44 protein-coding genes, 1 tRNA gene and 2 pseudogenes are annotated in these 53,837 nt (G+C 50.5%); 25 read left to right on the top strand and 22 right to left on the bottom strand.

Going from position 1 to position 53,837, the window contains the following annotated elements:
* The first annotated feature begins 123 nt into the window (after positions 1-123).
* Positions 124-7,026, top strand: coding sequence for a leucine-rich repeat domain-containing protein (locus tag FW767_RS09620; RefSeq protein WP_150980547.1), 6,903 nt, complete (start codon positions 124-126; stop codon positions 7,024-7,026).
* 1,128 nt (positions 7,027-8,154) lie between these two features.
* Here FW767_RS09620 and FW767_RS09615 read toward each other — a convergent pair.
* Genes FW767_RS09615 through FW767_RS09570 form a run of 10 tightly spaced genes read right to left on the bottom strand, consistent with a single transcriptional unit; the run spans position 8,155 to position 18,958 of the window.
* The gene (locus FW767_RS09615; RefSeq protein ID WP_121699095.1) at positions 8,155-9,630 is read right to left on the bottom strand and encodes a TrkH family potassium uptake protein; all 1,476 of its coding nucleotides are present in this window, start codon (positions 9,628-9,630) and stop codon (positions 8,155-8,157) included.
* Between the two features lie 2 nt (positions 9,631-9,632).
* Complete coding sequence (gene trkA, locus FW767_RS09610) at positions 9,633-10,970, bottom strand: Trk system potassium transporter TrkA (RefSeq protein WP_148463929.1); 1,338 nt, start codon at positions 10,968-10,970, stop codon at positions 9,633-9,635.
* On the bottom strand, positions 10,970-12,907 hold the full coding sequence (gene dxs, locus FW767_RS09605; protein ID WP_121699093.1) for a 1-deoxy-D-xylulose-5-phosphate synthase: 1,938 nt from the start codon (positions 12,905-12,907) through the stop codon (positions 10,970-10,972). Before dxs ends, trkA begins: the two co-directional genes overlap by 1 nt.
* Positions 12,894-13,076 carry a hypothetical protein gene (locus FW767_RS09600; protein ID WP_147438754.1) on the bottom strand — a complete coding sequence of 61 codons (183 nt, stop codon included), beginning with the start codon at positions 13,074-13,076 and terminating at the stop codon, positions 12,894-12,896. The genes dxs and FW767_RS09600 overlap by 14 nt, the downstream gene beginning before the upstream one ends.
* 5 nt (positions 13,077-13,081) lie before the next feature.
* A complete protein-coding gene (gene nqrF, locus FW767_RS09595; RefSeq protein ID WP_121699092.1) occupies positions 13,082-14,371 on the bottom strand; it encodes an NADH:ubiquinone reductase (Na(+)-transporting) subunit F in 1,290 nt (429 codons plus the stop codon).
* Between the two features lie 20 nt (positions 14,372-14,391).
* Complete coding sequence (gene nqrE, locus FW767_RS09590) at positions 14,392-15,009, bottom strand: NADH:ubiquinone reductase (Na(+)-transporting) subunit E (protein WP_121699091.1); 618 nt, start codon at positions 15,007-15,009, stop codon at positions 14,392-14,394.
* 26 nt (positions 15,010-15,035) lie between these two features.
* Positions 15,036-15,659 carry an NADH:ubiquinone reductase (Na(+)-transporting) subunit D gene (locus tag FW767_RS09585; protein ID WP_121699090.1) on the bottom strand — a complete coding sequence of 208 codons (624 nt, stop codon included), beginning with the start codon at positions 15,657-15,659 and terminating at the stop codon, positions 15,036-15,038.
* 5 nt (positions 15,660-15,664) lie between these two features.
* Positions 15,665-16,375, bottom strand: coding sequence for an NADH:ubiquinone reductase (Na(+)-transporting) subunit C (nqrC, locus tag FW767_RS09580; protein WP_121699089.1), 711 nt, complete (start codon positions 16,373-16,375; stop codon positions 15,665-15,667).
* Positions 16,376-16,381: 6 nt separating this feature from the next.
* A complete protein-coding gene (locus tag FW767_RS09575) occupies positions 16,382-17,590 on the bottom strand; it encodes an NADH:ubiquinone reductase (Na(+)-transporting) subunit B (RefSeq protein ID WP_121699088.1) in 1,209 nt (402 codons plus the stop codon).
* A 24-nt stretch (positions 17,591-17,614) separates the two neighbouring features.
* A complete protein-coding gene (locus tag FW767_RS09570) occupies positions 17,615-18,958 on the bottom strand; it encodes a Na(+)-translocating NADH-quinone reductase subunit A (RefSeq protein WP_121699087.1) in 1,344 nt (447 codons plus the stop codon).
* 510 nt (positions 18,959-19,468) lie between these two features.
* Here FW767_RS09570 and FW767_RS09565 point away from each other — a divergent pair.
* The 7 genes from FW767_RS09565 (at position 19,469) to FW767_RS09535 (ending at position 24,965) form a co-directional block, all read left to right on the top strand.
* Positions 19,469-20,299: a MotA/TolQ/ExbB proton channel family protein gene (locus FW767_RS09565; protein ID WP_121699086.1), complete on the top strand. Its 831-nt coding sequence runs from the start codon at positions 19,469-19,471 to the stop codon at positions 20,297-20,299.
* Between the two features lie 53 nt (positions 20,300-20,352).
* A complete protein-coding gene (locus FW767_RS09560; protein ID WP_121699085.1) occupies positions 20,353-21,054 on the top strand; it encodes an ExbD/TolR family protein in 702 nt (233 codons plus the stop codon).
* A gap of 5 nt (positions 21,055-21,059) precedes the next feature.
* Positions 21,060-21,794: an ExbD/TolR family protein gene (locus FW767_RS09555; RefSeq protein WP_121699084.1), complete on the top strand. Its 735-nt coding sequence runs from the start codon at positions 21,060-21,062 to the stop codon at positions 21,792-21,794.
* A gap of 42 nt (positions 21,795-21,836) precedes the next feature.
* Positions 21,837-22,691, top strand: a complete 855-nt coding sequence (locus FW767_RS09550; RefSeq protein WP_150980544.1) for an energy transducer TonB — start codon at positions 21,837-21,839, stop codon at positions 22,689-22,691.
* Between the two features lie 151 nt (positions 22,692-22,842).
* Positions 22,843-23,178: a hypothetical protein gene (locus FW767_RS09545; protein ID WP_121699082.1), complete on the top strand. Its 336-nt coding sequence runs from the start codon at positions 22,843-22,845 to the stop codon at positions 23,176-23,178.
* 14 nt (positions 23,179-23,192) lie between these two features.
* Complete coding sequence (locus tag FW767_RS09540) at positions 23,193-23,912, top strand: OmpA family protein (RefSeq protein WP_121699081.1); 720 nt, start codon at positions 23,193-23,195, stop codon at positions 23,910-23,912.
* A 9-nt stretch (positions 23,913-23,921) separates the two neighbouring features.
* The gene (locus FW767_RS09535; protein ID WP_121699080.1) at positions 23,922-24,965 is read left to right on the top strand and encodes a TlpA disulfide reductase family protein; all 1,044 of its coding nucleotides are present in this window, start codon (positions 23,922-23,924) and stop codon (positions 24,963-24,965) included.
* Here FW767_RS09535 and FW767_RS09530 read toward each other — a convergent pair.
* Complete coding sequence (locus FW767_RS09530) at positions 24,931-25,359, bottom strand: VanZ family protein (protein WP_121699079.1); 429 nt, start codon at positions 25,357-25,359, stop codon at positions 24,931-24,933. The two genes, FW767_RS09535 and FW767_RS09530, sit on opposite strands and share 35 nt — an antisense overlap.
* Before the next feature lie 107 nt (positions 25,360-25,466).
* On the opposite strand from FW767_RS09530, the gene FW767_RS09525 reads away from it, so the two are divergent.
* Together FW767_RS09525 and FW767_RS09520 are read left to right on the top strand one after the other, a co-directional pair.
* Positions 25,467-26,843, top strand: a complete 1,377-nt coding sequence (locus FW767_RS09525; RefSeq protein ID WP_148463932.1) for a sodium-dependent transporter — start codon at positions 25,467-25,469, stop codon at positions 26,841-26,843.
* A gap of 5 nt (positions 26,844-26,848) precedes the next feature.
* Positions 26,849-28,192, top strand: coding sequence for a sodium-dependent transporter (locus FW767_RS09520; RefSeq protein ID WP_150980541.1), 1,344 nt, complete (start codon positions 26,849-26,851; stop codon positions 28,190-28,192).
* Here the strand turns inward: FW767_RS09520 and FW767_RS09515 are convergent.
* From FW767_RS09515 to hisS, 3 genes are read right to left on the bottom strand one after another with little or no spacing between them, the layout of a single operon-like run.
* Positions 28,160-29,458 (bottom strand): Y-family DNA polymerase, encoded by a 1,299-nt coding sequence (locus FW767_RS09515; RefSeq protein ID WP_150980538.1) that lies wholly within the window; start codon positions 29,456-29,458, stop codon positions 28,160-28,162. The two genes, FW767_RS09520 and FW767_RS09515, sit on opposite strands and share 33 nt — an antisense overlap.
* A gap of 10 nt (positions 29,459-29,468) precedes the next feature.
* Positions 29,469-29,918 carry a LexA family protein gene (locus FW767_RS09510; RefSeq protein ID WP_121699075.1) on the bottom strand — a complete coding sequence of 150 codons (450 nt, stop codon included), beginning with the start codon at positions 29,916-29,918 and terminating at the stop codon, positions 29,469-29,471.
* 5 nt (positions 29,919-29,923) lie between these two features.
* Positions 29,924-31,288: a histidine--tRNA ligase gene (gene hisS, locus FW767_RS09505; protein ID WP_121699074.1), complete on the bottom strand. Its 1,365-nt coding sequence runs from the start codon at positions 31,286-31,288 to the stop codon at positions 29,924-29,926.
* A 180-nt stretch (positions 31,289-31,468) separates the two neighbouring features.
* On the opposite strand from hisS, the gene FW767_RS09500 reads away from it, so the two are divergent.
* The 7 genes and pseudogenes from FW767_RS09500 (at position 31,469) to FW767_RS09465 (ending at position 37,287) form a co-directional block, all read left to right on the top strand.
* Positions 31,469-32,191 carry an MBL fold metallo-hydrolase gene (locus FW767_RS09500; protein ID WP_121699073.1) on the top strand — a complete coding sequence of 241 codons (723 nt, stop codon included), beginning with the start codon at positions 31,469-31,471 and terminating at the stop codon, positions 32,189-32,191.
* A gap of 127 nt (positions 32,192-32,318) precedes the next feature.
* The gene (gene galK, locus FW767_RS09495) at positions 32,319-33,452 is read left to right on the top strand and encodes a galactokinase (protein ID WP_121699072.1); all 1,134 of its coding nucleotides are present in this window, start codon (positions 32,319-32,321) and stop codon (positions 33,450-33,452) included.
* Positions 33,453-33,470: 18 nt separating this feature from the next.
* Positions 33,471-34,514: an aldose epimerase family protein gene (locus FW767_RS09490; protein ID WP_121699071.1), complete on the top strand. Its 1,044-nt coding sequence runs from the start codon at positions 33,471-33,473 to the stop codon at positions 34,512-34,514.
* Positions 34,511-35,413, top strand: coding sequence for a glycosyltransferase family protein (locus FW767_RS09485; RefSeq protein ID WP_121699070.1), 903 nt, complete (start codon positions 34,511-34,513; stop codon positions 35,411-35,413). The genes FW767_RS09490 and FW767_RS09485 overlap by 4 nt, the downstream gene beginning before the upstream one ends.
* 234 nt (positions 35,414-35,647) lie before the next feature.
* Positions 35,648-35,960 (top strand): annotated as a pseudogene (locus tag FW767_RS09480) (site-specific integrase); the annotation flags it as partial.
* Positions 35,924-36,247 (top strand): annotated as a pseudogene (locus FW767_RS09475) (MobV family relaxase); the annotation flags it as partial. The pseudogenes FW767_RS09480 and FW767_RS09475, both read left to right, overlap by 37 nt.
* Before the next feature lie 209 nt (positions 36,248-36,456).
* The gene (locus tag FW767_RS09465) at positions 36,457-37,287 is read left to right on the top strand and encodes an alpha/beta hydrolase (RefSeq protein ID WP_121699069.1); all 831 of its coding nucleotides are present in this window, start codon (positions 36,457-36,459) and stop codon (positions 37,285-37,287) included.
* Between the two features lie 156 nt (positions 37,288-37,443).
* On the opposite strand, the gene FW767_RS09460 is transcribed toward FW767_RS09465, so the two are convergent.
* Positions 37,444-38,007 carry a DUF4251 domain-containing protein gene (locus FW767_RS09460; RefSeq protein WP_205523885.1) on the bottom strand — a complete coding sequence of 188 codons (564 nt, stop codon included), beginning with the start codon at positions 38,005-38,007 and terminating at the stop codon, positions 37,444-37,446.
* A 297-nt stretch (positions 38,008-38,304) separates the two neighbouring features.
* On the opposite strand from FW767_RS09460, the gene FW767_RS09455 reads away from it, so the two are divergent.
* From FW767_RS09455 to FW767_RS09445, 3 genes are all read left to right on the top strand, one after another.
* Entirely contained in the window at positions 38,305-39,378 is a 1,074-nt protein-coding gene (locus FW767_RS09455) for a hypothetical protein (RefSeq protein ID WP_147438753.1), read from the top strand.
* A gap of 53 nt (positions 39,379-39,431) precedes the next feature.
* Positions 39,432-41,084 carry an OmpP1/FadL family transporter gene (locus FW767_RS09450; RefSeq protein ID WP_121699066.1) on the top strand — a complete coding sequence of 551 codons (1,653 nt, stop codon included), beginning with the start codon at positions 39,432-39,434 and terminating at the stop codon, positions 41,082-41,084.
* Between the two features lie 84 nt (positions 41,085-41,168).
* Entirely contained in the window at positions 41,169-43,169 is a 2,001-nt protein-coding gene (locus FW767_RS09445; RefSeq protein WP_205523884.1) for an AAA family ATPase, read from the top strand.
* Positions 43,170-43,204: 35 nt separating this feature from the next.
* Here the strand turns inward: FW767_RS09445 and purT are convergent, their stop codons facing one another.
* The 5 genes from purT to FW767_RS09420 form a co-directional block, all read right to left on the bottom strand.
* Positions 43,205-44,395: a formate-dependent phosphoribosylglycinamide formyltransferase gene (purT, locus tag FW767_RS09440; RefSeq protein WP_121699064.1), complete on the bottom strand. Its 1,191-nt coding sequence runs from the start codon at positions 44,393-44,395 to the stop codon at positions 43,205-43,207.
* A 99-nt stretch (positions 44,396-44,494) separates the two neighbouring features.
* Positions 44,495-44,567 (bottom strand) — tRNA-Thr (locus tag FW767_RS09435).
* 38 nt (positions 44,568-44,605) lie between these two features.
* Positions 44,606-45,979: a DUF4270 family protein gene (locus tag FW767_RS09430; protein WP_121699063.1), complete on the bottom strand. Its 1,374-nt coding sequence runs from the start codon at positions 45,977-45,979 to the stop codon at positions 44,606-44,608.
* A gap of 23 nt (positions 45,980-46,002) precedes the next feature.
* Positions 46,003-46,812 carry a glycogen/starch synthase gene (locus tag FW767_RS09425; RefSeq protein WP_121699062.1) on the bottom strand — a complete coding sequence of 270 codons (810 nt, stop codon included), beginning with the start codon at positions 46,810-46,812 and terminating at the stop codon, positions 46,003-46,005.
* Between the two features lie 80 nt (positions 46,813-46,892).
* Positions 46,893-47,681 carry a Cof-type HAD-IIB family hydrolase gene (locus FW767_RS09420; protein WP_148463940.1) on the bottom strand — a complete coding sequence of 263 codons (789 nt, stop codon included), beginning with the start codon at positions 47,679-47,681 and terminating at the stop codon, positions 46,893-46,895.
* A 272-nt stretch (positions 47,682-47,953) separates the two neighbouring features.
* On the opposite strand from FW767_RS09420, the gene mazG reads away from it, so the two are divergent.
* Genes mazG through FW767_RS09395 form a run of 5 tightly spaced genes read left to right on the top strand, consistent with a single transcriptional unit; the run spans position 47,954 to position 51,970 of the window.
* Entirely contained in the window at positions 47,954-48,748 is a 795-nt protein-coding gene (gene mazG / locus FW767_RS09415) for a nucleoside triphosphate pyrophosphohydrolase (protein WP_121699060.1), read from the top strand.
* A gap of 10 nt (positions 48,749-48,758) precedes the next feature.
* A complete protein-coding gene (locus FW767_RS09410; protein ID WP_121699059.1) occupies positions 48,759-49,184 on the top strand; it encodes a hypothetical protein in 426 nt (141 codons plus the stop codon).
* A gap of 11 nt (positions 49,185-49,195) precedes the next feature.
* Complete coding sequence (locus FW767_RS09405) at positions 49,196-51,241, top strand: DNA topoisomerase 3 (RefSeq protein WP_121699058.1); 2,046 nt, start codon at positions 49,196-49,198, stop codon at positions 51,239-51,241.
* A complete protein-coding gene (locus FW767_RS09400; RefSeq protein WP_121699057.1) occupies positions 51,231-51,740 on the top strand; it encodes an NUDIX hydrolase in 510 nt (169 codons plus the stop codon). The genes FW767_RS09405 and FW767_RS09400 overlap by 11 nt, the downstream gene beginning before the upstream one ends.
* Positions 51,737-51,970: a hypothetical protein gene (locus tag FW767_RS09395; RefSeq protein WP_147438752.1), complete on the top strand. Its 234-nt coding sequence runs from the start codon at positions 51,737-51,739 to the stop codon at positions 51,968-51,970. The genes FW767_RS09400 and FW767_RS09395 overlap by 4 nt, the downstream gene beginning before the upstream one ends.
* 12 nt (positions 51,971-51,982) lie before the next feature.
* On the opposite strand, the gene cdaA is transcribed toward FW767_RS09395, so the two are convergent.
* Entirely contained in the window at positions 51,983-52,765 is a 783-nt protein-coding gene (gene cdaA, locus FW767_RS09390; protein WP_121699055.1) for a diadenylate cyclase CdaA, read from the bottom strand.
* Positions 52,762-53,619, bottom strand: a complete 858-nt coding sequence (gene folP, locus FW767_RS09385; protein ID WP_121699054.1) for a dihydropteroate synthase — start codon at positions 53,617-53,619, stop codon at positions 52,762-52,764. The genes cdaA and folP overlap by 4 nt, the downstream gene beginning before the upstream one ends.
* Between the last annotated feature and the right edge of the window lie 218 nt (positions 53,620-53,837).

Here is a 53,837-nt window from a genome sequence, read left to right as displayed (position 1 = left end):
AGAATTAAAAGGGTAAAATAAAATTGACCCCTAACACCAGGACTTTAAAGGGTCAATCATATTATGGCCAAGGTGGGTAAATTCTGTTTGGCCAAAAGGGTCAAAGTAGAGTGGCTTTTCCATATGGCACTTACACAGGCAGAAAAGAACGAAATGCTCAACGCGATCAAAGCCGAGAGCCAGAGCATCGACGAACTACCCGTAGTATCGAGCCTCGAAGGAATCACCACACTGCCGGCAATACGCGGCACGGAGGTCGTAAGCGCCCCTGTGTCGCTGTTGCGCAAGCCGGCCGAGGACGCGGCCAGGACAGCCAACGCTGCCGCCACTAATGCTAATACAGCGGCGCAGGCAGCCAACAATGCCAAGGACGCGGCCGGACTGGCTGCTGTGGCAGCAAATACTGCGGCTACACAGGCGCGGGATGCCGCCACGGCAGCCAATGATGCCACATCGCAACTTCAGGTGGCCATTGAGGCCGCACGCCGGCACCCGGTCGTACTGGTCAACGACATACTCGGTGACAAAGACCGGGTGTTCGCCGACTGGTCAGCCGCAAAGGACGCCCTTGCGAATCTAGCACAATCCGATGGGGAGGAGTATATGTCCATTGGCTGCGTGATGATATTCCGCGGCCCGAAAGGCTGGGAGTCGTGGCAGTTTACCGGCGACCCGGACAACGACATATCCGACGCGACCAAGTGGATGCCGTTCGCCACCGCCGGGACCGGGAGCGGCAGCGGATATTACAACGTCACAGCCCTGCATCCGTTGAGAACCGGCTACTACACAAAGGCGACCGCCGTGGCCAAACTCGCCGAGGCCGACATAGACGATGACCATAAGCGCGGCATGATCATCACCTTCGAGAGCGCGGCCGGCAAATGGGAGGACTACCGTTTCATCGGCACGAGCCTGTCGACATTCACCAATCCCGGCGCGTGGGAAGAATACGGTTCGAAGAACACCGTCAGGAGCATCACCGTCAACGGCGAAAAGAAAACGCCGGACGCGGAGGGCAATGTCGGCATCACCATCGACGAGGTGGAGGTCGACGACAGCCTCAACGCCTCGAGCACCAACCCGGTGCAGAACGGGGTAGTGACAGCCAAGCTGTCGGAACTGGAATCCGGCACTCTTTTCAACAACGAGGTCATAGAGAACGAGGACGGCACCGTCACCGTGCAGCTCAAGAGCAAAAGCTCCGTCATTACCGAATTCAACATACCGGCTGGCGGGGGCGGCGGCGGAGAATCCGCCGGCACCAAGATAGTGCTGAACGCATCGCTGAGTGCGTCTACCATAAAGGAGGGCGGCTCCGCCATCCTTACATGGAGCTATGACCACCAGTTTACCGGCGAGGAAGCCGGAACAAGCACCGGGCAGAAGGCCACAGTGGAAATCACCGTCAAGCGCGGCATCGTCACCACCTACAGCGAGACCAGGCAGGATGTGAGCAAAGGCACCTATACCCTCGACCTTACGAAATACCTCCTTCTCGGCACGAGCGACATCTATGTCACCGCCACCACTACCGACCCTACCACCGGCAAGCAGCAGCGCAAGCCGGCCTACGTCAGCGTCAAGGTCGTCAGCCTTAACCTCTCAAGCTCATACAACGTGGCCGCCGGACTCGCGCAGGGCGGTTACGACCTACACGACAAGGTCGAGATACCTTATGCCGTGTCCGGTGCCGGCACTAAATCCGTAATACTGTATGTCGACGGGGTGCAGCGCAACCTCCACTCCGTGACCAGGAGCGGCACTACCAACTCCAACTTCACCCTCGACATGGCCGGGCTGTCGGTGGGGCGCCATACCGTTCAGATGGTGGCCGAGATGGAGCAGGACGGCCTGACGCTCCGCAGCGAGAGCATCTACTTCGACATCCTCAAACGCGGCAGCAGCGCGCCCTTCATAGGCACCAAGATCATACACCCCGACGGGCGCATACTCACCGGGGCGGCTCACTCCGTCCCGGTCATCGAGGCAGGGCAGTACGAGAAATGCACCTTCGACTTCGCCGCCTACGACCCCTCCGTGGTTCCGGCCACGGTCGAACTGTGGCACAACGGCACCCTGGCACGCACCGTCAGCGTGCCCAGGACGGCGCAGACCTACACCAACCGCTTCACCGAGAAAGGCCGTCAGACCCTGCAACTCAAGCTCGGCTCAGCAAGCTACACCATACAGGTCGATGTAGCCGAGAGCGGTATCGACATCGGCGAGGCGCAGTTCGGCCTCCAGTTCAAGCTCGACGCAGCCGGACGTAGCAACGACGAAAGCCCCGATGACCGCGCCAAATGGGAATCGAACGGCATTACAACGTCGTTTGAAAACGTGGACTGGGGCAGCAGCGGATGGATAGACGGGGCGTTGAAGCTCACCAACGGAGCGAGGGCCACCATCGGCTACAATCCTTTCGCCACCGATGTCAAGGCCACAGGCCTGACAATAGAGATGACCATGCGCGTCAGCAACATCATGGACCGCACCGCCCCCGTCGTATCCTGCCTTGACAAGGGCAAAGGCCTTTTGATAACCACCTCCGAGGCGAGCTTCAGAACCGGGCAGACCGTCACCTACACCAACGAGGACGACGAGCAGGTGACGCGCGAGATCAAACTCGCCACCAACATCGTCGAGGGAGAGTGGACCAAGGTCGCCCTGACAGTAGGCACGGCCGCACAGGACAGGCTGATGGAACTCTACATCAACGGCAACCGCAACGGCGCCGACATCTACGACTCCTCCTTCAGCTTCCGTCAGGACACGCCGCAGGAGATCACCATCGACAGCACCGAGGCCGACATCGAGATAAAGAGCATACGTGTATATAACCGCGCCCTCAGCGACGACGAGGAACTCGAGAACCGCATCGTCGACTGCGAGACCACCGAGGAGATGATGGGCGAATTCACCATGAACGACATCCTGGGCGACAACGGCGATGTCGACCTCGACAAACTGCGCGCCCAGGGCAAGGGAGTCCTGCGCATCGTCAGGAAGAACATGCTCGACGACGTTTACGAGACCAACAACAAAAAGACCGACTTCCTGGCCGACGTCTATTATTACTCCGCGCTCGGGCCGGACTACGACTTCATCCTCTCCAACTGCTACATCAGGATACAGGGCACGTCGTCGACCAAATATCCGAGCAAGAACATCCGCATCTACTTCACCAAGGGGAGCGAGAAACTCTCCATGACAGGGAAGAACGTGCTTGCCGGCAACAAATACGTCATGCGCCCCGGTGCCGTGCCTGTCCCCATCGTCTGCTGCAAGAGCGACTACTCCGATTCGTCGATGTCATTGAATACCGGCTGGGCAAAGCTGTTCAATGATACCATGAAGGAACTCGGGCTGCTCACCCCGCCGCAGCGTCACCAGTACGAGCAGGGCGGCAACAGCCTCGCGGCCATAAACGTGCGCACCGCCATCGACGGTATGCCCATAGACATCTTTTGCGCCGAGACCGCAGACGGCGAGAACGTCTATTACGGCCAGTACAACTTCAACAACGAGAAGAGCAAGAGCGGCCCGGTGTTCGGCATGGAGGGAGTGGAAGGCTTCACCCCCGAATGCCCCATAGCGCTCGAGACCCTGAACAACACCTCCCCGGTGTGCCTGTTCTCGACAAAGACCGACGCGGAACTCATCGAGAAATTCGACGGCGGCGCCGAGGTCAACTACGGAGTGGACTCAGCCGGGAAGGTACAGACCGACGGCGACGTCAAATGGGCCGGGCTGTCAACAAAACAGCAGCAGGCCATCCTCCGTCTGCATTCATGGCTGCGGTCATGCGTGCCGGCCGGAGCGACGTCATCAAACCTGTCAACCTATGTCAGTCCGAAATTCAAGGCCGAGATAGACCGATACTTCGACAAGGACTTCATACTCACCTACTATATAGACCGCGAATACGGACTTGGAGTCGATCAGTTTGCCAAGAACATGATACTGCGCACATGGGACGGGCTGATATGGTACATCACCTACTACGACGGCGACACCCAGTTAGGCAAGCGCAACGACTGCTTCCTTGTCTACCTCTACACCACCATGCGCGACACATGGGATGCCGAGGCCGGCAAATACGCGATGGAGGGCTTCGACAGCGTGCTGTGGAACCTCGTGCTGGCCAACCTCCAGGACGACCTCAGACGCTGCGCCGCCAACTACCGCGCCGTGATGACCGTCGAGCGCGTGCTGTCGATGCTCAACGACGAGCAGAGCGGCAACTGGAGCGACCGCGCCTTCAACAAGAGCGGCTACCTGAAATACATCGCCCCGGCCACGAGGGTCATGTACGGCAAGGTGTGGCCCTTCATCTACGCCCTGCAGGGCAGCAACAAGAGCCACCGCACCTACTTCATCAGGAACCGATTCGCCCTTCTCGACGCCAAATACGGCACGAGCAACTTCACCTCCGACAACATAGACCTCTACCTCGCCAGGACAGCTGGCGACGCCGCCGACACCGTGCGGATCACGGCCAACGAGCCCTACGCCTACGGGTACGGCACCAACAACAGCCCCAACATCGCCAACACCGGCATCGTGGATGCCGGCGACACCGCCATCCTCGACATCACCGGGGCCTATACCGTCAACGACCCCCTGCGTCTCTACGGAGCCAGCAGGATAAGGACCCTCGACATGACCGGGGCGGCAGGCCACCTCAAGAACGCCCTCGACCTCGGCAAATGCTCCGTGCTGCGCGAACTCAACCTCGACGCGCCGCAGGGAGGCGGCTCCACCGGGTGGTGGCTGTCGATAGGGAACTGCCGTCAGCTGCGTCGACTCAGCCTGAGGAACCAGGCCCAGGCCAAGACCGGCGGCAGCACGAGCACCGCCCTCGACCTGAGCAACCAGACAAGACTTGAGGAACTCGACGCGAGAGGCACGAAAGTCCAGAGCGTCAACTTCGCCAAAGGCGCCCCGTTGACAATAGCCCGGCTTCCGGGAACCCTGACCACCCTGCGCCTCGAGTATCTCTCGAAGCTCACCCCCGGCGGCCTGACACTGGAGACCTACGGCAACGTTCGCACCTTCATCTTCGACAACTGCCCCGGGCTTAACTGGGAGACACTGCTGAACCGCTGCGCCAATGCCGACCGCATCCGTGTCACCGGCATAGACCGCGAGGATGACGGCACATGGCTCAACAAGTTTATGACGATGGGCGGCGTCGATGCCGAAGGCAACTACACCGACACATGCGCCCTTGTCGGTACCGTACGGCTTACAAAGTATATCGAGAAGGGCCGTTACGAGCAGATGTGCGCCCACTTCCCCGAACTGAACATCGTTCAGCCCGAATACACCATGATCGAGTTCGACGACTCCGTCAGCGACGACGCCAACGTCAGCAACCTCGACAACGGCACAGGCTACAAATACGGCAACGAATACAGGCCCAGCGGCCATATTTCCGCGATACTCGCCAAACGCCACAAGACACTCGCCAAAGTGACGAAAAAGGCCACAACGCGCCAGGTCACCATCGCCAACGTAGAGACCACGATGAACAACCTTGACGGCGAGATGACATGGTTCCCCCTGCACGATAGCAACTCCAACTACTACGCCGACGCAGAGGATACAGCCAACTGCACCCCGGCGAAACTCGATTCCACCGAGGGCGATCTGATGATGTACGAACCCGGAATGTGGTCCAAGGGAATCAACGACTACCTCAAGGCCAAGCACTACTCCTGCTACAGCAACAACGCCAAAGACAAAGCCCCGGCGCGCCCTGAAGCCGATGTCCTCACCCTTGAGGATATTAAGACTGCCGGCGACTATCTGCAGGGGAGAAAGATCATGACCGGGAAGGCTACCCTTGCCGCCTCATACAGCACCGACAGTGCCTATGCTGTCTGCTCCGTCGATGTGTCAAAGCATAAGCGTGTGCGCTTCCCGACCGTTCCCGGAACAAACCTCATGGGATCCATCTTCTGCGATGCGCAGGGCAACAAGGTCAGCGAGGTCATAGTACCGACCCTTGCCAACAAGTTCGAGCCGGGCATGTACCTCATATCTGATGTGCCCGAAGGTGCTGTTTCGCTCCACTTCACCATACTGCCCACGGCAGAGTTTGACAAGGTCGTGCTGTCCAACTCCACGAAGATCGAGGACATGGAGCCGGACTGGTACTACGATGACGAACACCTCTGTGCCGTGGTAGGCACTTCCGAGGTCAACGGCAAGTTCAGAGCGGCCGTTGCCGGCAAATACACGCTGGCAAGTATGTCCTGGACCGACTTCCACTATTATAGCGCGCAGCGGGGAATGCAGCAGATAGACGCGCTTATGCACTTCCGCATCGCCAACCTCTTCTATGCCAAATATGGTCGCAGGGACGCCCAGGAACAATGCGGAGCCGGTTCCCATACCAACAACCGCACAGTCGGCGGTACAATGAAGTACGGCATGACCGACACCGTGGGCTACGAGGCGGCCAAGGCCGTCAACCCGAATGTCACCAACTCGCTTATCGATAACCTCGTTCACCAGTATGCCTGGTATATCAAGGAGGAGTATGGTTCAAAGACCGTCGAGCAGATGAACAATATCTGCTGTCTGGGCTATGAGGACATATACGGCCACAAGTACGACATGATGGACGGGGTGGATCTTCCGAACACAAACGGCAATGTCGGCAAGTGGCGTATATGGTTCCCCGACGGCACCACGGTAATGATCAAGGGCCATACCAACTCCGGCGCATGGACAGCAGCTGTGGCCCACGGCCTCTATATGGCAGTAATCCCCGTAGGCACCACCAACGGTTCGTCCTCTACGCACTACTGCGATATGTACTGGCTGACGACCGGCACAGGCCGTGTGGTCTATCGCGGCGGCAGCGGCGCGAGTGCGGGTGGCGGCGTGTCGTTCGCGTATGCGTATAACGATGCTTCGAATGCGTTCGCGTATGTCGGGTCGCGCCTGGCCTTCCGCGGCAAACTCGTCAGGGCGCAGAGCGTGGCCGCGTTTAAAGCGTTGGCCGAGGTTGCGTGAGCGGCGAAGCCAAAGCGGTCGCGCAGCGACCCAAAGCGAAAAGCGCAACACGAAAAGAACGGCCTTCGAATGATGTTCGGAGGCCGTTCAAATATAGTGGAGTGGAGCAGGGGAGAGCCGGAGTCGCGCCGGGGTCAACCCACAGACCCCGGCGAAGTCGGGCGAAAATTTTTTGAAAAATGGGAGAGTAGCGGCTGTAATAAAAAAGCGCACCGATGGTACGCTTCGTTTTGTTTGAGCCTCACGTTTCGTTTTATTTTTGGCACGTTTCGTTCTGGAGGCGTTGCACGCTTCGTTTTGCGGATTATACATTAGCGGCGGCAGCGGAAAGAAAAAATAAAAAGACGGAAATGTAGTCCAGCTGAGGATAATGTCCCGCACAGGGAACGGTACGGCATTGCCGATCCGTGGAAGTGAGCGGTCTTTATCCGCGTGGATTGAAATCAACGGGATGCGGGATGTGCAAATGCCGGGGCAGGTGAAAGGCCGTCTCTTACTTTCACTCTCACCGGTTTTGTATATCCGGCATACCGTTTGGCAACGAAAGATAAAAAGGACGGCCGGTGCAAACAGGTTTCGGCAATGCGATAAATAGTCCCGCAAAAGGGATAGTGACCGGATGATGTCCTCCCAATCGTTCTATCGGGAGGACGGCATACGGTCTCTATCCGCGTGGACCTGTCAGGCGGGACATGGGCTTGCAGTATGTCCGTGTCGGAACGTGGCCTCCCGGACACATCCCCGGCACGGTCTGATGCAAGCCGATGTCCCGCCACGTTTGCCCATGACGATAAAAATCGCTATCTTTGCAGCGTCTAAACGTGTCTTTTTCGTACTGAAAAAGAGGATGCGGTTACAAGGTTGAAAATTGGCCATAGTCCAAAATCAGACCTTGTGGGGGCAAAAAGAGGCAATTAAAAATCAAAAACAGATGTTAAAAATCAAAAATTCAAATTCCTCCGTTTGCGGCAACTTTCTCAATCAGTACGAATTAAGTACAATTACGTTTCATAGACGCGCTAAAATCCAGCAAGTTACGTCATATATCACAAATTTGAGTAAATTTACTCGGTTTGCAGCAAAAGGGAAGCGTATGGCATGCTATGGTGACATACGCTACTTTTGTGATTATTTGGACCAGAAAGCCGGGGTAAACAGAATAAGGACAGTAAATATCTCAAGACGTCCGGTAAGCATAAGAAAGGATAGAACCCATTTGGCTACGTCAGGCATACCTGCGAAGCCGCCCATGCCTGTCGTGTCGGAACTGAGCCCGATATTGGACACGCATGAGAACGAATTGAAAAACGAGTCAACGATCGGCAGCCCGAATGCTGTAAGTACAATGCCTCCAACCGATATAATCATGACGTAGATACACAAAAATGCAATCACTTTGTCTACTATGTCGGGTGAAACGATGTTGCCGTTTATGCGTACTGACCGAATGGCATTGGGGTGTACCGAGCGGTAAAGCTCATTGCCGGTGTTCTTAAGCAGAAACAGCAGACGGTCGATTTTGGCTCCTCCACTGGTGGATCCGGCGCATGCGCCAAAGAACATAAGTATAAACAGCAGGGCCATAACGAACGGACCCCAGTTTAAGAAATTGCTGGCGGTAAGACCTGTCGACGACATTGTGGTGATGATCTGAAACAGAGGATCGATGGTGACATCCTCTATGGTATGGGCCTGACCGCTCAGTATTATGGCTATGACAAACGTTATGTAGGCGGCTATGACGATTTTCACGTATGTCATGAATGTGTCATTGCGGTACAGACTCTTCATATCGCCGTGTATGGCCTTGAAAATGAGTGCGAAATTGACGCCACCGAGAAACATGAATATGGTTACTATGATTTTGATGTAGTCGGAGTCCCACTCGGCTATACTGTTGTTGCGTGTCGAAAAGCCTCCGGTAGACATGGTGGAAAATGCATGACACAGACTGTCGAAGAAGTCCATGGGGCCTATCCACAGCAGTATAAATACCATGGCCGTAAGCACGAAGTATATTGTCCATAGGCTTTTGGCTGTCTGGCTGATACGCGGGCGCAGTTTTTCATGAGTTATGCCGGTTACTTCGGCATTGAACATCTGCATGCCTCCTGAATGGTTGAGCATGGGCAGAACAGCAAGTGTGAACAGAATGATTCCCATGCCTCCGAGCCATTGGGTCAGGCAACGCCACAGGTTGATGCCGTGTGACAGAATGTCAACCGAAGGATATACCGTGGCTCCTGTGGTTGAGAACCCCGACATGGTCTCGAAAAATGCGTCGGTAACACTTAATGGCGTGGAGCACATAATGAACGGAAGCATGCCGAACAGTGAAAACACCACCCATACGAGTGCTGTAAGCAGAAAGCCCTCGCGTTTGGCCATCGAGGTGTTGGTCGGACGTATGCAGAATGTCATCAGTACGCCGGTGACGAGTGTCACCACTGTGCTTATGAAGAATGAAAGCCAGTCATCTTCGGAGTATATCAGGCAAGTTCCGAGCGGACACAGCATGAAAATCGACTCTATGATAAGGAGCCAGCCGAGCACTCGCAGAAGCATGGGGAAGTTGATATGTCGCGTGTTGTTGAAAATGGCCATTGCTATCGGTTGAACAGGCGTTCGATTTTGTGGATTGTCCCTGCAAGGCAGAATACTACGACATGGTCGCCGGCGCATATGCGGGTATTACCGTTTACGAGCATGCCTCGTCCGTCGCGTATGAGCGCGGCTATGGTCATGCCGTGGGGCAGGTTGAGGTTTTTAACGGCGTCGCGGGTTATCTTGCTGTCGGGTTTTGCCTCTATTTCGGCCACCTCCGCATCGGTAAGAGCCAAGCATTTAGATGACGATACGTCAAGGTCGAGCAGTAATTGAAATATCTTGCTTGACGCGAGGAGTTTCTTGTTGACTACAGTGCCTATGTTAAGACCTTCGGCTTCCGATATGAACTGTATGTCCTCAACCTCGGCTATGGTTTTATGGACACCGAATTCCTTGGCCGTCAGACATGACAATATGTTGGTTTCGGAGCTGTTGCTCAGCGCTATGAAGGCGTCGGTGTCGGCTATACCTTCCTCGCGCAACACGTCTATATCGCGTCCGTCGCCGTATACTATATCGCAATCAGGACACTTTTCTGGCAGCAGACGGCAGGCGCTCATGTTGTTTTCGATGATTTTTATCTTGAATTCATCGCCGGCGAGTGCTGCAAGCCTGATGGCAATGCGGCTCGCTCCCATTATGAGCACTTTTTTTATTTTTTTGCTTGTCTTGCCACAAAGATCGAGAAGTTCATTGACATGCTCGCGTGTAACGGCGAAGTAGAGTATGTCGCCGGCGAGTATGCTGTCGTCACCACGAGGAATGATAGTGTCATGATGACGCTTTATGGCCGCCACATGGAAGTTATGTTCGGTTTTGGCAAAGTCTTTGAGCTGCATGCCGATAATGCGGGCGTTATCGCGCAATTTCACACCGACGATTATGATTTCGCCGTCGTGCAGTTCAAACCAATGGCGTACCCATGAACGGCGCAGAGCGGTTATGATTTCCTGTGCTGCAAGCAGTTCTGGATATATAAGGGCATTTACACCGAGGCGTATGAAGTACTCCCGGTTTTCCGGGGTCATGAACTCATAGTTGTCTATACGGGCCACGGTACGTTGTGCTCCTATGCTTTTGGCCATTGAGCATGCTACGACATTACGAGTCTCGTCGGGAGTCACGGCTATGAACAGGTCGCACTTTTCCACTCCCGCCATACGCAGCGATTTGAACGATATGGGATTGCCGCGTACGGTCATGATGTTGTAGTTGGCGTCCATCATGGCAAGGCGTGCCTGATCGGAGTCAAGTAGCATTATATCCTGCTCTTCGCTTGAAAGCAGTTTGGCCAGATGTGAGCCCACTTCTCCCGCTCCTGCAATGACGATTTTCATTATTTGTCAGATTTATGAGCGTTAACGATAGCTTCATGTATGGCATCGGCGTCCATGCCGCACATTTTCATCAGTTCCGGAACTTTGCCGTGTGGGACAAATGAGTCCGGTACGCCGATTCTTGTCACTTGTATCTTATGGCCGCGGTCATTGAACCATTCTGTCACTGCAGAGCCGAGACCGCCCTCTTTTATACCGTCTTCGACGGTGATTACCGGGCATCCTTTGGCTGCGACTTCGGCAAGAAGCTCCTCGTCAAGAGGCTTGAGGAATATCATGTCGTAGTGGGCTACCGATATGCCGTCGGCTTCGGCTTGTTCTATAGCCGATTTTACGATATTGGCCATAGGGCCTATCGACAACACCGCCACATCACTTCCATCCTGAAGCCGTTCGCCTTTGCCTATGGCTATAGCCTTCATGGGTACTTTCCAGTCAGGATTTTTACCCTTGCCGCGTGGATAGCGTATGGCCATCGGACCGTTGTCGGCAACCTGCGATGTGTACAGAAGATTGCGCAGTGTTATTTCGTCGCGTGGTGCGGCTACAATCATTCCCGGAATGCTTCTCAGATAGCTGAGGTCAAATACTCCGTGATGGGTGACTCCGTCTTCACCCACTATACCTGCGCGGTCAAGACACAGGGTCACCGGCAGCTGTTGTATGGCCACATCGTGTATTATATGGTCATATGCTCTCTGCAAGAACGATGAGTATATGGCGCAGTATGGCCTCATGCCGTCCTTGGCGAGACCGCCGGCAAATGTCACGGCATGGCCTTCCGATATGCCTACGTCAAATACTCTTCCGGGTATCTCATGTTGCATTATGCTCATGGATGTACCTGAAGGCATGGCAGCTGTTATGCCTACTATCTTGGGGTTGCTGCGTGCAAGTTCAAGCAGTGTCTCGCCGAATACATCCTGATATTTGGGCGGTACGCCTTCATGCGGTTCCGACTGACGGTTTCCGGTCTGTGGATCAAACTTGCCGGGGGCGTGCCATGATGCCGGATCATTTTCTGCCGGTGTGTAGCCTTTACCTTTTGTAGTGCGCAGATGCAGCAGTCTCGGGCCTTCCATATCCTTTATGTCGCCGAGCACACGTACTATGCGTTCCACGTCATGCCCGTCAAACGGACCGAAGTATCTTATATTAAGTCCTTCGAATATGTTTTGTTGTCGTGTTACCAATGATTTTATACTGTTGTTGAACCGCAGTATGAAGTCTTTGGTGCCATCGTTGACGAGATGCATCTTTTTCAACAGCCTGTACAGCCTGTAGCGAAATGTATTGTATGCCTTGGAGGTTGTAAGGTGTGCAAGATATGAATTCAGTGCCCCGACATTACGGTCAATCGACATGTCGTTGTCATTCAGTATGATGAGCAGATTATTGCGGGTCATGGTGGCATTGTTGAGGCCCTCGAATGCAAGGCCGCCGCTTATCGATGCGTCGCCTATGACCGCCACGACATTGCGCTTGGGCGACTCGTGCTGCAGCGCCGATGCCACAGCCATGCCAAGCGCAGCCGATATGGAGTTGGATGCGTGTCCGGCTGTGAAAGTGTCATACTCGCTCTCCTCCGGGTTGGGAAATCCGCTCAGTCCACCGAGTTTGCGGTTGGTTCGGAACTTGTCGCGCCGTCCTGTAAGAAGCTTGTGCCCGTATGCCTGATGTCCGACATCCCACACGATGCGGTCGTATGGAGTGTTGAACACATAGTGCAGGGCCACGGTAAGTTCTACGGCCCCCATGCTTGATGCGAAGTGACCGGGATTGTTAGAGAGTGAGTTTATAAGAAATTGACGGATCTCCGCACACACCTGCGTCAACTTCTCCGCCGGCAGTTTCCTAAGGTCGGCGGGGGAGTCTATCGTTTCAAGCAGCGGATAATGCGCGGAAACACTGTCAATGCTATTGTCAGTTTTTTCCATTCCTGTCACGAAAGTACTTTTTATATACTGGTACAAATACGAGAACTCCCGACACTATCACTACAAACAGAGTCCATGCGTTGAACCCTCTTGTCGAGAGCATCAGCCAGCATAGTGCCAGCCAGAGCAGGGCAAGGCATACTGCCCGGAATATCACGTACCCGTTCATGATGTTTATCCTCCGAAATTATCGTACATCAGATTTTCAGACGGAACGCCGAGGTCCCAAAGCATGTTTTCTACGGCTTTGCTCATGGGGCCGGGGCCGCACATGTAATACTCGATATCCTCAGGAGCCGGATGGTCTTTTAGATATGTCTCATATATGACCTGATGCACGAAGCCCGGTGTATACTTGACGCCTGCCGCGTCGGCCGCCGGGTCGGGACGGTCAAGAGCGAGGTGGAACTTGAAGTTGGGGAAGTCCTTTTCAAGCTGTAGGAAATCCTGCAGATAGAAGACTTCGTTAAGGGCTCTTGCGCCGTAGAAGTAGTTCATCACACGGTCGGTGCAGTTAAGTGTTCGAGTCATGTGCATGATTTGGGCTCTCAGAGGGGCCATGCCGGCGCCGCCGCCTATCCACATCATCTCGGCACTGGAGTCGAATATGGGATGGAAATCACCGTAGGGTCCACTCATTGTCACCTTGTCGCCGGGCTTGAGGGTGAATATGTAGGATGACGCTATACCCGGCATGACATCCTGAAATCCTACTTCGGGTTTCGGTTTGAAAGGCGGAGTGGCTATGCGTACGGTAAGCATTATGCGGTCGCCTTCGGCGGGGTAGTTGGCCATAGAGTAGGCACGTATGGTGGGTTCGGTATTTTTGCACTTGAGTGTGAACAGACCGAATTTCTCCCATGCCGGCAAGTACTCGTCGCCTATGAGCGATTTGTCGATATCGGTGTTATAGTCCATTTCGTATGCGGGTATCTTTATCTGTGCATACGAACCCGGTATGAAGTTCATGTGCTCGCCCGGAGGCAGTGCTACAATGAATTCTTTGATAAATGTAGCCACATTTTTGTTTGATATGACTTCGCACTCCCATTCCTTTACGTCAAGTACCGAGGCAGGAACTCCTATGGCCATATCTTCTTTAACCTTCACCTGACATCCGAGTCGCCAATGGTCTTTCATCTGTTTGCGGGAGAAGTGCACGGTCTCTGTGGGAAGTATGTCGCCTCCACCTTCAAAAACCTGCACCTTGCATTGACCGCAGCTGCCTTTTCCGCCGCACGCCGATGACAGAAATATGTTCTGGTCGCCAAGAGTCGACAGCAGGGTTTTGCCCGACATGGCAAATACGTCTTTGTCATTGTTGATGTTTATGCGCACTTCGCCTGAGTGTACAAGAAATTTTTTGGCTATAAGCAGTACGATTACAAGTATGAGCGTGATTGCCAGAAATATCGCGACTCCCGACAACAGTGTGAGTGTGCCGGTGTCGGCAAGAGCTATCATTGCAAATGTATCCATATCCGTTACAGTTTAATGCCGAGGAAGCTCATGAAGGCTATTCCCATAAGGCCGGTTAAGATAAATGTTATGCCTACCCCGCGCAAAGGCTTGGGTATGTTGCTGTACTCCTGAAGACGCTCGCGTATGGCGGCTATGGCCACAATTGCGAGGAGCCATCCGAGGCCCCATCCGGCTCCGGCGCAGCATGCCGTCCACACATCGGGAAAGTCGCGCTGCTGCATAAACAGCGAGCCGCCGAGTATGGCGCAGTTTACAGCTATAAGAGGCAGAAATATACCTAATGACGAGTACAGCGACGGACTGAACTTCTCTACCGCCATCTCGACAAGCTGGGTCAGTGATGCTATCACGGCTATAAACATAATGAGCGACAGGAAGCTGAGGTCCACGTCGGCATATTCCGGACCGAGCCATTGCAATGCTCCGGCACGCAGGACATAGGTTTCGAGCAGATAGTTTATCGGCAGCGATATCACGAGCATGAATGTCACGGCCGCTCCGAGCCCAAGTGCTGTCTTGACGTTTTTGGATACGGCAAGAAACGAACACATGCCGAGAAAGTAGGCAAATATCATGTTGTCGACAAATATCGACCTGATGAATATATTCAGATTTTCCATTATATTCTAACTCTGTGTTGTGGTTATTACTCTTGGAGCTCTTTGTTGTAGCTGCGGTGAATCCATATTATGCAGCCCACCACTATAAGGGCCATGGGCGGCAATATCATAAGGCCGTTATTGGCATAACCGTGTTCGTACCAGCTGTCGGGTATGACCTGAAATCCCCATATAGTGCCGCTGCCGAGCAACTCGCGCACAAAGGCTACGATGACGAGGATAAGCGCATAGCCCACACCGTTGCCTATCCCGTCAAGGAATGACGGCCACGGTTTGTTGCCCATGGCAAATGCCTCGAGGCGTCCCATGAGTATACAGTTAGTGACGATAAGGCCTATGAATACCGAAAGCTGCTTGCTTACGTCATATTGGTAAGCCATGAGCAACTGGTTTACGATAACTACAAGACCGGCCACCACCACGAGCTGTACAATAATACGTATGTTGGTGGGGATGGTGTTGCGAAGAAGCGATATTATGACATTGGAGAATGCCAGTACTGCTATGACCGATATGCCCATTACAAATGCCGGTTCGAGCTTGGCAGTCACGGCAAGGCAGGAGCAAATGCCGAGTATCTGTACAATTACCGGATTGTCCTTTGACAGCGGATTGAGCAGGGTTATGAGGTTTTTATTGTTTGATGCCATGATTGTTATTGTCCTTTGTTGGTGAGACTTTCAAGAAAGGTCTTATAACCTGACAGGCAGTTGTCAAGCATTGAAGCTACTCCTTTGGATGTTATTGTGCCGCCCGATATTGCGTCGACATAGTCTTCTCCGTTCATGGGAGCCTGTCCGGCTTTTATGACGTTGACGGGTTTGAAGGCACCCTCCTTGAAGAGGTTCAGACCGGTGAACTGGTCGCTGAACGCCGGCTTCTCTATCTCTGCGCCAAGACCCGGAGTCTCGCCCTGATGAGCGAAGTATGCTCCGTATATTGACGAGCCGTCGGAGTTTACGGCTACGTAGCCCCATATAGGCCCCCACAGCCCTGCGCCGTATACCGGCAGTATGTATTTGACATCACCGGGAGTCAGCGTGCACTCATATACGGGGAGCTTGCGCTCTGCCTGCGGAAGTTTGCTTTGTGCCGATACGTTTATGGCGAATGCGTCGCCCTCGACTCGCTTGCCTTCGGCATCGATGACAAAACGGTCGGTGATATACTTGTCGAAGTCAGTTATTATGTCGCTTTTGGCGGGAGCGATATGGACTGACGCCAGTATCTGCTTCATCTTGTCGGCGTCGGCGTTGGCGGTCTGCAGCGGTTTAAGCGACAGTGCCGTAAATGCCAAAGCCGTGCCTACTATTATGACGAGCGCGACAATATATATGATAGTATAAGTGTTGCTTTGCTTGTTCATATCTGTTTATACTTTGGTTTTAAGGCGACGCAGACGGCGTCTGATATTGGATTGAACGACTGTGTAGTCGATAAGCGGGGCAAACGCGTTCATCAGCAACACGGCGAGCATGGCTCCTTCAGGATAACCGTTGTTGTAGGTGCGTATAAGCACTGCTATGACTCCGATAAGGAAGCCGTATATGTATTTGCCCGGATTTGTGCGCGATGCGGTGACCGGGTCGGTGGCCATGTATACGGCCGCAAATGCGAAGCCTCCGAGAGTAAGTTGCTGTAGCGGGGTAAGCATCGAGGCCGGGTATGAAGCCGAAGGACATGCGTGGGCTATGGCTGCCATGACGAACCCGCCGGCAAATACCGACAACATGATGCGCCAGCTTGCTATACCGGTAGCCAGCAGTATGGCGGCGCCGATAAGTATGCAGAGGGTAGAGGTTTCTCCGACCGAACCGGGTATCAGACCGACAAACATGTCCCATAACGACAAGGGCTCTCCGATGACGTTTGTCAGTGTGAGTGTGTCGCCGGTGTTTGATGCTATCTGTCCCAGAGGAGTGGCTCCTGAAAATCCGTCGACAACCGCTCCTTCTCCCAATCCGCATATGCTTCCTGTGGATACAAATACGCTGTCGCCGCTCATTTTTGACGGATAACCGAAGAATAGAACCGCACGGGTCACCAGAGCTACGTTAAATATGTTGTAGCCTGTGCCGCCGAATATCTCTTTTACAAAGATGACCGAGAATGCAGTGGCTACGGCAAGCATCCACAGCGGAATCTCGATAGGGCATATTAGCGGTATGAGAATACCCGATACGAGGAAGCCTTCCTGTATCTCTTCCTTGCGCCATTGTGCCACTACAAATTCAATGCCGAGTCCTACGATGTATGACACTAAAAGGCGGGGCAGCAGAGCGAGAAATCCGTATGCCATAAGCTGCCAGAACGGAAATTGAGTCTCGCCGATGGAAAGCCAGTGCTGATAGCCCACATTGTACATGCCGAACAGCAGACACGGTACAAGGGCCAGAACTACGATAATCATCACACGCTTTGAATCGAGACTGTCGTGGATGCTTACTCCCGACCGTGAAGTGGTGGTGGGAGTGAACAGGAATGTCTCAAAGCCGTCAAAGACCGACTGAAATGCATGCAAGCGTCCGCCGGGTTCAAACTGAGGCTTTATCCTGTCAAGATATTTTCTGAGCGATTTCACTTTTATGGAAATGTTATTGTGATTCTAATTGAGTTCTTTACGTATGTATTCGAGCCCTTCCTGAAGTATTTTCTGCAGTTCAAGCTTAGACGGATCTACGTATTCGCACAATGCGAAATCCTCGGGAGCCACCTCATAGATGCCGAGCTGCTCCATGCGGTCGATATTGCGCGATATGACGGCTTTTATCAGAAATTCCGCCATGATGTCCATCGGAAGGACTTTGTCGTATAAGCCCGACATGATCATTGCTCGGCGTCCGCCGAGTATGCGGGCATCGGGGCAGAACAGGCGCTTGGTGAAGTGGCCCGGAAACGAACGCGATACACTCATCTTCTGTGGCGACAGCGATGCCCAGCCCATGAACTCTGCGTGATCGTCGCCTTCCGGTATTACCGTTATATGGTTGTATGGGAAGCGGAGGTAGCTATCCTTGCCCACGGGATGACCGGTCAGCACATTGCCCGATATTATGCGGTGGTGCACATTGTCATCGTGGATGTTGCCTTCAGTCAGCGATGCTATGTCGGCGCCGGCTATGGTGTTGATGTATCCGGGGGTTTTTACTTCACATCCTGTCACGGCCACATCTACGTTCATGTCGAGAGTGCCGGTGTTGACAAGGTGTCCTATGCGCATGAGCGTCACGGCGTCAAGTGTCCACACCACGTCGCCTTTGTTGACAGGGTTGATGTTTGCTATCTGTATGCCTGCGTTGCCGGCGGGGTGGGGGCCGTCGAATATTATCGTTTCGGCACCTTTGATGTCGGTCAGGCAGCTGCCGCGGCGTATACCTATATATATATTGCCCTTTGTGAACTTGCCGAGGAGCCTTACAGCCGCATTTATATCCTCTTTGTGCCCGTCGAGCGACATCTCATAGTCAGGAGCCAGAGGTGACGAGTCAAAACCGGTCACCATTATGTCGCGCGGCTCTGTGCCCGGGGCCGGTACTATATTGAAAGGTCGCTGGCGCATCCATGCCCAAAGTCCGGAGTCAAGCAGTAAGCGCTGCGCAAGTACGCTGTCATCGATGCCCGACGTGTCAAACCGTTTTGACTCTTCGGGAGTCTGCGACGGGATGATGACTATGCGTTCAAGTTTGCGGCGTTCGCCTCTTACGACGCTCTGTATGGTTCCCGCCACAGGCGACACTACCTTGACATCGGGGTACTGCTTGTCATGAAACAGCACCGAGCCTGCAAGCACGGCGTCGCCCTCCTTTACATCGATTTTCGGGGTTATACCCTGATAATCGTCAGGTACCACGGCGCATGAAGCCGGTATTATCCGCTTCAGTCTCTCTGACGGAGCGACTCCGTGGATCCTTATGTCAAGCCCTTTCTTAAGTTTTATAGCTTTTGCCATGTGGATTATACTATAGATATATTTAATAATGCAAAGTTAACTGATAATTTTGGTTTGTCTTAACTTTGGTTGTGAAAAATTCACGGAACGGCCCTCCGGTAACGATAAATTCAGATATTATGTGGCGTATTTTGTTAAATTATGCTTTGTAACATATTAAAAAATTAACACAGCATCTGTAAAGGATAAATTAATAAAAATCACGGTACAAAATTTGGTTTGTAAAAAATATAATAATAAATTTGCATATCCAATCACGGCAAAAGCCGTTGTTGGAGCAAATGTTTATAAATCGATACCGGTTGCAGTTTGAACATGAATCACAGTTTTATGGCCTTCATCGATACGGCCCGATATAGTAAGCACGAGGCGTTTTGCGTAGGTAATGAGCCTGCCGACAGTTCGCTTCGGTTTTATGTATACCGATCACACCGGCTTGATTGACGCAGCATTTAACCATAAATCAAAATAATTCATTATTAATAACATTATTCATTCTATTCAAAAATTATGGAAACTCAAAAAACCAATGTTGGAGCCGCTACGGCTAAACAACCTAAGAACGAAGGTTCTAACGTACGTGGTATCAAGAACGCATTCTTGGTTATCGTAGTGTGCTTTATCGTAGCATTATTGTTGTTCATCTTCTGGTTTGGTCATGACATGCACTTCGACGAAGCCGGCCATCCTCAGGATCTTTGGGGTACAATCTACAAGGGCGGTTTCATCGTGCCTATTCTTCAGACTTTGTTCCTTACCGTTATCGTTCTGTCTGTTGAGCGTTGGATTGCTCTTTCAAGCGCTAAAGGTAAAGGCAGCATCTCCAAGTTTGTTGCTAACGTAAAGGCTTGCCTTAAGAAAAATGACATCGCCGGTGCTCAGGCTCTCTGCGCTAAGCAGAAGGGTAGTGTGGCTGCCGTCGTTTCTGCCGCTTTGGTTCGTTACGAAGAAATGGACAAGAACACCGTTCTTTCCAAGGAGCAGAAGATCGCCACTCTTCAGAAAGAAGTTGAAGAGGCTACCGCTCTCGAAATGCCCGCTCTTCAGCAGAACCTCCCGATCGTCGCAACTCTTACCACTCTCGGTACTCTCGTCGGTCTTCTCGGTACTGTAATGGGTATGATCAAGTCATTCCAAGCTCTTTCTGCTTCAGGTGCTCCCGATGCTACCGAGCTTTCTACCGGTATCTCCGAGGCACTTATCAATACCGCATTCGGTATCGCAACCGGTGCATTTGCTGTAATCTCTTACAACTTCTACACCAACAAGATCGATAACCTTACTTACGCAATCGACGAGATCGGTTTTTCAATCGTTCAGACTTTTGCTGCTACTCACTAATCCGTTGTCTTTCGGAAAATAAACGATTTTATTAATCAACTCAACGAAACACAATGGGTAAAGTAAAAATAAAGAAAAAGAGTACCCTCATCGACATGACCGCGATGAGTGACGTGACTGTTCTTTTGCTTACTTTCTTCATGTTGACTTCGACCTTCCTTCAGAAGGAGCCGGTAACGGTTATGACTCCGTCCTCTGTGTCGGAAATCAAAGTGCCGTTTACCAACTGTACGACAGTGCTCATTTCTCCCGAAGGAAAGGTGTTCCTTTCGGTTTCAGGTGACGCCGACTCGACCTTCTCAAGTGAAAAGGTGCGTGCCGAGCTTATCCAGACAGCCGTAGCAGAGTATAACAAGACCCATAGTAAACAAGTACAGCTCACTCAAGAACAGGTTTCAAAATTCTCCAAGTTGAACATGTTCGGTGTGCGTATAGCTGACCTCCCCGCATTCCTTGACCTTCCTCAGGCCAAGCAGGATGAAGTCATTGCCAACCTCAGCGACCCTGCTGTAGGTATACCCGTCGACGACAACAAGGACCTTACGAAACCTAATGAGTTCCAGATCTGGATGCGTGCCATCTACAATTCATCCAATCCCAATCTTGAAGCAGCTATCAAGAAGGGCGAGGGTATTGCAATCAAGGCCGACAAGGACACTCCCTACAACACCGTCCATGACGTTCTTGACAACTTGCAGACATTGAAGATGAACAAATTCAGTCTCTTGACTGCGTTGAAAACTGAAAACGATTAATCATTATGGCACAGATAGAACAATCCGATAACGGCAAAAAGAAAAAAGGCGCCCAAAAGAAGATGTCGATCCACGTGGACTTTACGCCTATGGTGGATATGAACATGCTTTTGATCACGTTCTTCATGCTTTGTACCACGATGATTAAATCGCAGACTTTGCAGATTTCACTCCCTTCTAATGAGAAAGTGGAGCAAGAGCAGCAAAACAAGGCTAAGGAGTCGCAGGCTGTTACGCTCATCCTCGACACCGAACGTGACGCCGATGGAAACGTAAAGTTTGATCCCGAAACCGGCAAGCCCGCTCACCTGATATACTATTATTTCGGTAAACCCGAGATTGCCGATGAGGACCATGACGGTCGTATCGACAACTCTAATCTTCAGGTAGAGAAGTTTGTAGGTAATGTAAACGGCGAGACCCAAGGTATCCGTAAAATCCTTCATGACAAAAACAAGACCGTGCTCGAAAAGATCGCTGTCCTGAAAGCCGACTGGAAGGATAAGAAGATTTCCGACGATGAGTATCAGGCCCGTGCCAAGCAGATTCGTAATGACTCTCTCATTACCGATCGTCCTGTGGTGATTATCAAGGCCGGACCCAACGCATCTTGGGAAAGTTTGATCGGTGCTCTTGACGAGATGCAGATCAACCAGATTTCTCGTTACCAGATCGATAATATCAACGATGTTGACTCTTTGATGATTTTCGATTATCTTGCTAAACATCCTCGCAATTGATGATGAGTGTCTATATGTTTAACTATTAAATGACAGAAGAAAATGGCAAAAGATGTAGATCTTTCATCAAAAGAATGGCGCGATATAGTCTTTGAAGGTAAAAACAAAGAATTTGGCGCATATGAATTGCGTAAGGAGTCTGACGCCCGTCATAATAAGGCTATGATAGTTGTAGTTATTATCATTGCTATAGCTTTCATCCTCCCGCTTATTGTTAACACTGTATTGCCTAAGGCCGATGAACGTCCTGAAGACGTGACAGAACAGACCATGGTTAACCTTGGTGAGGCTGTCGAGGACGAACCGGAGCCCGAAGAGGAGCAGCAGCGTTACGAAGAGGAGAAGCCTGAAGTGCTTCCTGAAGAGGTCCTTAACACTGTTAAGGTTACCGAAATCGCTATCGTGGACGACGATAAGGTGACGGCTGAGGATGAAGTTAAGGACGCTGACGAACTTAAGGAAACCACTACCGCATTCGGTCAGAGCGACTTCGATAAAGGTACTGACGACCGTAACGTACTGCTTGAACATAAGGACGAAATCGTAGTTGAAGAAAAGAAGCCGGTTGAGGACAACAAAGTGTTTACCGCTGTTGAGCAGATGCCTCAGTTCCCCGGTGGTGACGGAGCGTTGATGAAGTATATCGCAGACCACCTCAAATATCCTCCTGTAGCTATGGAGAATAATATTCAGGGTCGTGTCGTGATACAGTTCGTGGTAACGAAGACCGGTAAGATTGGTGAGGTGAAGGTGGCCCGAAGCAAGGACCCCGACCTTGACAAAGAAGCTGTTCGTGTAGTAAAGACTCTTCCCGATTTTATCCCGGGTAAGATGAACGGTCAGTCGGTTAACGTTTGGTACACACTGCCCATCACATTCAAACTTCAAGGCGTATAATCTTGATATAACCTATAGCTTAAAGGCGCATCTTTCAATGATGCGCCTTTTTTATTTAATGCTAAATTTTATGAAATTTTATTTATAGCGTCACCTTGTGTGAATACTTTTCATTAACTTAGCGATATTATTAATCATAATCTGAAAAATCATGGCTGCCGATAATGACTTGCAATATGATGAAAATGAAGCGATAAAGTTTATCCGCGACTATATGCCCGAAAATATTCGGGACAATTATACCGATGACGAGATACTAAACGTGCTTGATATGATATGGGACTATTATGAGGACAACGGTTATCTCGAAATTCCCGCGGCCGACACCGATGAGGGGCTTTCCTCTTCACCGGCTGCCGATGACCTCCTGAAGTACGTGAATAAGATGCTTGGCAAGGATAAACTTGCCGTTGTTGACAGCGATGACGTTCATTATATCGTGGAGGGAGAGTTGGCTTATGAGAAATCCATAGGTCTTGAGGATTGACAGATCGTGATATTATGTCTGTAAGCCGTTACATATATTTGCTTCTCGTAGTAGGTCTGTTGACTTGTTCGGTGCCTGATGCCGGTGCACAAAACATATTCGGGCGTCTGAAAGACAAATTGTCGGGAAAATCAGCCGCCGGTGAAAGAGCTTCCAAGAAAAAGAGTGATAAGTCGGTCACGGCCATTGATCCTGCCGAGTTGTCGCTTGATGAGAATGTGATGTTGCCTCGTGTCGGCGACAAGCAGCATAAGGCTGTGGCTGATTACATGGGGCAGCTTGCCAAGAAACTCGCTTCGCGTAAACTGGCGCGTATAGAGCTGACTCGCGGAGGTGAGGTGGTTGTGGCCACTATAGGCACCGACCAGCTTTTTGCTCCCAATGACACGGTGTTGCGCGATAATGCGCAGGAGTTTCTGCGTCCTTATGCCGATCTGCTGAAGCAGGTAGGCATGTATAAGATAATAGTAGTGTGTCATACTGACGACACCGGTTCTGAAAATTATACCGATCGTCTTAGTGAGGCGAGGGCTTCGGCCGTATATGATTACCTGTTGAAGAATCAACTGGAGAGTGTGGACCTGCTGTCATATGCTCTTGGTGCCGCGGAGCCTTGTGTGCCTAATGATTCTCGTGATAACAGGGCTAAAAACCGTCGTGTGGAGATTTATGTCGTTCCTGACATGCTGATTCTTGAAATGGCCAAATCAGATAAATTGCAATTCCGAAACTAAATTATATTTATGAGATTTTCAATTTTGCTATTGGGTGCCGCGACACTGATGACGGTATCGTGTGCCCGCAATCAGTCACAGGGCGAGCCTTATACCGTGACTGCGAAAGTATCGGCCGATGACAACGGCAAGTGGGCTTATGTGGTTAATTACGACAGTGGCGAGCGTATTGACAGTGTGCTTGTGGCTGATAGTGTGCTATCAATTTCAGGAACGGTGGAAACTCCTGTTCTCGCACGTCTGCTCGTAGGCAATCAGCGCAACGGTACTTTTGTACTTGAACCGGGCAATATATCATTTAATGATGACCGCATGCCCGCGGGTACATCCGGCAATGACCTGTTTGTGAAGTATACGGCTTCACTTGACTCGCTTGTGAAGGCATATCAGACAGCGGAAAGCGATTCAGCGCGCAATGCCATAGAGGAGGCCTACAATGCAGCCAATGACCGCACTATCGCCGAAAACAGTACTAATCCTGTAGGATACTTTGCTTTTGTAAACGTGGCTTATGAATATGATGCCGCACAGCTTGACAGTGTTCTGGCATTGTATCCCTCTTACGGAGAGTATAAACGCATCAAAGAACTTGTGGAGAAGCATAAACGTGCTGCTGCTACAGCCGCCGGCAACAAGTTTGTCGATTTTACGGTCGAGGGCGATTCTGTTCAGAAACTTAGCGATTATGTAGGCCGAGGCCGTTATACGCTTGTCGATTTCTGGGCCAGCTGGTGCGGACCGTGCCGTCGCGAGATGCCTGTCATAAAAGAACTTTATGACGAATTTAACTCAAAAGGCCTTGATGTGGTTGGTGTTGCCGTATGGGATGAACCTGAAGACTCTAAAAAAGCCATGGAGCAGCTTGAACTTCCTTGGCCGCAGATACTGAATGCCAAAAGCGTGCCTACCGACCTTTATGGTATATCGGGTATTCCTCATATCATGCTTGTCGACCCGGAGGGCTTGATCGTGGCCCGTGGTATGCAGGGCGACTCGTTGCGCCGTGTAGTGCGCGAGACTATGACTGCCGGTCTCCAAAAATCCAACGATTGACTTTTGTCCATAGGGCATAGGCTATAAAAAGTCCGAGCAACGCTCCGGCTGTATCGGCGTAAAAGTCATATATGTCTTCGCCACGGCCCATGTCCATCGACCCTTGGACAAGTTCTATGGCCCCACCGAAAGCTGTTGTGGCTATACAGAATATTATTAGAAGTGCCCCGGGTGCCTTTGTGCGTCCGGGGTGCTTTCGTAAATAGTCCAGCGCGAGGCATCCTATGACTCCGAGCATCATTATGGCATGGACCACTTTGTCGGCGCCCGGAAACAGGCTTATGTCATTGTCCGGAAGCGGATCGGGCATTAGGGTCAGATAAAGCACTGCAAGTACTACCGTTATCGTGAAGACAAATGGAGGAAGACGTTTTATTAAGTTAGTTATTGACATTTTCTTGAAATTTTTGCAAAAATAATCACAAAAAGTATTATTTGGAAATGTATCGTGCTACATTTTGTCGCTTTTTGATTACTTTTGCAGACTAAATAATAAACGATATGGCCACTAAAGCACAATTTGGCAGTAAGATAGGTTTGATAGCCGCCACGGTAGGTTCGGCTGTGGGACTCGGCAATATATGGCGTTTTCCAGCAGAGACGCAGAGCAACGGAGGCGCTGCGTTTTTGTTACTCTATATAGTATGTGTGTTTATACTCGGTATTCCGGTTATGCTCGCTGAGTTTTCACTCGGCAGGGGATGCCGAAGCGATGCTGTAGGAGTGTTCAGGCTTTTGTCGCCCGGTAAAAAGTGGTGGATAGTAGGAGCTGTAGCCATACTTGCCTCTTATCTCATATTGTCGTTTTATATGGTCGTGGCCGGATGGACGGCCGAGTACTTGTGGCAGTCGGTCACGGGAGCGCTTTACGAGGTAGGTCCGGGAGCCGCATCGGCATCCCCTGAGGCTCTTGACGCCCGTTTTCAAGGCAAGATGCAGGAGTATATTCTTACCGATGTAAGGCCTATTGTCATGACCTATATTATGCTGCTGGTGAATCTCGGCATACTTCTTATGGGAGTGCGTAAGGGTATCGAAAAGATGTCCAATATTCTTATGCCGGTGCTTTTTCTGCTGCTGTTGCTTTTTGCCGGGGTGTCACTGTCCTTGCCCAAGGCTTCTGAAGGCCTTGAATTTTTCCTTAATCCCGATTTCTCTAAAATTACGCCTACCGTTGTTGTCAATGCTCTCGGTCAGGCATTCTTCTCTCTATCGCTCGGTATGGGCATACTTGTCACGTATTCAAGCTATTTCCCTAAGGAGACAAAGCTGACCAAGACTGCTGTCACCGTATCGCTTCTCGATCTGCTTGTGGCCATAATGATGGGTATCATTATATTTCCCGCTGTCAAGACATTCGGTCTTGACAATCACGACCTTGCGGGCACAGCTCTCGTTTTTGTCACTTTGCCCGAGGTGTTTGTCCAGATGCCGTGGACGCAGTTCTGGTCCATCTTGTTTTTCACTCTGTTGCTTGTGGCGGCTCTTACATCCACCATATCTTTGGCGGAGGTATCCATTGCGTTTATGCAGTCGCGGTTTGGTATGAAGCGTTCTACCGCTTGTCTTGTGGTCATGTTGCCGCTTTTTGTGCTTAGTGCGCTTTGCTCACTGTCGCTTGGTTCTCTGTCCTCATTTACCATTGCGGGCCTTACATTGTTTGATTTTCTCGACAATACGGCTACCAATATCATGTTGCCTTTGGTGGCTATCTCGACGTGTATATATATGGGCTGGTTTGCGCCGAAGAAGTATTTCCGTGAAGAACTGACCAATGGCAATGCAGTTTCGCGCAGATTTTACAAGCCGGTATTGTTTGTAGTGCGTTATGTGGCTCCGGTATTGATTGCCGCTATACTTCTGGCAAAGATATTTTAAATATTATGAAAGAGAACAGAGCACAGTTTGCAACCCGTCTCGGAGTTATAGCCACCACGGTCGGTTCGGCCGTAGGACTCGGCAATATATGGCGTTTTCCGTATGAAACCGGTGTTCATGGCGGGGGAGCGTTCCTTCTTATATATGTAGGATTTATTTTTATTATAGGTGTGCCGGTCATATGCGCTGAGTTTATTATGGGGCGCAGTACACGCAGCAATATATTCGGAGCCTTCCGCGCACTGCACGGACGTCCTCAATGGGCATGGATCGGATATATGGGCATTCTGGCCTCGATATTGATATTGTCATTCTATTCTGTCGTGGCGGGATGGACCGTGGAGTATTTCGTGCAGTCGGTCACCGGTACTCTCGCTTCGCTTGATGCAGGGAGCAGACATGAGGCTTTCGACATGTTCTGTACCGGATGGAAGCCGGTTATGTGGACTTTGGTCTTCCTCGCTGTGAATGCTGTGATTCTGCTGCGGGGCGTGAAAGGCGGTATAGAGAGGGTCTCTAATGTGCTTATGCCGGTGCTGTTTGTCATTCTGATTATATTTTGTATAAATTCGCTGCTTATGCCGGGAGCATCGGAGGGACTGGCTTTCCTTTTCCGTCCCGATTTTTCTAAAGTGGACTCCGGAGTGCTTCTCGGGGCGCTCGGACAGGCTTTTTTCTCGTTGTCTCTGGGTCTCGGTACGATGTTGACTTATGCAAGTTATTTCTCTGACCGCACTCCGCTTGTTAAAAGTGCTGTGGTTACTTCGGCTCTTGACACATGTGTCGCGGTTCTTGCGGGAGTCATTATATTTCCCGCGGTATTTACGTTTGGCGCAGAGCCTTCTGCCGGGCCTAAGCTCGTTTTTGAGATACTGCCCGACATTTTCCACCGGTTGCCGTGGGGTGCATTATGGTCGTCATTGTTTTTCTTCCTGCTGTTCCTTGCCTCATTGACTTCGACGATATCAATGAGTGAGATAGGCATAGCCTTCTTTTGCGAGCAGTTCGGACTTACCCGAAAGAAAGCTACTCTGCTGAACTGCCTTATAGCCATGGTGCTTGGCACTCTGTGCGCTTTGTCGTTCGGACCGCTCAGGGATATGACTGTATTCGGACTTACAGTCTTCGATCTGTTTGATTATGTGTCAAGCAATATCCTGTTGCCTCTCGGTGGTATGATGATTTCTATATTTGTAGGCTGGTTTGTTGATCGTGGAATATTGCGGACGCAGTTGCGCGGTACCGGATCCATAAAGGAATGGATACTGAGGGTGATTGTGTTCTGCCTTCGTTACGTGGCTCCTGCCGGTATTGCTTTAGTTTCCCTTTCCGGCCTTGGTGTTATCTGACCGGTCGGTGCATTTTATATCGATTATGTCGCTCATGCGCGAGGTGTATAACCGCGGTGTGTGCTCTTTCATGGCTATTGACTTTGACGGTATTGACGCTACATGTACTTTGTCGTGGCTTGTGAACTCGCTGTTTATTTTGTCAAGAGCCGACATGAGCCGCTTGCGTTTTTTCAGGTCGTCATGGTCACTGAACAGACTCTGTTGAAGGCCGTTTCCGTCAATGATTTGTGTTGCTGTGACGCCTGCACGTTTGTATCCGTATCCGGGGCGGAATATCGTGGCAAGTGCCGATTTTGCCTCTTTGCACAGTATGGATGTGTCGTTGGTGGCTTCCGGTATACGATGTTGTGCTATGTTGGAGTAGTATGACTCCTTGAAGCGGTTGGTGGCTATGTATACTGATATGGCCGTGCAGTGGCAGTCATGTCGTCGTAGCCGTTCAGCCACGTATGCCGCATACTGCGCCACAGCGTCGTTGAGTTCATCGATGGTATAGACTTCTGTTGCGAAAGTCCGTGAGCATGTAAGTGATTTCTGCGGACCGTCGATGCTCTCTTCGATGCCGATGCAGGCTTCTCCGTTGAGTTCGCGCCACACTCTTTCAAGGTTTATGTTGTATCGGTCGCGTATAATCTCTTTTGGCAGTTGTGCGAAGTCAAGAGCCGTGTTGAGTCCGTGTGCCTTAAGACGCTCCGAAAGCCTCCGTCCTATGCCCCATACGTCGCCTATACCGGTAAGGCAGAGAGCTTTTGTCATCTTGTCGGAATTATTGATAAGGCATGCTCCTTTGTAGCCCGGATACTTTTTGGCAAACCGTGCCGCTATTTTGGCAAGTGTGCGTGTAGGGGCCATGCCGAGCGACACCGGTATGCCCACATTTTTCCTTATCGTTTTTACTATCGACTGTCCGTAAGCCGGCAGTTCATCGTCATCGACAGCATCAAGGTTTATATACGCTTCATCGATTGAACTTATCTCAAGCCCGTCGGCGAGCGATGCCAACGTCATCATGACACGCGATGACATGTCTTTGTACAGTCGATGATTGCCCGAGAGTGTGGTTATGTTATGTCGCGATACAATGTCACGAATCTTGAACAGAGGTATGCCTCGTGTTATGCCGAGAGCTTTGGCCTCGTTGGACATGGCTACTACGCATCCGTCGTTGTTGCCCAGTACAATGACCGGTTTGTCGCGCAACTCGGGACGAAAGACTCTTTCACACGATACAAAAAAGTTATTGCAGTCAATAAGGCCTGTCATGGAGGAGCACTCACCGCTTGCGGCGGTTTTTCTTGATTGTATAGGTGACTATGCCCCACACGGTGAAATCGTCATCTGCGGTGACTTCGATCGGTGCATAATGCCTGTTGGACGGCATTAAAAGTATGCGATGTCGTTCGACTTTGAGGCGTTTGACGGTAAATTCTCCGTCAATACAGCATACGGCAAGGTCACCGTTGGTCGGTTCAAGCGACCTGTCGATGACCACTATGTCGCCGTCGTCAATACCCTCCTCACACATTGAGTCGCCGGTCACCCGGCCGTAAAATGTCGACGCCGGATGGGTCACTATCTCTGCGTTTAGGTCTATCGACTCGTTCATCGACGACTGCCCCGGTGACGTGAAGCCTGCCTTTATGCCTCCATCGGCATAAGGCAACGGCATGGATGAACGGCTGTCCACACCATACAGCTCCAAGTCGTTTCGCGGTTTTGTCATTCGCTTTATTTCAGGTGGTCAATGAGGGCCGTAGTATCAAGGGTATCCTGCTCACCTGTGGCCATGTCTTTCAAGGTGATTTTACCTTCCTGAAGTTCGCTTTCGCCGATCATGGCCACGAAAGGCACTGACTTGGCATTTGCGTAGGCCATCTGCTTTTTCATCTTTGAAGTCTCGGGGTATATTTCGGACGAGATGCCGTGACTGCGAAGTTGCTTGATGACTTTCAGCGATTCAGCCTTTTCCGCTTCGCCGAAGTTCATGAACAGCACTTTTGTCGAGCGTGATGTGTCCTCGGGATATAGGTCGAGTGCATTGAGCACGTCGTATATGCGGTCGGCGCCGAACGATATTCCCACTCCTGACACATCGGGCATGCCGAATACACCCGTGAGGTTGTCGTAGCGGCCTCCGCCGGTTATGGAGCCTATCTCCACGTCGCGGGCTTTTACCTCGATTATGGTGCCGGTATAGTAATTCAGGCCGCGGGCGAGCGACACGTCAAGGTCAAGTTCGGCACGAAGTCCGAGTGCGTCGGTGTTTCTTACCACTTCTTTAAGCTCCTCGACGCCACGGAGTCCTGTGGGTGATGCCGACAGCACTTCTGCAAGGCGTTCGAGACGTTGATTTACCGTGCCGTCAATTGACAATATAGGCTCAAGGGCGGCTATCGCTTCAGTTGACAGACCACGTTCTGCAAGCTCGGCTTTTACGTTGTCCATTCCTATTTTGTCGATTTTATCGATGGCTACGGTTATGTCTACTATCTTTTCGGGTGCGCCTATAAGTTCGGCTATTCCGGCAAGTACTTTTCGGTTGTTTAGCTTGATCGTGATGTTGATCTTCAGGCGGCTGAACACTTCATCAATAAGCTGAAGCAACTCGACTTCGTTGACAAGCGAGTCGGAGCCTATTATGTCGGCGTCGCACTGATAAAACTCTCTATAACGGCCTTTCTGGGGGCGGTCGGCACGCCACACAGGTTGTATCTGGAAGCGCTTGAATGGAAATTGCAGTTCCGCGCGATGTTGTACGACATAGCGGGCAAAGGGTACGGTAAGGTCATAACGCAGACCCTTTTCACAAAGTTGTGCCGTGAGTTTGCCCGATGCTTCTCCCGAGTCGAGCAATTGGCGGTCAGCTCCTCTCAGGTAGTCGCCGGAGTTAAGTATCTTGAACAGAAGTTTATCGCCTTCCTCTCCGTATTTTCCCATAAGGGTCGTCAGGTTCTCCATGGCGGGGGTCTCTATCTGATTGAAGCCAAACAGATTGAAAACTTCGCGGATGGTATTGAATATATAATTGCGACGTGCCATCTCGGTGGGTGAGAAGTCGCGTGTACCTTTGGGTATGGAAGGTTTCTGTGCCATATGTATAAATTGTATAGTTTATTTTAGAATGCAAATTTAAGGCATTTTTCGCAAATACGTCATTTTATTGCTCCGATAGTTATTATATGGCGGTTTTTGCCATGTTAAGTCAGGATGTTGTATACGAACTATTGTCAGTACCGTATGTTTATATTGTATTCAAACCAAACTTAATTTATTATGATTAAAGTTACCTATATGGACAACAGCGGATTCATCCTGACTCTGTCCGACGTTATTCTTGTTTTTGATTATTATCGTGACCCGGCCCACGCTCTGCATAAGGCTCTTGAAGCCAATCCACAACTGCCGGTGGTGTTCTTTGTAAGTCATCATCACCATGACCATTACAACAAATGTATATTTGACCTTGCCCAAAATCACAAAAGGGTATATGTGCTGTCCAATGACGTTTACGGGCAGGATATACCGGGAGCTGAGCGTATAGCCGGCATGAGCGCCGGCGACGTGCTTGAAAATCTGCCGGGCGATATAAAAGTCAAGGCTTACGGTTCTACCGATGCCGGAGTAAGTTTTCTCGTAACGACTTCCGGCGGCAGGAAGATATTTCATGCCGGCGACCTCAACGACTGGCACTGGCAGGATGACTCGTCGGAACGCGAAGTGCGCAAGGCCGACGAACATTTCAACGTCATACTGAATCGTATAGCCTCGGAGAATCCGTCGTTTGATATAGCCATGTTCCCTGTCGATACAAGACAAGGTTCCGATTTTGAACGTGGGGCGCGACTGTTTCTTGAGAAGATAAAAGTTACAGAGTTTTTTCCGATGCACATCCACGGTGACTTCAAGGATGCCTGTGACTTCCCGGCTTATGTTGACGAGAGCGTCACGGCATGTCATTGTCTTCACAATCCGGGCATGAGTGTCGAAGTGGATTGAACCCTTGTTGTTTTGTCCGATTCATAATGGTAAATTGACCGATTTGCACTAAGGTTATTAGAATTATTTTGCTAAATTTGCAAACAGATAATTAACCTGAACAACATTTAAAGATACCATTATGAAAATGAGAGAGACAATACGTGAGCAATTCAGCCAGCGTTTTGGAGGTAACGGAGTATTTTATGCATCGGCGGGTCGTATAAACCTGATAGGCGAGCACACCGATTATAACGGCGGCTTCGTGTTTCCGGGAGCCATCGACAAAGTCATCATGGCTGAAATAAAGCCTAACGGAACGGATAAAGTACGTGTCTATTCGGTCGACATCGACGAGTATGCCGAGTTTGGTCTTAATGAAGAGGATGCACCTACCCAACAGTGGGCGCGTTATATATTCGGAGTATGCCGCGAAGTCATCAAGCGCGGCGGTTCTGTAAAAGGTTTCGATGCCGTGTTTGCCGGAAATGTTCCTCTCGGTGCCGGACTTTCGTCGTCGGCAGCTCTTGAGAGTTGTTTTGCCTACGCGATGAACGATCTGTTTAACGACGGTAAGATCGACAAGTTTGAACTTGCCAAGATCGGCCAGTCGACAGAGCATAACTATTGCGGTGTCAATTGCGGCATTATGGACCAGTTTGCATCGGTGTTCGGTAAGAAAGACCATCTTATCCGTCTTGACTGCCGGTCACTTGAGTATGAGTACTTCCCCTTCAGACTTGACGGTTACAAACTGGTGCTTGTTGACTCGAAGGTAAAGCATGAGCTGGTCGACTCTCCTTACAACAAGCGTCGTGCGTCATGCGAGCATGTAGCCAAGGAGCTCGGAGTTGATACTCTGCGTGATGCGGAGATGGAAGACCTTGAAAGAATCAAGGACCGCATATCGCAGGAGGACTACAACCGTGCCAAGTATGTCATAGAGGAGAAGCAGCGTGTGCTTGACGTGTGCGAGGCCTTGCAGAAAGGTGACTACGATACCGTAGGCGACCGTATGTACAAGACTCATGAAGGCATGTCGAAGCTGTATGAAGTAAGCTGCGTGGAGCTTGATTATCTCAATGACATAGCCAAAGAGTGCGGAGTCACCGGTTCGCGCATTATGGGCGGCGGTTTCGGAGGCTGTACCATCAATCTTGTAAAAGATGACCTTTACGACAACTTCATCGCTACCGCAAAGAAGAAGTTCGAGGCCAAGTACGGTCATGAGCCTCGGGTATATGATGTGATTGTTTCCGACGGAGCACGTAAGCTGGATTAACACTTGAATTGTAAGAATATGAATATACAGACAAAGAGAGTTGTGTCGCCGAAAGGTGACATAACTCTCTATACATTGACCAATGCGTCGGGCGCGTCAGTGACGTTGTCAAGTCTTGGCGCCGGTATAGTAAGCATAGTCGTTCCCGACAGTGAAGGAACTATGGCCGATGTTGCACTCGGTTATAAAAATCCGGTAGATTATTTCGGTGACGGCCCGTGTGCCGGAAAGACTCCCGGCCGTTATGCCAATCGCATATGTAAAGGCCGCTTCTCGCTCGACGGTAAAGAGTACAGCCTTGCCATTAACAATGGACCTAACGCACTGCACGGTGGTCCCGAAGGTTTTATGAACCGCATATGGAAGTCGGAAGCAGCCGGCAGCCATGTCAAGTTCACTTACAACGCAGCTGACGGAGAGGAAGGCTATCCCGGAGCGGTGAAGGCTACCGTGATATATTCATGGAATGAAAAAAACGAACTTACTATCGAGTTTAAAGCCGAGAGCGACGCCAAAACGGTAATCAACCTTACCAATCATGCTTACTTCAATCTTGACGGTGAAAACAGCGGCTCGGTTCTCGATCATGAACTTCAGCTGTTTGCATCGAAATATCTGCCTACCGACTCCACGCAGATACCTACCGGCGAACTTGCCGATGTCAAGGACACTCCTATGGACTTCTTGCAGCCCAAGACCATAGGCCGCGATATCAACGCCGATTTCGAGGCCCTGAAGATAGGCAAGGGCTACGATCACTGCTGGGTGCTTGACAACTGGCACAAACACTCTCTCGGGAAAGCGGCTGTGCTTACCGCCGCCAAGAGCGGCAGGGTGCTTGAGGTGCTTACCACCCAGCCGGGTGCTCAGGTATATTCCGGTAACTGGCTCGGAGGATGTCCCGAGAGCAAAAGCGGCCGTCCGTACAATGACTACGACGGTGTGGCTATAGAGTGTCAGGGATTTCCCGATGCTCCCAATCATCGTAATTTTCCGTGTCAGCTTCTGTGTCCGGGAGAAGAATACAATCAAACTATAGTATATAGATTTACAACAAAATGAAACCAACATTATTCGTTTTAGCCGCCGGCATGGGTAGCCGGTACGGAGGTCTCAAGCAGCTTGATTCGCTTGGCCCCAATGGAGAAACCATCATGGACTACTCGATCTATGATGCCGTTAAATCGGGATTCGGAAAAATAGTGTTTGTCATCAGAAAGGATTTCGAGCAGGATTTTCGTGAAAAGATCATTTCCAAATATGAGGGTCATGTGCCTGTGGAGGTCGTGTTTCAGTCTACCGACGCTCTGCCTGAAGGATTTACCTGCCCGGCCGACCGTACAAAGCCTTGGGGTACGAACCACGCGGTTCTTATGGGCAAGGGTGTGATCAATGAGCCGTTTGCCGTCATCAATGCCGACGACTTCTATGGCCGCGATGCTTTTGAGGTGATAGCCAAGGAACTCAGCCGTCCGCGTGACCGCAAGGGCGACTATTGTATGGTTGGTTTCAGAGTAGGCAATACAATGTCGGAAAACGGTTCTGTGGCACGTGGCGTGTGCAATACCGAGAACGGTCTTCTTACGACTGTCACCGAGCGTACCGACATAGCTTACGACGATAACCATGACATAACCTTCCATGATGAGAAGGGTGAGGTATGCAAACTCGACCCCAAGACTCCCGTGTCGATGAATTTGTGGGGCTTTACTCCCGATTACTTCGAATATAGCGACCGCGAGTTTGTCAACTTCCTGAAAAAGGATATTGACACTCCCAAAGCAGAGTTCTTTATTCCTATTGTAATTGATACTCTCATCAACTCCGGCGAAGCTACGGTAAAAGTGCTTGACACTGACTCCAAGTGGTTTGGCGTTACTTATGCGGGCGACCGCCCCGGCGTGGTGGCAAAGTTTGCCGAACTGCATAAAGACGGCACATATCCTGAAAAACTCTTCTAAAAAGCGTTTTATAGGATAGACGGCTATTTACGGTAGCTATAAAACTTTATAAAATAAACACATAGCGAAAAAGTGAATTAGAGCAAAGCGTAGCGAATTAGCTGATAGAGCGTTCGTTACGCTTTGTCTTTCTATGGGGCAGAGCCAACGAAATACCACCTCGAAGCCAAACGGTGCAGAAGTTCAGTTACCACCTCGTTACTCCCGTAACGGGTGCAGATTTCTTGCTAAAAGGTTCTCACGGGTTTGGCGTATTCGGACGTGAAGAACCTCACCGCCGACCGCCTGCAAACATTCTTTGACGTCAATCTGTGGATAATCACCCGAAGAAAGAAGACCAACACCGAATCGAACATCCGCCTTTTGGACGTTCCCAAGCGTATCATAGAGAAATACAAGGGACTGGCTCAGGACGGCCAAGTTTTCACGTTCCGAGTAACGGAAGCTGCAATAAGATACTCAAAGAGATAGGCAGACAATGCGGCTTCAAGGTACTTTGACCTATCATATATCGAGGCATGCACGACCGCACACATCGAGCGTTTCATCATACCGAAGAACGCCGACCCCACACGCACGCCCCTAAATCGCAGGCTCATCGACTAACCCGACGGGGTGAAAGACCGTTCGGCTGTTCAGAGAAGACTGGAAGAAGCAGGGCTGACACGCAAAATCGGAAGCAACCAAGTACGGGCAACCCGCATCAACGTGTCGGGAACGCACGATGACAAGAAGCGGATAGAGGAAGAGGGGCGTTTGGACGAGTGGTGCGCCGACAATCTGAAATACTTCGCCGACACGTTCGGAAAGGAAAACACCGCCCTGCATAGGGAGATAGCCGACCACGAAGAAACCATCGAAGTCCTGTAAGATAGAATACAGACCATGCAGGCAGACCACAGCCGGGAGATATGGGAAATGCAGCAGAAGCACGGCAGAGAGCTCGCAGACAAAGACACAAGCAGGAAATTTTAGTATCTTTGCAGTCGAAAAAATAAGACTGATACACGTTAAAAATGGATTATAAAATTATTGTTTAGATTATGAAATTGATTTTATCTTTTGCTTTGTTCTGTATTGCATTCTGTTTGAACAGCAATGCGCAGGCGGACTTTTATTCTTTGCAGGCTCTGGGAGACAGATACATCTATGATTCCAAATATTTTAATGATCCACGTGAAATTCAAGTATATCGATGTGGAGTAGACGCTACTTTAGAAAGTGATTCCTTGTTGACCATTTATGTGTTTGATGCTCAATATCCACCTACATTCAATCTGTTTTGTTCTACCTTCGAGTTGATATATCCCAATGTGGCTTGTGTCATAGTTGGTGTTTCCAATCCTAATAGGCAGAGTGAACTGACACCTCCTTATACCGATTTTGATTCAGTAAGCGGATATGATAATCCCGGTAAGGCAGATTCTTTGTTGTTATCATTGAAAAACGAAGTAATTCCTTTCATAAAGAGCAAATATGGTACTTCTTCACGAATTATTTTAGCTGGGCATTCTTTGGGAGGAACTTTCGTGACATATGCTATGCTTGCTAACCCTGATTTATTTCGGTGCATTTTAGCTGTTTCTCCTAACTATGTGTATAGCCAGCGGATGATGATTGACCGAATTACCTGTTTCGCAGATGAATGTCATGAGAACGGTTCACTTTATATTTATCTGGCAAATGGGAAGAAAGACAAGATGGAAGCATCTTTCACCCCCGAAATAAAGAAAGCTGCCGATATATTTTCAAATTGTTCGGAGATAGTTCTGAACTATGATTCATTGAACATAGAAAAACATAGCCATACCATTTTTGAAGGATATTACAGAGGGTTGCTGAAATTGGACAACTATATAAAACAAGCTAATTAGCTTGAAAAGAATATTTGCCCGATTATCTAACTTTATTATGTGTATAATAAGTACAATTTATAAAAACAGAAGAGATAAAATGCAACTTCATCATAAAAAACAGAGGATGAGCGTCACAACTTATCCTCTGTTTTTTTATGATGATGAGCGTTGCGGTTATAGCGGGCGCGCCTTGTAGACATTGCTGGCCGACGCCGGTATGACCGTGCCTTGCAAGGTGATGTTATAGGAGTGGAAGTTGGGCGTTATCACAGCTGTGGCGTAAGTGCTTCCTGAAGGCAATGATATGTGGACCGTTGCCGATATGCCTGTGCCGGACACACTCATGGATAGGCTGTAGTTGCCTTTTTTGTCAACTGATTTTTTTACGTACGATGGGGTTCCTTCAACTGTTATGCCGCCGATGCCGTTGATGCCCGGTATTGATTTGAATACGGCAATCTGTACCGTGGCCTTTCCGTTGACTACTGAAATAAAGTTGGTCGATGGCGATACATAAGCCGAACGGCCGCGTTTGAAGATCAGTTTGCCGGCCTCGAGTACGAAGTCAAGATTGTCGAGCGATTGTACGGCCACTTCGTGAGCTATTGAGTCGCGTATGGCATTGATGCGTTTTTCCTGCTCTCGGGCCTCTTTTTGTTCTGGACTGAGATTGGCTGTCGATGCACATGAGCATAACAGCGCGGCGAGTAAGCCGATTATTAGCGTGAAACGTGTCATAACGTAGTGCTTTTTTAGTTGATTGATACTCTTTTGAATTTTCACTAACATACGGAACTGTTCCGTAGCCCTCTTGTTATATAAACGCTGAAGTGGCCGCGACAATCTGTTAAATAATCTTAGAAGAGAGTAAAAAATAGCGAATATTTTGACTCCGGCTGATAAATAATGTATCTTTATCTGTTATTGGATTAAACTACGCATTAAGATGCGAGTCCAATGATATAAAACTGTATAATTGTTTATTTTTTAATTAAGGAACCAAGTCTTATGGTAGGTAAAAAACTTTTATTATCGATGGTTATGCTGGGTGCGGGCATCATGTCGGTTGCAGCACAAGGATACTATGATGACGACATATACTACGATCCGGCAAAAGACACAAAGGCGAAACAGGAAAAACTTGAGCGTACAAAGCGCAAGCAGGCTGCCGCTGCGAGTCAATACTATAATCAGTATAATTATGATCCGACCTTGGGCGGACATGATTATGCGGGAGCTGACACTTATAGCGTGACCGGTACATCGACCCGTGACGTGGACGAGTATAACCGGCGCGGAAAATACGCTCCGGTCGATACTGCGGCCGGCCGTCAGGCCATGAGTGATGATTTCGCCTATACACGTCGTATAGAGAAGTATCATAACAACGATATTATATCGGATATAAACGATCCGGCTTTGGTTGAATATTATTATTCGGCACAGCCTGATGTCAATATCATAATCAACAGCCCCGGGTGGTATTCGCCGTGGGCTTGGAATTATTATGACTGGTATTGGGGCCCGTCATGGTCGTGGCCATACTCTTCATCATGGTGGTGGGGTCCGTCATGGTCATGGGGCTGGGGCGGTCCGGCTTGGGGCTGGGGACCCTCTTGGTCGTGGGGCTGGGGCCCGTCATGGGGTTGGGGACCCGGCTGGGGCTGGGGCGGTCCTGCGTGGAGACCCGGATGGGGCCCGGGTTGGGCTTACAATCCCGGTTCATATACGCCTAACGGACGTCGTCCGGTGGGTGTGCGTAACGGATATACCGGAGTGACGAGCAATCATTACCGTCCGTCATACAACGGAGGCAATCACCGTGGTTTCGCCACCGGTTCGACAGGCAATTTCCGTCCCGGCTCGACATCGGGCAATCGCGGTAATTACGGTCGTCCGTCAAACAACAGCCGTCCGTCAAACAACGGCAGCTATGGCACGACTACCGGTAATCGCAACAGTAACAACCGCAACAACAATTACAACTATAACCGCAGCAACAACAACTACAACCGCTCCTACTCGACACCGAGCTATGGCGGCGGTTCGCGCGGCGGTTACTCCGGTGGAGGAGGCGGTGGCGGTTCACACCGCGGCGGCCGTCGCTGACATGCGGGGTGAGTGTGAAGCAATGCATAATCATTTTTCAATACTATAAGAATATGAGAAATATCAAGCATTTATTTATAGTTGCCGCTGTCGGGCTTGTGCCTGTAGCCGGTATGTCACAGGCGGCTGTCGACCTATACAATCTGTCGCGGCCCGACTTGCGCGGTACTGCCCGGTTTATGTCGATGGGCGGCGCATTTACCGCGCTTGGCGGCGATATATCGTCGCTTAACCAGAATCCCGCGGGTATAGGTGTATACCGCAGCAGCGAGATAGGTATGACACTTAACCTTGACTTTCAGTCGACATCGACTGAAGCTCAGGGCTCCAAGATATCAGACTCGCAGACGCGCTTCAGTTTCAACAACTTCGGTTATATCGGTTCAATCAGTACGATGAGCGATGTCATGCCGACATTCTCATGGGGAGCCACATATGCCCGTACCGCATCGTTTGACCGTATATTTACCGGCGGTATCGGCAATCTGAACGGGGCGTCGCTTAGCAATTATGTTGCCGCGCTCACTAACAGTGAAGGTATTGAACCCGGTGAAATGCTCAGCGGCGATAATTATAATCCGTGGCTTGACGGAAACGCTCCGTGGCTGAGTACGTTGGCTTATCAGGGTTATATGATAAATGACAGTGAAGTCGACGGCAAGGTTAACTATTCCGGGCTTATGGGTAACGGCACTACCGGCAGCGCTTCTTTCCAAGTTAGAGAGAAAGGATATGTCGACGAGTATTCGATCAACTTCGGCGGAAACCTGTATAACACGGTTTACTGGGGTATCGGTCTCGGTATAACCGATATAAATTACACACAGCTTAGCTACTATCAGGAGAACCTTGACAATGCTTATATCGCGGCAGAATCAAAGGTCAACGGTGAATACAATATCGTCAACGGCAAAGCCGACTATCGCCTGTCCAACTATCTTAACTCCAACGGCAGCGGCTTTAACCTAAAGCTGGGAGTCATTGTGAAGCCTATCAATGAGCTGCGTTTCGGTTTCGCTGTACATACTCCGACATGGTACAGCATGACCGATACATACTGGGGCACGGTGGCGTACCGCTATACCCCTCAGGACCAGAACTCGTTTTACGACAACATGACTGACCGTCAGAACCCGGCTCCGGAGACCAACGACGGCTATGACAGCTGGAACGACTATAACATGCGTACTCCGTGGCGCATGATGTTTGGCGTGGCCGGAGTCATAGGCGGACAGGGTATATTGAGCCTCGATTATGAATATCGCGGCACATCATCGACCCATATATCTGATGTTCAGGGCGAGGGTTATATAAATGACGACATGAAGACCTACTTCAAGGGCACCAACATACTGCGCTTGGGTGCGGAATACCGCATAACACCGCAGTTCAGTCTGCGTGCAGGATACAGCTGGGAGTCGTCGCCGGTAAAGAAGGAAGCCGCCAATGACGGTGAAGTCATATGGACTGCCGGTACAATACCGAGCTATACGTTTGACAAGACCACACAGTACATAACCGCCGGCCTCGGTTACCGTTACAAGGGTTTCTATGCCGACCTCGCTTATGTGCACAAGAACCGTGAGTCGACATATCACGCATTCTCGCCTGTGCTTGAGGATACGGCTCTGTTGCAGGGCTCGCCTTCGGCCAAGGTCACTGACAACAACAATCAGGTGATATTGAGTCTGGGATATAAATTTTAAAAATTATTTTATAACTTTGTGCCTGAGGGTGCCGCCCGAATCTTTGTCCGGGGACGGCGCCCTCGGTCTGTCATATCTATGGTCATGGAAAAGGAAGTCAGCATCGATCTTGAAAATCCGGAATTTCAGAATGTGTGGAAACTTATTAGATTCACCCGTCAGTCGGTATTCCTTACCGGAAAGGCCGGTACGGGCAAGTCGACGTTTCTAAAGTACATATGTGATAATGTGCGTAAGGAGCACGTTGTGCTCGCACCAACCGGTATAGCCGCCGTCAATGTCGGTGGAGTGACGCTGCACTCTTTTTTCAGAATACCTTTCAAGCCGCTGCTACCCGACGATCCGGAGTTTGACATGAAACGTATGCGCGACCGGATGAAGTACCCTAAGGAGCTTATAAACCTTATTAAAAACGTGGAGCTGATCGTGATCGATGAAATATCGATGGTACGGGCCGATATAATAGACTTCGTCGACAAGATACTGAAAGTGTATACGGGAAACTTCCGCGAACCCTTTGGCGGCAAGCAGATGCTTTTTGTCGGTGACATATTTCAGCTTGAACCGGTAGTCACCGGCGATATGCGCGATGTGCTTGCCCGTTATTATCCGCAGCCTTATTTTTTCAATGCCGGAGTGTTCGGCGATATGAAGATTGTGCCTGTAGAGTTGCTTAAGGTATATAGGCAGACCGATAGCGATTTTGTAGGACTGCTTGACCGTGTGAGGGTAGGGCGTCCGTTGCGCGACGACATTTCGAGGCTTAATGCCAAGGTTATACGGCGCGATGACGGACGTATGGTGATGACGCTTGCCACCACACGCGATATCGTCGACAATATAAACTCACGACGTCTTGACGAACTGCATGCGTCGGAAATCGTATACACCGGCATGGTCAAAGGCGATTTTCCGATGAACTCGCTCCCTACATCGATTGAACTTGTTCTGAAAGTGGGGGCGCAGGTGGTGTTTATAAAGAATGATCCCGACAGGCGATGGGTGAACGGTACAATAGGACGTGTATATGACGCGCAGAACGACAGACTCATGGTCGAACTTGACTCGGGCGAGTGCCATAGTGTGGAGCTTTCAGTATGGCATAACATTAAGTACGAGTATGATGATAAAAACCGCAAGGTTATCGAAAAGGAGCTCGGGTCGTTCACCCAGTTTCCCGTAAAACTGGCGTGGGCATTGACCATACATAAGAGCCAAGGGCTTACGTTTAAGGATGTTGTGGTTGATGTAGGGCACGGCACCTTTGCCGGAGGCCAGACTTATGTGGCGCTGAGCCGATGCCGCAGCCTTGAAGGACTGTCGTTGCTTAGCACGCTTAACGAGCGTGATATATTTGTTAATCCGTCGGTAGTCGATTTCAGCCGTTTGTTCAATGACAGTTCTCTTATCAAGGAGGCTCTTGACAAGGCAAAAGCCGATGATCTTTATACCGCGGCGTTGGATGCGGTCGGAGAAGGCGATGTAGAGCGGGCCTTTGATTTATTTGTCGAGGCGTCGGACTACCGCGACGAGTGGCACAACCCAGCGGTACGCCGTCTTATACGGCGTAAACTATCGGAATTGGGCGGTTTCAGCCGTCGTTGCCGGGAGCTGGAAGACCGTCTGGAGGAGGACAGGGTTAAGTTTCGCCGTCTTGCTGCGGAGTATGTGTCTATGGGCGACGAATGCCGTAGGGAGGGCATGGAACCCACTCCTGCCATAGCCAATTATGACAAGGCTCTGTCCATATATGCCCGATGTTACGAGGCGTGGACAGGCAAGGGCTTCACTTATGCTGAAATAAACGACCGTGACGAGGCTATAAATGCGTTCATGAATGCCTATCGTATTGATGCGGCTCGGTTTACAGCCCCGTGTGAACTCGGGCGGCTGTATTTTGCCGCCGATAATTTGGCTGAGGCTCTGAACTGGTATCTTATAGCACTTGACATTGATGACCGGTCGGTATTGCTTCATGAATATATGGCCGACCTTTATGAGAAAGTCGGAGATGATGAAGCGGTTTCGCGTCACAGGTCTGAAGCCGCCAAACTGCGTAAAAAACAAGGACGCCGCAAGCGTTGACACCTGCGGCGTTTATTTCGTGAACTGCCGGCTTGTTAGCGTGGAAGCACTTCCGTTTTAAGCGAGTTGTAGGCGCGTTCCGCTTTTTCGCGTGCGGCGTCGACAGTGTCGGCGGTGGCAAGTATGACACCCATACGGCGGTGGCCCTTGACTTCGGGCTTGCCGAATATGCGTATCTGTACTCCGGGCTCTTTTAGGACCTCTTCAAGATTGTCGAAAACCACTTTGTCGCTGTCGCCTTCAACCACTATGGCGCGTGAAGCCGAGGGGCCGTAGAAGCGTATGTCAGGCACGGGAAGTCCGAGAAGCGCGCGGGCGTGAAGACCGAATTCGCTAAGGTCCTGCGATATCATGGTCACCATGCCGGTATCATGAGGGCGTGGTGAAACCTCACTGAATATGACGTCGTCGCCCTTTATGAAGAGCTCAACTCCGAATATGCCGTAGCCTCCCAGTGCGTCAGTCACCTTTTTAGCTATCTGCTGTGCTTTTTCAAGTGCAGTGGTGCTCATAGGCTGGGGCTGCCAAGAGTAGCGGTAGTCGCCGTCAATCTGTATGTGTCCTATGGGCTGGCAGTATGTGGTTCCGTCGCAACTTCTTACGGTCAGCAGAGTTATTTCGTAGTCAAAATCCACAAAACCTTCCACTATTACACGTCCGGCACCGGCGCGTCCGCCCTCCTGCGATATGGCCCAAGAGTGTTCTATGTCATCGGCCTTGCGGGCTACGCTCTGTCCGTGTCCCGACGAACTCATGATCGGCTTTATCACGCACGGCAGGCCTATTTCTTCTATGGCTGCCTTGAACTCGTCGTAGTCCGATGCGAATTTGTAGCGTGATGTAGGTATGCCGAGTTCTTCAGCGGCAAGACGTCTTATGCCTTCGCGGTTCATGGTGAGCCAAGCGGCACGTGCTGTCGGGGTCACGTTGTAGCCTTCGCTTTCAAGAGTGCGAAGCATGTCGGTGGCAATCGCTTCCACTTCCGGAATGATGTGGTCGGGCTTCTCGCGTTCGATGACATCGCGCAATGCCTCGGGGTCAAGCATGTTGAACACGTAGCTGCGGTGAGCTATCTGCATTGCCGGTGCATTGGCGTACCGGTCGCATGCTATTACTTCCACTCCGTAGCGCTGCAACTCAATCGCCACCTCTTTTCCTAATTCTCCACTGCCGAGAAGCAAAGCCTTTCGGCCGACGGGGGTCATTACTGAACCAATCTTAGCCATCTGTCTAAATTTCGGTATTAAAATTTATTAAACGTGTTTTAACGGAAATCGCAGAAAGAGACCGTGTTAAGCGGATGACTTCCTGCGATTGTATCTTTGAGCCACAAAGGGGGCTCGAACCCCTGACCTTTTCGTTACGAATGAAATGCTCTACCGACTGAGCTATTGTGGCTGATTGCGAGTGCAAAGATAGTAATTATTTACTAAATATCACATCGACTGGCGGCTGAAAGTCAATTTTATTTTTGCTTTGTCGACATTGACTTTGGCCATTGCCGGAGTATCTACATACGGTACTATGGCCACTACGACCGTTTCGTACTGGTAATAACCGGTTTGGGTGCTTTCTGTAACCAATGACACCGGTACAAGTACAAACTCGCCGTCGGCGGCTGCGATATTGTCTTTCTTGCTCATCTCCAAGAAGTATTGGCGCATGGAGCTGAAGTTGTAGCTTTTTCGTGTGGCGTCGTAAGCAGCGTAGAACGAACTGATGTTGTCATTTATCTGCTGGTCGGCGAAAAACTCTTCTTTTTTATCTTTTCTGACAAGCAGCACATAGGCCGGCGGCTCTATATCGTAGTTGTTGGTCACCTCTTCTACAGGCACCTCGAGGGTCATGCTGTTGATGACGGTAAAGCTGTTGTCCTGTTTGCTGTATTTTTCCACCATGTCGCGTATGGGCAGCTTCACTTCCACGTCATATCCTGTGGGTGCTACCAGCATGGGCGATGATGCGGCCATTGTCTTTACTTCCTGACTCAGGGCCATGTTTATGTTGTTGTTGTTGATCACCTCGGGGGTCACGGCCAGAAATGCCTTTAGAGTGTTGATGGTCGTGTCTTTGTCATTGACCTTGGTGTCTTTTTTGTAGTAAAGATACATGAGCGTGGAGTAGAAGCGCATCACGCGTCCCGAACCGAAACTGTTTTTTATATACAGGCCGGGAAACCATTGTGAGAACTTGACCGGGTCATTATATATCTCGGGGTCGCTCTTGTACTTGCGGTAGAATTCGCGTCCCATCTCGACGGGCAGTTTTACGTCTACCACGCGGGCTTTGGCTCCGGTGTATATGCCGGCTATACTGTCGGGTAGTCCTATGACCGTGGCTGAATATGTGGTCGATGCCACCTTATCCTGCTCCGAGTAGTACGGGGTCGGATCGAAGTCGCTGTATATGGGTGAGGTGAGTCCGCGGTTGAGTTTATATACTTCAAGGCCCATCGGTATGATGGAGTCGCCTATGAGTGCTCCTTCGTTCATGAACATGCGCAGTTTTATCGAGTCGATGCTTTCAACTGTCACGCCTACGGTATCAAGTGTGGTCGCGGGCATGAACTGGGTTATGAAGTCGCTCGACAGTTTGCCGAAGCCTTTTGCGTCGATGTTGCCGAGAAGCTGGTTGTCGGTACGTGATTGTATGACAGGATTGGCTACGGAGTATCCGCTTATAGTAAATGTCGAGTCGATGATTATGTCGACCTTATCCTGTATGATTGACGAGCCTATGGTGCTGTTTTCTTCACAAGCCACCGCCGACAGAAGCAGACATGCGGCAGGGATCAATCTTAAAAATTTCATTGCTGTAACAACAAAGTGATGAATTATAAGGAGTGGTAAAACTCTGCGTAACGGTCGGTGTAGTCCGTATTGCCGGGGTAGGGCATGAACGGCTTTCCTGACGCCTTGATATATTCGAGAAGTTCCGGGTCGATTTCGGGCGATGCCTGTATCACGGCGTCGGAGTAGTCGATGGCCAGCTTGTTGAGCGCTGTGGCGTCGACGGGAGCCGCGGCTATTGACGACAGGTCCTCGTCGGTGAGTCCTTCCATCTTGAGCTTTTCGAGAAAGCGAGGATCGAGGGTGCCCTCAAACTTGTCATCGAATATCGAATAAACTATTTTTGCGTTTTTAAACGACGGATCGTCGGCATATATGCGCTTCAGATATATAGGGGCCAATGCCGACACCCATCCCGAACAGTGGACGAGATTGGGGTCCCAGCGCAGTTTCTTTACCGTCTCCACGACTCCGCGCACATAAAACATGATACGCTCGTCATTGTCATCCGGCATTAAATTTATTTCAAGGTCCTTGGCTGTCTGGCCGCGCAGAAAGAAGTCTTCGTTGTCGATAAAGTATACTTGCATGCGGGTGGGCTGCAGGGTTGCCACCTTTATTATAAGCGGATGGTCGGCGTCATCGATGATGATATTAAGCCCCGACAGTCGTATTACTTCATGCAATTGGTTGCGACGTTCCTTTATGCACCCGTACTTAGGCATGAAAGTGCGTACCTCGATGCCTTTTTCCTGAATGCCCTGCGGCAGTTTCTGACTAAGCTCGGCCATAGGGGTTTCAGGCAGATAAGGGGATATTTCTTGCGAAATGTAAAGAACTTTATTAATGTCCATTAAACTGATAATTGCTGTATAATAAATGCAAAGTTACGAAAAAAATCTGACAATAACGCTATTTTTGTAGTAATTGAGCATTAATCTATAATATCAAGACGCTTAAGTGCGTTGAGTATGCCGTCGTTGTCAACGCTGTCGGTGACCATGTCGGCCTCTTTTTGTACATCGGGAGCGGAGTTGCCCATTGCTATGCCAATGGCCGCTTCCTTTAGCATGGATACGTCGTTGCCGCCGTCGCCGAAAGCTATCGATGATGACAGGGGCACGCCGAGGCTCTCGAGCATCACGGTCACGCCGTGGGCTTTGGTGTTGCCCTTTGCCGTCACGTCGACAAATGCCGGATACCAGCGGTTGAACTCACATCCCGGCATGAGCGGAGCTATATCAGCCTCCGCTTTTGCGTCGAAGAATGGCGTCATCTGATAGATTTCGCTATTAAGCGCCTCTTCAAATGTAGTTTCCGCTATCTCGTCAACGTTGAGATATTCATTGAATATCATGCGTACCTGTGAGTCCGGGTTTACAACTTTCAGCTCTTTCTCGGTAACAATTATACATGGATAGCCCCGTTCGGTGCATATCTGTCCGAGTGTAGTCACATCAGCGGCCGGTATCGGATTCTTGTACAGTACTTTGTCGCCGGCGAAGCAGTATGAGCCATTCATCGTTATGTATCCGTCTATAAGATTGCGGTCCTGTAGCGGTTGCAGATTGTTGATTATGCAGTAAGGCCGTCCGGTCGATATTATGATTTTATTGCCCCGGTCATGGGCTTTCTGCAGGGCCTCGACAGTCGATTGAGGCACTTTGTGTGTCTCGAAACTGACAAGTGTGCCGTCGATGTCGAAAAATAGTACATGGCTCATGATTCAATACTCATTGTAAATTACTCTGCAAAGGTAAGTCATTTGCCCTTACCCGCCAAAATCGGGCCCTCCCTTTCAGCTATATTAACATGCGCCGTACATTGCCGTGATGTTATTAAGATTATCATAGCTACAATCAAAGGGGGCTCAAATTATCTGCGACTTCTTCATAAAGTGCAGGAAGCGGCTGATTGTGCCAGAGGATTGAAATCGGGCGGGAATTTCGGTTTTTGGATTTTTATGTGTAAATTTGTGTCAATAAATTATAGGATATGAAACATTCCCGTCAGGAGAAAATAGAGGCGTTGGGGCGCGTGATCGATACGCTTGACCGGCTTAGGGTGGAGTGCCCGTGGGACCGCAAGCAGACCAACGAATCGTTGCGTACAAATACGATAGAGGAGGTCTATGAGCTTTGTGACGCTTTGCTGAACGATGACAATTCCAATATATGCAAGGAGCTTGGCGATGTGCTGCTTCACGTGCTGTTTTACGCCAAAATCGGTGAGGAAAAAGATGAGTTTGACATAGCCGAAGTGGCCGACCGCCTGAATAAGAAACTGATATTTCGACATCCCCATGTGTTTGGCTCTGTGCATGTCGACGGCGCTCATGACGTGGAGCTGAACTGGGAGCAGATAAAACTGAAGGAGAAAGACGGCAATAAGACGGTGCTGTCGGGTGTGCCGGCATCGCTTCCCGCCATGATAAAGGCCGACCGCATACAGGAGAAGGCCGCCAACGTGGGTTTTGATTGGGAGGAGCCCCGTCAGGTGTGGGATAAGGTCAAGGAGGAGGTTGCGGAGTTTGACCGCGAGATTGACCGCATGGACCGCGAAAAGATGGAGGAGGAGTTCGGCGACGTGCTCTTCAGCATGATCAATGCCGCACGTCTGTACAAAATAAATCCGGAGAATGCTCTGGAAAAGACCAACCGCAAGTTCATATCGCGCTTTAACTACGTCGAGGCCAAGGCTAAAGAGTCGGGACGTCAGCTGAAGGATATGACACTTGAAGAGATGGACCGGTTGTGGAATGAAGCTAAACGCATAGATGCGATAAAATAATACATCCGTTATGGAAAGCAAGAAAAATAACAGAGTTTGGATTTTCGGACTTGCAGTGATGTTTCTGCTTGTCACCGCATTTGTATCATATGCCCGGAGTGAGCGCAAACCCCGCTATAGCCTTAGCGACGGCCAGCACTTGACTCTCGTCATAGACAGCATAGATTATCGCGCCGACCTGACCCGCATGTACGGTAAGTTTGTAGGTCGCCCCCATACTTCTCAGCAGGTGAAGTCTATAACCCTGCACAACGGCTCACGCAGTTATGCGGCTACCGACATTGACGGAGTGGACTTCGACCGTTGGTTTCAGTGGGAGGAGGACGGAGTGATTGCGGTTGAGATCGATTTTGACAAGATGCCCGAGATAAAGACAGGCAGACTTGTCATAGTGACTCCTCGCGGCACTGACAGCTGTACAATGACCAAACAATAATTGCGGCGCCGGTGAAACTGTGTATTACCGAGAAACCGAGTGTAGCCAAGGACATCGCCGCCATATTGGGCGCCGACCACCGTTGCGAGGGCTATTACGAAGGGGGTGACTATAAGGTCACTTGGACTTTCGGCCACTTGTGTACCCTGAAAGAGCCGGCTGACTATACCGACCTGTGGAAGCGCTGGTCGTTGGGCGCGTTGCCCATGATACCCGGACGTTTCGGCATAAAACTTATAGCCGACAAGGGCATCGAGAAGCAGTTCGGAATTATAAAAAATCTTATAGGCGAGGCCGACGAGGTGATAAACTGCGGCGATGCCGGTCAGGAGGGTGAGCTCATACAGCGCTGGGTCATGCAGAAAGCCGAGATAAAGTGCCCTGTGAGGCGCCTGTGGATAAGTTCGCTTACCGACGAGTCGATACGCGAAGGCTTCAAGTCGCTAAAGCCCGAACAGGATTACGACCGGCTGTATCATGCCGGACTCTCGCGGGCCATAGGCGACTGGATACTCGGTATGAACGCCACCCGCCTGTATTCGCTCAAGTACTCTGCTCCGGGCAATGTGCTGTCGATAGGCCGTGTGCAGACACCCACGCTTGCGCTTATCGTGCAGCGCCATCATGAGATAGCCAACTTCAAGCCGGAGGATTATTGGGAGCTGAAGACCCTATACCGCGACGTGACATTCAATGCCGTGTCGGGACGCTTCAAGACGCAGCAGGCTGCCGAAGAGGCGCTCGCCATGATTTCCGATAAACCGTTTTCCATAGTTGACGTGGCTGACAAGCAGGGGCGCGAGGCGCCTCCGCGACTGTTTGACCTTACGTCGCTTCAGGTTGAGTGCAACAAAAAGTGGGGGTGGACCGCCGACGATACACTAAGGCTCATCCAGTCTTTGTATGAAAAGAAAGTCACGACCTATCCGCGTGTCGATACGACTTATCTTAGCGATGACATATACCCCAAGGTTCCCGTCATATTGAAGCAGATGACTCCCTATGCCGGACTTACGGCCCCGATTGTCGATAAAAAACTGCCTAAATCAAAGAAAGTATTCGATAACTCGAAGGTGACCGATCACCATGCCATAATACCTACCGGACAGTTGCCGTCGTCGCTTGTAGGTGACGAACGCAAGCTATACCACCTCATAGCCCTGCGTTTCATATCGGCGTTTTATCCCGACTGCACGTTTCGTTCGACGACAGTCAACGGTGTGGCCGGCGATGTCGGTTTCAAGGCAAGCGGCAAGGTCATTGTGGCTCCCGGATGGCGGGCAGTATACGCCGGCAAAGATAATGCGGAGCAGGATGGTGCCGACAAGGATGACGACAACAAGATATTGCCTCCCTTTGAAGTCGGTGAGAGCGGCCCGCACGAACCGTCGCTTCTGAAAAAACAGACGCAGCCGCCCAAATTGTATACCGAAGGTACGCTGTTGAGAGCCATGGAGTCGGCCGGAAAGACTGTCGACGACGAGGAGTTGCGCGAGGCTATGAAAGAGAACGGCATAGGCCGTCCGTCAACGCGAGCGTCGATAATCGAGACTCTGTTCAAGCGCCGTTATATATATCGTGAACGTAAAAACATTCAGGCCTCACAAGCCGGAATAGACCTTATAGCCACAATCAACGAGGAGCTGCTGAAAAGCGCCAAGCTGACAGGCTTGTGGGAGAACAAGTTGCGGCGCATAGAACGTGGCGAGTTTTCAGCCGCCGAGTTTATCTCGGAACTGAAGACACTTATAGGCGATATAGTCATAAATGTGTTGAGCGACAATTCGTCAAGACAGATTGAAGTCAAGAGCGAGGAAAAAGTGCAGCCTGACAAGCCTAAGAAGAAGCGTACACGTGCGCCCTCGGTCAAGAGTATTGAAGAGATACTGTGTCCGTTATGTGGCAAAGGCCATCTGCTGAAGGGCCGAAGCGCCTACGGGTGCAGCGAGTTTCGCAGCGGCTGCGCATTGCGTATCGATTTTTCGGAATGCGGCGCCGACCTCACTCCGGCAAAGGTAGCGGCTTATATAAAGAAAAAATATAGACATGATCAGTGAAGAATTGTTTCCCATAGTGGATGAAGTCGGTAATGTCACCGGAAGAGCCACCCGGAGCGAGTGTCACGGCGGCTCTATGTTGCTGCATCCTGTCGTGCATCTGCATGTGATGCGTGAGGGCGGCTTTCTGTATCTTCAGAAACGCGCTATGGACAAGGATATCCAGCCCGGCAAATGGGACACGGCTGTTGGCGGACATGTCGACTTCGGCGAGTCGATAGCCGAAGCCCTTTTCAGGGAGGCTTCGGAAGAGCTCGGACTGCGCGGCTTTGTTCCGACCAAACTGCCGCCTTATGTCTTTACGTCAGACAGGGAGCGGGAACTGGTTAATCCTTATTATGTCATTGTGGCGGAGGATGAGGTGCTTGCACCCGATCCGGGAGAGATAACCGAAGGCCGCTTCTGGCATGTTGATGAGATAAAGGCCAATGTAGGGCGTGATGTGTTTACTCCCAATTTTGAGAATGAGTTTGAACTTATAAAAGATTATATAAAGTGACTGTTTGCTGGACTTCGACCGATTTTCTGCTGCAATGGATGTGGGTGGCGTTGATTGTAGTGTGTGCTGTCATATTGGCCGTAAGGCATTTCCGTAAATCATGGCTACGTGTACGTAATGCCAGATCTCCGCAATGTGCCGATTGCCCTATTGCCGATACATGTGTCAAAGACGACGCACGTGTATCGGAGTGTGCTGACAAGGACGGCGACAGTGGATGCTGTTGCTGACGGCCGCCGTTATCATTCGTCCTGTACAAGCTGTGACAGTCTGTGCTCAAGGTCGGTCGATGACATGCGGCTTGTGATTTTGCCTTTGTAGGCAAACGATATCCCTCCCGTTTCTTCACTGACTACTATCGCGGCGGCATCGGTGGCTTGACTTATGCCGAGTGCCGAACGGTGTCGCAGTCCCATTGACCGTGGAATGTTTGTGTCATGGCTTACAGGCAGTATGCATCCCGCAGCTTTTATGCGGTCATGGGCTATGATGAGCGCGCCGTCGTGGAGTGGCGAATTCTTGAAAAAGATGTTTTCTATGAGCCTCGAGTTGATGGCTGCGTCTATGATGTCGCCGGTCTTTTCGTAATTCTCGAGCGGAATGGACTGCTCTATCACAATCAGCGCTCCTGTCTTGGATTTGGACATGGACATGCATGAATACACTATAGGCATGACCCAGCGTCGGGCATCGGCGCTGTGGTCTTTGTGGCCGCGGTGATGTCGTAGGATATTGCGCAGGAAGTGCCATCTCTTGTGGTTGCCGAGCTCCACGAGAAACCGTTTTATCTGATCCTGAAACAGTATGACAAGTATTATAAGGCCTATCGACATGACTTTGTCGAGTATGGTGCCTATAAGCCTCATCTCGAATATCTCCGATGCCACAACCCATACTATGATAAACGCGAGCACACCGAAAAATATATTGATAGTGCCCGATTCTTTCATTATGCGGTACAGGTAGAAGAGCAGCAGGGCCACTATGATTACGTCAAGGGCGTCTTTTATGCCGAATGGAGTCATAGACCTGAGTTTGTTAGGGTTAATGATACTGTCTTTATCGTGTCGGCAGCTGCTTTCACGTCATGTACACGAAGTATCGACGCTCCTTTTATGAGAGCTATCGTATTGGCGGCCACGGTGCCGTACAGCGCATTGTCCGGTCCTGTTCCGAGGGGCTTGTAGATCATCGACTTACGCGACATGCCTGCTAAGACAGGACGCTCGAATACTTGAAACAGTTCGAGGTCGTGAAGCAAACGGTAGTTCTGCTCTACCGTTTTGGCAAACCCAAATCCCGGATCGATGATTATGTCATTGACGCCGAGCAGGGCGAAGCGGTTTATTTTTTCTGCGATTTCGGCAAGCACGTCGGCGGTGACATCGTTGTACTCGGTAAGTGTGCTCATGGTCGATGGAGTGCCCCGCATGTGCATGAGTATGTATGGCACGTTGAGCCGTGCCACCGTAGCGGCCATCTCCGGGTCAAGATCACCTCCCGATATGTCGTTGATAATGTCGGCTCCGAGTTGGGTGACGGCATATCGGGCTACTTCTGCCCGAAATGTATCGACACTCACTATGATGTCTGGAGCCGTTTTTCTTATGGCTTCAATGCCTTCGGCAAGCCTGTCGAGCTCTTCTGAAGGCGATACATCGTCGGCCGAAGGACGTGAAGAGTAAGCCCCGACATCTATCCATTCGGCTCCGTCGTTTATCATTTCCGCGACACGCCGGCATACAGCCTCACGTTCTATAACCCGCGAACCGCTGTAAAATGAGTCGGGAGTGACGTTGACTATGCCTGCTATGACCGGCCGGTCATATATTATAAGTCTGCCTTGTAGATTGATTGAAAACGGCTTAAACTCTCTCACGCTGAAAGATTCGTTAAAATTGTATTAATATATGTGCGAATATACGTAAAATCCGTTTAACGGCAAAAAAACTTTTCTTGCATTTAGATGGTGTAGAGTCAACAAGCAAGTGCAAAATTAAGTCAATAGTTTGAAGAACTCAATACGAGGCGCTGAGAAACCTAATTTTTCTCGCGGTCTTCTGTTGATTTTTGCTTGTATTCTGTCAAGTTCTGCCT

It is taken from the genome of Heminiphilus faecis (assembly GCF_008728965.1).
In the GTDB taxonomy this organism is placed as follows: Bacteria; Bacteroidota; Bacteroidia; order Bacteroidales; family Muribaculaceae; genus Muribaculum; species Muribaculum faecis.
Note: the sequence above shows the minus strand (reverse complement) of the source record. Positions and strands in the feature narration are given on the sequence as shown.

What these genes read in the sequence shown, in the direction of transcription:
- FW767_RS09620 (WP_150980547.1), top strand. Translation starts at nt 124, where the DNA reads ATGGCACTTACACAGGCAGAAAAGAACGAAATGCTCAACGCGATCAAA.
- FW767_RS09615 (WP_121699095.1), bottom strand. Translation starts at nt 9,630, where the DNA reads ATGGCCATTTTCAACAACACGCGACATATCAACTTCCCCATGCTTCTG.
- trkA (WP_148463929.1), bottom strand. Translation starts at nt 10,970, where the DNA reads ATGAAAATCGTCATTGCAGGAGCGGGAGAAGTGGGCTCACATCTGGCC.
- dxs (WP_121699093.1), bottom strand. Translation starts at nt 12,907, where the DNA reads ATGGAAAAAACTGACAATAGCATTGACAGTGTTTCCGCGCATTATCCG.
- FW767_RS09600 (WP_147438754.1), bottom strand. Translation starts at nt 13,076, where the DNA reads ATGAACGGGTACGTGATATTCCGGGCAGTATGCCTTGCCCTGCTCTGG.
- nqrF (WP_121699092.1), bottom strand. Translation starts at nt 14,371, where the DNA reads ATGATAGCTCTTGCCGACACCGGCACACTCACACTGTTGTCGGGAGTC.
- nqrE (WP_121699091.1), bottom strand. Translation starts at nt 15,009, where the DNA reads ATGGAAAATCTGAATATATTCATCAGGTCGATATTTGTCGACAACATG.
- FW767_RS09585 (WP_121699090.1), bottom strand. Translation starts at nt 15,659, where the DNA reads ATGGCATCAAACAATAAAAACCTCATAACCCTGCTCAATCCGCTGTCA.
- nqrC (WP_121699089.1), bottom strand. Translation starts at nt 16,375, where the DNA reads ATGAACAAGCAAAGCAACACTTATACTATCATATATATTGTCGCGCTC.
- FW767_RS09570 (WP_121699087.1), bottom strand. Translation starts at nt 18,958, where the DNA reads ATGGCAAAAGCTATAAAACTTAAGAAAGGGCTTGACATAAGGATCCAC.
- FW767_RS09565 (WP_121699086.1), top strand. Translation starts at nt 19,469, where the DNA reads ATGGAAACTCAAAAAACCAATGTTGGAGCCGCTACGGCTAAACAACCT.
- FW767_RS09560 (WP_121699085.1), top strand. Translation starts at nt 20,353, where the DNA reads ATGGGTAAAGTAAAAATAAAGAAAAAGAGTACCCTCATCGACATGACC.
- FW767_RS09555 (WP_121699084.1), top strand. Translation starts at nt 21,060, where the DNA reads ATGGCACAGATAGAACAATCCGATAACGGCAAAAAGAAAAAAGGCGCC.
- FW767_RS09550 (WP_150980544.1), top strand. Translation starts at nt 21,837, where the DNA reads ATGGCAAAAGATGTAGATCTTTCATCAAAAGAATGGCGCGATATAGTC.
- FW767_RS09545 (WP_121699082.1), top strand. Translation starts at nt 22,843, where the DNA reads ATGGCTGCCGATAATGACTTGCAATATGATGAAAATGAAGCGATAAAG.
- FW767_RS09540 (WP_121699081.1), top strand. Translation starts at nt 23,193, where the DNA reads ATGTCTGTAAGCCGTTACATATATTTGCTTCTCGTAGTAGGTCTGTTG.
- FW767_RS09535 (WP_121699080.1), top strand. Translation starts at nt 23,922, where the DNA reads ATGAGATTTTCAATTTTGCTATTGGGTGCCGCGACACTGATGACGGTA.
- FW767_RS09530 (WP_121699079.1), bottom strand. Translation starts at nt 25,359, where the DNA reads ATGTCAATAACTAACTTAATAAAACGTCTTCCTCCATTTGTCTTCACG.
- FW767_RS09525 (WP_148463932.1), top strand. Translation starts at nt 25,467, where the DNA reads ATGGCCACTAAAGCACAATTTGGCAGTAAGATAGGTTTGATAGCCGCC.
- FW767_RS09520 (WP_150980541.1), top strand. Translation starts at nt 26,849, where the DNA reads ATGAAAGAGAACAGAGCACAGTTTGCAACCCGTCTCGGAGTTATAGCC.
- FW767_RS09515 (WP_150980538.1), bottom strand. Translation starts at nt 29,458, where the DNA reads ATGACAGGCCTTATTGACTGCAATAACTTTTTTGTATCGTGTGAAAGA.
- FW767_RS09510 (WP_121699075.1), bottom strand. Translation starts at nt 29,918, where the DNA reads ATGACAAAACCGCGAAACGACTTGGAGCTGTATGGTGTGGACAGCCGT.
- hisS (WP_121699074.1), bottom strand. Translation starts at nt 31,288, where the DNA reads ATGGCACAGAAACCTTCCATACCCAAAGGTACACGCGACTTCTCACCC.
- FW767_RS09500 (WP_121699073.1), top strand. Translation starts at nt 31,469, where the DNA reads ATGATTAAAGTTACCTATATGGACAACAGCGGATTCATCCTGACTCTG.
- galK (WP_121699072.1), top strand. Translation starts at nt 32,319, where the DNA reads ATGAGAGAGACAATACGTGAGCAATTCAGCCAGCGTTTTGGAGGTAAC.
- FW767_RS09490 (WP_121699071.1), top strand. Translation starts at nt 33,471, where the DNA reads ATGAATATACAGACAAAGAGAGTTGTGTCGCCGAAAGGTGACATAACT.
- FW767_RS09485 (WP_121699070.1), top strand. Translation starts at nt 34,511, where the DNA reads ATGAAACCAACATTATTCGTTTTAGCCGCCGGCATGGGTAGCCGGTAC.
- FW767_RS09465 (WP_121699069.1), top strand. Translation starts at nt 36,457, where the DNA reads ATGAAATTGATTTTATCTTTTGCTTTGTTCTGTATTGCATTCTGTTTG.
- FW767_RS09460 (WP_205523885.1), bottom strand. Translation starts at nt 38,007, where the DNA reads ATGACACGTTTCACGCTAATAATCGGCTTACTCGCCGCGCTGTTATGC.
- FW767_RS09455 (WP_147438753.1), top strand. Translation starts at nt 38,305, where the DNA reads ATGGTTATGCTGGGTGCGGGCATCATGTCGGTTGCAGCACAAGGATAC.
- FW767_RS09450 (WP_121699066.1), top strand. Translation starts at nt 39,432, where the DNA reads ATGAGAAATATCAAGCATTTATTTATAGTTGCCGCTGTCGGGCTTGTG.
- FW767_RS09445 (WP_205523884.1), top strand. Translation starts at nt 41,169, where the DNA reads ATGGAAAAGGAAGTCAGCATCGATCTTGAAAATCCGGAATTTCAGAAT.
- purT (WP_121699064.1), bottom strand. Translation starts at nt 44,395, where the DNA reads ATGGCTAAGATTGGTTCAGTAATGACCCCCGTCGGCCGAAAGGCTTTG.
- FW767_RS09430 (WP_121699063.1), bottom strand. Translation starts at nt 45,979, where the DNA reads ATGAAATTTTTAAGATTGATCCCTGCCGCATGTCTGCTTCTGTCGGCG.
- FW767_RS09425 (WP_121699062.1), bottom strand. Translation starts at nt 46,812, where the DNA reads ATGGACATTAATAAAGTTCTTTACATTTCGCAAGAAATATCCCCTTAT.
- FW767_RS09420 (WP_148463940.1), bottom strand. Translation starts at nt 47,681, where the DNA reads ATGAGCCATGTACTATTTTTCGACATCGACGGCACACTTGTCAGTTTC.
- mazG (WP_121699060.1), top strand. Translation starts at nt 47,954, where the DNA reads ATGAAACATTCCCGTCAGGAGAAAATAGAGGCGTTGGGGCGCGTGATC.
- FW767_RS09410 (WP_121699059.1), top strand. Translation starts at nt 48,759, where the DNA reads ATGGAAAGCAAGAAAAATAACAGAGTTTGGATTTTCGGACTTGCAGTG.
- FW767_RS09400 (WP_121699057.1), top strand. Translation starts at nt 51,231, where the DNA reads ATGATCAGTGAAGAATTGTTTCCCATAGTGGATGAAGTCGGTAATGTC.
- cdaA (WP_121699055.1), bottom strand. Translation starts at nt 52,765, where the DNA reads ATGACTCCATTCGGCATAAAAGACGCCCTTGACGTAATCATAGTGGCC.